The organism is Shinella curvata (genome assembly GCF_022899935.1).
GTDB lineage: Bacteria > Pseudomonadota > Alphaproteobacteria > Rhizobiales > Rhizobiaceae > Shinella > Shinella curvata.
In genome coordinates this window covers 56,213-113,883 of record NZ_JALJCJ010000010.1, presented here as the reverse complement: position 1 = coordinate 113,883, position 57,671 = coordinate 56,213, and the positions used below count along the sequence as shown (strand labels likewise).

At 58.4% G+C, this 57,671-nt stretch carries 48 protein-coding genes and 2 pseudogenes (1 of these 50 cut by a window edge); 35 read left to right on the top strand and 15 right to left on the bottom strand.

Annotated features, from left to right (window positions below):
• Both MUU55_RS27635 and MUU55_RS27630 read left to right on the top strand, forming a co-directional pair.
• On the top strand, nt 1–1,276 hold the 3' portion of the coding sequence (locus tag MUU55_RS27635) for an ATP-dependent nuclease (RefSeq protein WP_244763982.1). It extends 581 nt beyond the left edge of the window; only the last 1,276 of its 1,857 coding nucleotides appear in the window; its start codon lies beyond the left edge, outside the window; its stop codon occupies nt 1,274–1,276.
• Nucleotides 1,273–2,997 carry a UvrD-helicase domain-containing protein gene (locus MUU55_RS27630; RefSeq protein ID WP_244763981.1) on the top strand — a complete coding sequence of 575 codons (1,725 nt, stop codon included), beginning with the start codon at nt 1,273–1,275 and terminating at the stop codon, nt 2,995–2,997. The genes MUU55_RS27635 and MUU55_RS27630 overlap by 4 nt, the downstream gene beginning before the upstream one ends.
• A 6-nt stretch (nt 2,998–3,003) precedes the next feature.
• Here MUU55_RS27630 and MUU55_RS27625 read toward each other — a convergent pair whose 3' ends face one another.
• Both MUU55_RS27625 and tmk read right to left on the bottom strand, forming a co-directional pair.
• Complete coding sequence (locus MUU55_RS27625; RefSeq protein ID WP_244763980.1) at nt 3,004–5,751, bottom strand: NB-ARC domain-containing protein; 2,748 nt, start codon at nt 5,749–5,751, stop codon at nt 3,004–3,006.
• A 20-nt stretch (nt 5,752–5,771) separates the two neighbouring features.
• On the bottom strand, nt 5,772–6,383 hold the full coding sequence (gene tmk, locus MUU55_RS27620; RefSeq protein ID WP_280519154.1) for a dTMP kinase: 612 nt from the start codon (nt 6,381–6,383) through the stop codon (nt 5,772–5,774).
• Nucleotides 6,384–6,427: 44 nt separating this feature from the next.
• On the opposite strand from tmk, the gene MUU55_RS27615 reads away from it, so the two are divergent.
• The 3 genes from MUU55_RS27615 (at nt 6,428) to MUU55_RS27605 (ending at nt 10,857) form a co-directional block, all read left to right on the top strand.
• Entirely contained in the window at nt 6,428–7,813 is a 1,386-nt protein-coding gene (locus tag MUU55_RS27615; protein WP_244763978.1) for a B12-binding domain-containing radical SAM protein, read from the top strand.
• 169 nt (nt 7,814–7,982) lie between these two features.
• Entirely contained in the window at nt 7,983–9,314 is a 1,332-nt protein-coding gene (gene dgt, locus MUU55_RS27610) for a dGTP triphosphohydrolase (RefSeq protein ID WP_244763977.1), read from the top strand.
• Between the two features lie 433 nt (nt 9,315–9,747).
• A complete protein-coding gene (locus MUU55_RS27605; RefSeq protein WP_244763976.1) occupies nt 9,748–10,857 on the top strand; it encodes a DNA methyltransferase in 1,110 nt (369 codons plus the stop codon).
• Here the strand turns inward: MUU55_RS27605 and MUU55_RS27600 are convergent.
• Together MUU55_RS27600 and MUU55_RS27595 are read right to left on the bottom strand one after the other, a co-directional pair.
• Nucleotides 10,854–15,098 carry a DEAD/DEAH box helicase gene (locus tag MUU55_RS27600; RefSeq protein WP_244763975.1) on the bottom strand — a complete coding sequence of 1,415 codons (4,245 nt, stop codon included), beginning with the start codon at nt 15,096–15,098 and terminating at the stop codon, nt 10,854–10,856. The two genes, MUU55_RS27605 and MUU55_RS27600, sit on opposite strands and share 4 nt — an antisense overlap.
• 203 nt (nt 15,099–15,301) lie before the next feature.
• A complete protein-coding gene (locus tag MUU55_RS27595) occupies nt 15,302–16,444 on the bottom strand; it encodes an RHE_PE00001 family protein (RefSeq protein ID WP_244763974.1) in 1,143 nt (380 codons plus the stop codon).
• Between the two features lie 190 nt (nt 16,445–16,634).
• On the opposite strand from MUU55_RS27595, the gene MUU55_RS27590 reads away from it, so the two are divergent.
• Nucleotides 16,635–17,780: a site-specific integrase gene (locus tag MUU55_RS27590; protein WP_244763973.1), complete on the top strand. Its 1,146-nt coding sequence runs from the start codon at nt 16,635–16,637 to the stop codon at nt 17,778–17,780.
• Between the two features lie 174 nt (nt 17,781–17,954).
• Here the strand turns inward: MUU55_RS27590 and MUU55_RS27585 are convergent, their stop codons facing one another.
• Together MUU55_RS27585 and MUU55_RS27580 are read right to left on the bottom strand one after the other, a co-directional pair.
• Nucleotides 17,955–18,410 (bottom strand): response regulator, encoded by a 456-nt coding sequence (locus MUU55_RS27585; protein WP_244763972.1) that lies wholly within the window; start codon nt 18,408–18,410, stop codon nt 17,955–17,957.
• Between the two features lie 12 nt (nt 18,411–18,422).
• The gene (locus MUU55_RS27580) at nt 18,423–19,526 is read right to left on the bottom strand and encodes a PAS domain-containing protein (RefSeq protein WP_244763971.1); all 1,104 of its coding nucleotides are present in this window, start codon (nt 19,524–19,526) and stop codon (nt 18,423–18,425) included.
• A gap of 213 nt (nt 19,527–19,739) precedes the next feature.
• Here MUU55_RS27580 and MUU55_RS27575 point away from each other — a divergent pair, with 213 nt between their 5' ends.
• The 3 genes from MUU55_RS27575 (at nt 19,740) to MUU55_RS27565 (ending at nt 24,880) form a co-directional block, all read left to right on the top strand.
• A complete protein-coding gene (locus MUU55_RS27575) occupies nt 19,740–21,548 on the top strand; it encodes a PAS domain-containing sensor histidine kinase (protein ID WP_244763970.1) in 1,809 nt (602 codons plus the stop codon).
• Nucleotides 21,549–21,840: 292 nt separating this feature from the next.
• Nucleotides 21,841–22,245, top strand: coding sequence for a response regulator (locus MUU55_RS27570; RefSeq protein WP_244763969.1), 405 nt, complete (start codon nt 21,841–21,843; stop codon nt 22,243–22,245).
• Between the two features lie 172 nt (nt 22,246–22,417).
• Nucleotides 22,418–24,880 (top strand): PAS domain-containing protein, encoded by a 2,463-nt coding sequence (locus tag MUU55_RS27565; protein WP_244763968.1) that lies wholly within the window; start codon nt 22,418–22,420, stop codon nt 24,878–24,880.
• Between the two features lie 25 nt (nt 24,881–24,905).
• Here the strand turns inward: MUU55_RS27565 and MUU55_RS27560 are convergent, their stop codons facing one another.
• On the bottom strand, nt 24,906–25,163 hold the full coding sequence (locus MUU55_RS27560; RefSeq protein WP_244763967.1) for a substrate-binding domain-containing protein: 258 nt from the start codon (nt 25,161–25,163) through the stop codon (nt 24,906–24,908).
• Here MUU55_RS27560 and MUU55_RS27555 point away from each other — a divergent pair.
• A pseudogene (locus MUU55_RS27555) lies at nt 25,154–25,528 on the top strand (site-specific integrase); the annotation flags it as partial. The gene MUU55_RS27560 and the pseudogene MUU55_RS27555 sit on opposite strands and share 10 nt — an antisense overlap.
• A gap of 159 nt (nt 25,529–25,687) precedes the next feature.
• On the opposite strand, the gene MUU55_RS27550 reads toward MUU55_RS27555, so the two are convergent.
• The gene (locus MUU55_RS27550; protein ID WP_244763966.1) at nt 25,688–25,948 is read right to left on the bottom strand and encodes a hypothetical protein; all 261 of its coding nucleotides are present in this window, start codon (nt 25,946–25,948) and stop codon (nt 25,688–25,690) included.
• Between the two features lie 170 nt (nt 25,949–26,118).
• Here MUU55_RS27550 and MUU55_RS27545 point away from each other — a divergent pair, with 170 nt between their 5' ends.
• The 4 genes from MUU55_RS27545 (at nt 26,119) to MUU55_RS27535 (ending at nt 27,963) form a co-directional block, all read left to right on the top strand.
• Nucleotides 26,119–26,364, top strand: a complete 246-nt coding sequence (locus MUU55_RS27545; protein ID WP_244763965.1) for a hypothetical protein — start codon at nt 26,119–26,121, stop codon at nt 26,362–26,364.
• Between the two features lie 35 nt (nt 26,365–26,399).
• Complete coding sequence (locus MUU55_RS29450; RefSeq protein WP_367892219.1) at nt 26,400–26,612, top strand: GyrI-like domain-containing protein; 213 nt, start codon at nt 26,400–26,402, stop codon at nt 26,610–26,612.
• 505 nt (nt 26,613–27,117) lie between these two features.
• Nucleotides 27,118–27,669: a hypothetical protein gene (locus tag MUU55_RS27540; protein WP_244763964.1), complete on the top strand. Its 552-nt coding sequence runs from the start codon at nt 27,118–27,120 to the stop codon at nt 27,667–27,669.
• 12 nt (nt 27,670–27,681) lie between these two features.
• Complete coding sequence (locus MUU55_RS27535) at nt 27,682–27,963, top strand: hypothetical protein (protein WP_244763963.1); 282 nt, start codon at nt 27,682–27,684, stop codon at nt 27,961–27,963.
• 21 nt (nt 27,964–27,984) lie between these two features.
• On the opposite strand, the gene MUU55_RS27530 is transcribed toward MUU55_RS27535, so the two are convergent.
• Nucleotides 27,985–28,203: a hypothetical protein gene (locus MUU55_RS27530; protein WP_244763962.1), complete on the bottom strand. Its 219-nt coding sequence runs from the start codon at nt 28,201–28,203 to the stop codon at nt 27,985–27,987.
• Between the two features lie 228 nt (nt 28,204–28,431).
• On the opposite strand from MUU55_RS27530, the gene MUU55_RS27525 reads away from it, so the two are divergent.
• Nucleotides 28,432–28,638, top strand: a complete 207-nt coding sequence (locus MUU55_RS27525; RefSeq protein ID WP_244763961.1) for a hypothetical protein — start codon at nt 28,432–28,434, stop codon at nt 28,636–28,638.
• A gap of 415 nt (nt 28,639–29,053) precedes the next feature.
• Here the strand turns inward: MUU55_RS27525 and repC are convergent, their stop codons facing one another.
• The 3 genes from repC to repA all read right to left on the bottom strand — a co-directional run bounded on the left by repC (nt 29,054) and on the right by repA (nt 32,657).
• Nucleotides 29,054–30,265: a plasmid replication protein RepC gene (gene repC / locus MUU55_RS27520; protein ID WP_244763960.1), complete on the bottom strand. Its 1,212-nt coding sequence runs from the start codon at nt 30,263–30,265 to the stop codon at nt 29,054–29,056.
• A gap of 155 nt (nt 30,266–30,420) precedes the next feature.
• Nucleotides 30,421–31,446, bottom strand: coding sequence for a plasmid partitioning protein RepB (gene repB, locus MUU55_RS27515; RefSeq protein ID WP_244763959.1), 1,026 nt, complete (start codon nt 31,444–31,446; stop codon nt 30,421–30,423).
• Nucleotides 31,443–32,657, bottom strand: coding sequence for a plasmid partitioning protein RepA (gene repA / locus MUU55_RS27510; protein WP_244763958.1), 1,215 nt, complete (start codon nt 32,655–32,657; stop codon nt 31,443–31,445). The genes repB and repA overlap by 4 nt, the downstream gene beginning before the upstream one ends.
• 386 nt (nt 32,658–33,043) lie before the next feature.
• Between repA and traI the strand changes: the two genes are divergently transcribed.
• The 12 genes from traI (at nt 33,044) to MUU55_RS27450 (ending at nt 43,827) form a co-directional block, all read left to right on the top strand.
• Nucleotides 33,044–33,667, top strand: coding sequence for an acyl-homoserine-lactone synthase (traI, locus tag MUU55_RS27505; RefSeq protein WP_244763957.1), 624 nt, complete (start codon nt 33,044–33,046; stop codon nt 33,665–33,667).
• Between the two features lie 10 nt (nt 33,668–33,677).
• Nucleotides 33,678–34,655 (top strand): P-type conjugative transfer ATPase TrbB, encoded by a 978-nt coding sequence (gene trbB / locus MUU55_RS27500; RefSeq protein ID WP_244763956.1) that lies wholly within the window; start codon nt 33,678–33,680, stop codon nt 34,653–34,655.
• Nucleotides 34,645–35,028 carry a TrbC/VirB2 family protein gene (locus MUU55_RS27495; protein WP_244763955.1) on the top strand — a complete coding sequence of 128 codons (384 nt, stop codon included), beginning with the start codon at nt 34,645–34,647 and terminating at the stop codon, nt 35,026–35,028. The genes trbB and MUU55_RS27495 overlap by 11 nt, the downstream gene beginning before the upstream one ends.
• On the top strand, nt 35,021–35,320 hold the full coding sequence (locus MUU55_RS27490) for a conjugal transfer protein TrbD (RefSeq protein WP_244763954.1): 300 nt from the start codon (nt 35,021–35,023) through the stop codon (nt 35,318–35,320). Before MUU55_RS27495 ends, MUU55_RS27490 begins: the two co-directional genes overlap by 8 nt.
• A gap of 10 nt (nt 35,321–35,330) precedes the next feature.
• Nucleotides 35,331–37,787: a conjugal transfer protein TrbE gene (locus MUU55_RS27485; protein WP_244763953.1), complete on the top strand. Its 2,457-nt coding sequence runs from the start codon at nt 35,331–35,333 to the stop codon at nt 37,785–37,787.
• Nucleotides 37,759–38,562: a P-type conjugative transfer protein TrbJ gene (gene trbJ, locus MUU55_RS27480; protein ID WP_244763952.1), complete on the top strand. Its 804-nt coding sequence runs from the start codon at nt 37,759–37,761 to the stop codon at nt 38,560–38,562. The genes MUU55_RS27485 and trbJ overlap by 29 nt, the downstream gene beginning before the upstream one ends.
• 5 nt (nt 38,563–38,567) lie before the next feature.
• Entirely contained in the window at nt 38,568–39,749 is a 1,182-nt protein-coding gene (trbL, locus tag MUU55_RS27475) for a P-type conjugative transfer protein TrbL (protein ID WP_244763996.1), read from the top strand.
• 17 nt (nt 39,750–39,766) lie between these two features.
• Nucleotides 39,767–40,429 carry a conjugal transfer protein TrbF gene (locus tag MUU55_RS27470; RefSeq protein WP_244763951.1) on the top strand — a complete coding sequence of 221 codons (663 nt, stop codon included), beginning with the start codon at nt 39,767–39,769 and terminating at the stop codon, nt 40,427–40,429.
• Nucleotides 40,430–40,445: 16 nt separating this feature from the next.
• Complete coding sequence (gene trbG, locus MUU55_RS27465; RefSeq protein WP_244763950.1) at nt 40,446–41,258, top strand: P-type conjugative transfer protein TrbG; 813 nt, start codon at nt 40,446–40,448, stop codon at nt 41,256–41,258.
• Between the two features lie 3 nt (nt 41,259–41,261).
• Nucleotides 41,262–41,699 carry a conjugal transfer protein TrbH gene (gene trbH, locus MUU55_RS27460; protein ID WP_244763949.1) on the top strand — a complete coding sequence of 146 codons (438 nt, stop codon included), beginning with the start codon at nt 41,262–41,264 and terminating at the stop codon, nt 41,697–41,699.
• A 12-nt stretch (nt 41,700–41,711) separates the two neighbouring features.
• On the top strand, nt 41,712–43,004 hold the full coding sequence (gene trbI, locus MUU55_RS27455) for an IncP-type conjugal transfer protein TrbI (protein WP_244763948.1): 1,293 nt from the start codon (nt 41,712–41,714) through the stop codon (nt 43,002–43,004).
• Nucleotides 43,005–43,410: 406 nt separating this feature from the next.
• Complete coding sequence (locus MUU55_RS27450; RefSeq protein ID WP_244763947.1) at nt 43,411–43,827, top strand: MreC domain-containing protein; 417 nt, start codon at nt 43,411–43,413, stop codon at nt 43,825–43,827.
• Between the two features lie 1,423 nt (nt 43,828–45,250).
• Here MUU55_RS27450 and MUU55_RS27445 read toward each other — a convergent pair.
• Complete coding sequence (locus tag MUU55_RS27445; RefSeq protein WP_244763946.1) at nt 45,251–46,726, bottom strand: phospholipase D-like domain-containing protein; 1,476 nt, start codon at nt 46,724–46,726, stop codon at nt 45,251–45,253.
• 210 nt (nt 46,727–46,936) lie between these two features.
• On the opposite strand from MUU55_RS27445, the pseudogene MUU55_RS27440 reads away from it, so the two are divergent.
• Nucleotides 46,937–47,544: pseudogene (locus tag MUU55_RS27440) on the top strand (J domain-containing protein).
• 222 nt (nt 47,545–47,766) lie between these two features.
• Here MUU55_RS27440 and MUU55_RS27435 read toward each other — a convergent pair.
• Together MUU55_RS27435 and hisC are read right to left on the bottom strand one after the other, a co-directional pair.
• The gene (locus tag MUU55_RS27435; RefSeq protein WP_244763945.1) at nt 47,767–48,471 is read right to left on the bottom strand and encodes a TetR/AcrR family transcriptional regulator; all 705 of its coding nucleotides are present in this window, start codon (nt 48,469–48,471) and stop codon (nt 47,767–47,769) included.
• Nucleotides 48,472–48,522: 51 nt separating this feature from the next.
• Nucleotides 48,523–49,653 (bottom strand): histidinol-phosphate transaminase, encoded by a 1,131-nt coding sequence (gene hisC, locus MUU55_RS27430; RefSeq protein WP_244763944.1) that lies wholly within the window; start codon nt 49,651–49,653, stop codon nt 48,523–48,525.
• Between the two features lie 324 nt (nt 49,654–49,977).
• On the opposite strand from hisC, the gene MUU55_RS27425 reads away from it, so the two are divergent.
• The 7 genes from MUU55_RS27425 to MUU55_RS27395 all read left to right on the top strand — a co-directional run bounded on the left by MUU55_RS27425 (nt 49,978) and on the right by MUU55_RS27395 (nt 57,660).
• Nucleotides 49,978–51,579 carry an ABC transporter substrate-binding protein gene (locus MUU55_RS27425; RefSeq protein WP_244763995.1) on the top strand — a complete coding sequence of 534 codons (1,602 nt, stop codon included), beginning with the start codon at nt 49,978–49,980 and terminating at the stop codon, nt 51,577–51,579.
• 46 nt (nt 51,580–51,625) lie between these two features.
• Nucleotides 51,626–52,666 (top strand): ABC transporter permease, encoded by a 1,041-nt coding sequence (locus MUU55_RS27420; protein ID WP_244763994.1) that lies wholly within the window; start codon nt 51,626–51,628, stop codon nt 52,664–52,666.
• An 85-nt stretch (nt 52,667–52,751) separates the two neighbouring features.
• On the top strand, nt 52,752–53,678 hold the full coding sequence (gene nikC / locus MUU55_RS27415) for a nickel transporter permease (protein WP_244763943.1): 927 nt from the start codon (nt 52,752–52,754) through the stop codon (nt 53,676–53,678).
• Nucleotides 53,679–53,694: 16 nt separating this feature from the next.
• A complete protein-coding gene (locus MUU55_RS27410; protein ID WP_244763942.1) occupies nt 53,695–54,564 on the top strand; it encodes an ABC transporter ATP-binding protein in 870 nt (289 codons plus the stop codon).
• Nucleotides 54,561–55,319 carry an ABC transporter ATP-binding protein gene (locus tag MUU55_RS27405; protein ID WP_244763941.1) on the top strand — a complete coding sequence of 253 codons (759 nt, stop codon included), beginning with the start codon at nt 54,561–54,563 and terminating at the stop codon, nt 55,317–55,319. Before MUU55_RS27410 ends, MUU55_RS27405 begins: the two co-directional genes overlap by 4 nt.
• Before the next feature lie 63 nt (nt 55,320–55,382).
• Nucleotides 55,383–56,384 carry a porin gene (locus tag MUU55_RS27400; protein ID WP_244763940.1) on the top strand — a complete coding sequence of 334 codons (1,002 nt, stop codon included), beginning with the start codon at nt 55,383–55,385 and terminating at the stop codon, nt 56,382–56,384.
• 100 nt (nt 56,385–56,484) lie between these two features.
• The gene (locus MUU55_RS27395; protein WP_244763939.1) at nt 56,485–57,660 is read left to right on the top strand and encodes a serine hydrolase domain-containing protein; all 1,176 of its coding nucleotides are present in this window, start codon (nt 56,485–56,487) and stop codon (nt 57,658–57,660) included.
• Nucleotides 57,661–57,671 lie beyond the last annotated feature (11 nt).

Here is a 57,671-nt window from a genome sequence, read left to right as displayed (position 1 = left end):
TGCCGTCGAAGTCGGATTGAGTGCACTGACGGCCGGCGTCCGCCGCCAGGCTGCGTCTATCGGTTTCGCGAATGATGAGAAGCTCATCGATATCGCGCGTGACCTTCGTTTCAAGCTCTCCGATCACGGCATTGAACCGGAAGACCTCCGCTATTCCGGCCACGGCTACGCGAACTTGCTCTATATGGCGACGATCGCAGTTGAGCTCGAAAAGGTCAACGACGCTGATCTGACGCTCTTCCTAGTCGAGGAACCCGAAGCCCATCTTCACCCCCAGCTCCAGGCGGCTGTGCTCAGCTTTCTTGACGAGCAGGCCGAGAAATCGCGGAAACCGCGCGCCGATAACCAAGGCCCCGCAGGCGAACTGCAGGTGGTCGTCGCGACCCATTCGCCGAACCTCTCGGCGTGGGTCGAAAGCAAGAAGCTCGTCTTCTTCCGGTCTTTCCTTCCCGCGCCCGCTGTGGCCGAGGCGGCTGTTGCGGAATCAGCGCCGCATGCGCTCGCCGGCGTACCCGCCGAGATCATGCCGGAAATCGAGCCCAATCCCGTGATGCCGGAGGGCAGGCCGAGGCTGGAAACGCGCTGCATTCCGCTCACGGCGTTGGAGCTCGATCCGGTCGAGCGTCGCAAGGTCGATCGCTATCTCGACGTGACCAAATCGGCGCTCCTGTTCGGTGGTCGCGTGCTCCTTGTCGAGGGGATCGCTGAAGCGCTTCTCCTTCCGGTCATCGCGAAGAAGGTCGTCCTAAAGGCCGAACCGGAAAAGCTCCGCCTGTTTCGGTCGGCGGTCTTCGTTCCGATCGATGGCGTCGACTTTGAGCCTTACGCCAAGTTGCTCCTCTCACCCTACAATGAGGTGCGGATCGCGGATCGGCTTGTCGTCTTGACAGATGGCGACGGCGGCGAGGTTGCGGAAGGGGCGATGACGCCGGGCGCCGGACGCAAGCGCGATCTGCAGGCGGTCGCCGGAAAACTCGGCGCGAGTGATCTCCTTGAGGTCGTCATCAACGACTATTCGCTCGAGACGGAATTGGTGCGAGCAGGGAACGGGGCTCTCCTCAAGGGGGCCTATGTCAAGCTTCACCCGCGCTCCGCTGACAAGTGGGACGCTGCTGTCGGGCAGGCCGGCGCAGCACAGGCGGTAGAAATCCAAAAACTGTTCGAAACGACGCGCAAAGGTGATTTTGCCCAGCTAGTCGCTGAGGAGATCAATATCGGCGCGGCCTTCACAGTACCGGGCTATTTGAAGACGGCGATCGAGGCGCTCGTAAAATGATCGCGGCGCCATTCAAGCCGACTGATGAGCAGAAACGCGTGATCGAGCATCCCGGTTCTGCCTTCATTGCGGCGTGTCCAGGTGCGGGCAAGACCCGCGTCATCGTGGAGCGAGCGCGCAAGCTTCTAAACGGAGGGGCCCCGACTCGCGCTATCGCCTTCCTGTCCTTCACCGTTGCGGCGGTTTCGGAGCTAGATGATCGGCTGCGCCGGGAAGGTCTAGTCGAGACGCCAGCTTTTCCTCATTTCATCGGGACCTTCGATGCGTTTCTCTGGCAGTTCCTCATCGCACCCTTTGGGATCGACGGCTGCGTAGCAAAGCCGAAGCTCATCCCGGATAAGGATGATCGCATCATTCAGCCGTTCGCCGGGGCTCAGTCCTTGCCACTGGAGTGCTTCGATCGCATGACGGGGGCAGCAATCCCGGCGCTGATCCAGCGCCATGGTTTTCGCGGGAAGATCAAGGCGTATGAAACCGTTGCGCGGAAAGCGCGAGCAAGCTTCTTGGAGCGCGGCGAACTCGATTTCACCGATGCGCGATCCATGGCGCTCGCCAGATTGCGCGCTCCGGCGCGGGGTGCTGTCCTTGGAGGGGCGCTTGCGGCTCGTTTCCTCGAGGTCATCGTTGACGAGGCGCAGGACTGTAATCCGGTCGACCTGGAGATCATTGACTGGTTGCGGGCGGCCGGGGTGCCCGTGAAGGTGATCTGCGACCCGAATCAGGCGGTTTACGGCTTTCGCGGCGGCGTGACGCGCGAGCTTGCGCAGTTCGCTAAGACGTTCGGTGAAGCCGAGCGTCTTCCCATGAACGGAAATTTCCGATCCAGCGGCCACATCGCGAAGTGCGTGGTGGCGTTGCGGGCACCCAATATGCGTGCTTCGATCGACGAAGCGCTGGGGGAGCACCGCGACGAACCGAAGGCAGTTCAGATCTTGGCCTATTCGGGAAGAGGCGTCCCCTCAACCATCGGAGCGAAGTTCCAAGAGCTCGTCCGGGAGATGGGGTTCCAGGCGCAGGATTGCCCTGTCGTTTCTGCGACACGACGGACGGGCGCGAACGCGCTGGGACATCCCCAGGATACGGGAATTCGCGATCTGAGCTACAGGCTTGCCGTCGCGGTGAGCGATTTTCACTTCTCGTTCGAGATTGGCGGGCGGAAAGAGGCGCTTGTCGCCATTCACCGCATCATGCTTGAACTGGAAGGCAGTACGAGCGGAAAGACCTATCACCAGCATCTCGCGGATAAAGACGTCAGCCCCGAGTCGTGGCGCCCTGCAGCCCTCGCGTTGGCGCAGGCCCTGAAGTTCAGTCCGGAGCGGTTCGCAACGGCCGAGGCGTGGCATGATGAGGCCCGTCGGCTGCTGGCGCCGTTGCTGCCGGCCGGCGGCCCGTCCATCAATCAGCGGCTTCGCCGCAATGGCGACCTGGAAAAGGCATTGTCGGTCGCGCCCCCATCCGGCCACGCCGCGCGGACAATTCATAGTGTGAAGGGCATGGAATTTCCAGCGATCTGCGTGGTGATGTCGCCGAGCACCGCGAAGGGCATTGTCGATTTTCTGACGGGGGACGCCGCGGTCGACAATGAGGAAGCACGCAAAATCTATGTGGGGGCGTCGCGGGCGCAGCGCCTGTTGGCGATCGCGCTGCCGCGGACGCAGGCCCCGCGGCTCCGGGATTTGATGGTGGGAATGGGTGGCCCGGTCGACTTTATCGCGCTCTAGCCTAACTTAGAGCACGGGCCCCGCCGTGGAAGGCTGCCATTCGCACTCGTTGCGCAAGATTTCCAACTGCTCTAGTAGTGACTGATTGTCGGCGAGGCTCAACGCTTCGTTGAAATCGTCAGCTGGCGTCTCGCCGATGGCGACACGCACCCTGATGCGTTGCAACAGGAAGCTGGCGCGATATTGCTGATTCCGCCCGGTTGCCCCGGCCAGCGCCTCATCCACCAAATCCTTCGCCTCATCGAGCTTCCCGAGACCCAGCTTCGCACGCGACAGACTGTGGGCGACCCAAATTCGACCGTCGTCATCCACAATTCCGGCCAGGAGCGTTTCCGCTTCTTCGAGGCGGCCGACCGCCAGCAAGGTCTCGCCCCAGCGGCGGCTCTGGAACGGATCAGGAGAGCGAAGAGCCTCGAACGCCTGCAACGCCCGCGAGGAATACTCGTCGACGGACACTTTTGTCGCCGCGTGGTACATGATTTCCGCATAGGCTCCGCAGGCACGGTCGTCATCGAGCATCACTGCGCTGAGTTCGGGTAGCTTTGACAGGAAATCAGGAAGTGAAGCGGGGTCTTTCCATGCCTTTTGCCGAGCGAAGGCCGCCAGAACCTCGTATGCCTGCGCGACATTCGCAAACGCGCCCCGCAACGCGCGATCCAGAAAGAAGTCCTCCTCGCTCAGCAGCAGTTGTTCGGCCCATGGGGCGTGCACTGAATTGAGCGTTTCCGCCAGTCCCAACAGCACGGATGACGTCACGCCATTGCCATCCTTCGCCAGTCGGACGATGTCCAAGGAAAGAGCTTCAGCCTCCTCCGCACGGGCACGCTCCTTAGCGTACAAGCGCAGCAATTGAAGTTTCGCCTCGTTCAATGGGAAGACTTTGAGCGAGTGTTCGAAAAGCTCCATCGCGTGTTCGCGCTCGAGGAGAATCCGCCGAGCCTTTCCGTGATGGTGAATAATTTCCGCGGTCTGGCGGTCTGTCAGGTGCTCTATACGTAAAAGCGTATCGAATACCCCCAGCCGGCCCCGCAATTTCTGGCGAGCGCTCTCCATGCCGTGATAGTGGCGCTCGTGTCTATGTAATGCCTCGACAATCTCAACAGCTAGGGCGATTTCGGCGTCGATGTCACGGCCGCGTCCATCTCCTAGCGATCGCGCGAGCTCATATGGATCCGGCAGGGCGTCCGGCTTCACTTGGCTTGCCGCCCAAGCCGAAATAAGAGCGTAGATGAAAGCCGTCCGTCGATCGCCATTCTCCACCTTCCTTTCCAGGAAACGCCTTAGCTGCACGGCCATCGATTCGAGGTTGTGATCATCGCTACGTATGAGGCTAAGGATATGTCGTTCGAACCGGTCGTCGAGCTCCCGAGCGCGCCTTTCGCTCAACCAGTCTCCGGCTTTGATTGCCGCCTCAACAATGTCGTGCAGGCGAACAGACGTCCAGTCCTCCGAAACCGTCAACCCATAGCCGATCAGTTTTCTTAAGCCCACGGGGCCGACCAGCGACTTGAGGAAGTCGCGGTCGCAGGACGATTGGCCCACCCACGCGAAAACCGAAAGCTCTTCGCGGAGAACGTCTCGGTGCCGACCCAGAACGCGCTCGGCGAGAAGCGTGTTGCCGTCGTCCACCTGTCCGATGTGGTCGCAATCCAGGATGATGTCTTCCCACGAAGTCCCACGCCGAGCCGAAGAATTAAGTAGCCTGAGACTGAGGGGGTGGCCGCCGACGGCGTTCCAGATCGCCTCGAACGCCTTGCTTGGCACTCCCTCCGGCAGCGCGTGTCCGAGTAGGGTAAGCGCCGCATCCGCATCAAGCATCGGCAGCTCATACGCGCCATCGCCCCTTTGCCGTCGTGTGATCAATACTCTGCTGCCGGCACTGCAGGCAGCCTCGATCGCCTCCACGGTGAGGCTCGCCGGAGCGTCGTCAAGAACGAGAAGACAACGGTGCTTTCGAAGTAGTCCAAGAAGGTTGTGTTCCGCTCCCCCTCGACGCAGAGGCACTGCAGCGAGCAGTTCGACACCGTTCAGGGCACGGGCGTCTAGCCATAACGTGTACTGAAATGCCGGTCGGTGGGCGGCTACGTAGGCTGTCGCGATCTCCGACTTGCCGATGCCTCCCATGCCGGAGATAACGACGCAGCGGGATTTCGAATGGAGTGCCTCGATATCGGCGAGTACCAGTGGGCGCGAAATGTGACTGCCTTCTAGCACCGGAAGCGCGAGCGTGGCCGCGTGCTCGTCGCGAATGTCGGAGATCGCCGGCAGGATCACGGACAGCTCGTCGACCGCATGGTCCTGCGCGAGTAGCTGGTCAACGATCGTCTCAGCGATCGCCCTGCCATCGAGAACTTGCAGGGAACGGCCCGCCATGGCGTTTCCCTGACTTACCTCTTCGACCAATTGCTCGATCGCGCCGGTCGGCGCCCGCCTTGAAGCCAGAAGGTAGATCTTCTCGCAGTGGGGTGCGAGGCTGATGACGTGGGCGAGGTCTCCGCGAGGTTTCCGGAGGCCCCTACTGAAATAGTCCTGGCGCACCGATGTCTCCACCGCGATCTTTCCGTCGGGCGAGACGCCGTCGAGGACCCCGCCCACGGGGTTGCCGGAAATCGATGCGCCGCGATGGCGGATTTCCGTGTCCAGGAGGTGGGACACCAGTAGGACGCCGAACCGCTCGAAGATCGCGCCCGGTCCCATGGCCGTTATCGCGTCGGTCAGTTTTTGAATGAGCAGGTGGCGAAGTTGGGTGTCCATACGCGGCCTTCGTTACGGTTCTACAGCAGCGGGGAGATTCTCGACCAGATGTCGGCAGCCACCTCCTCCTCGGCACGGTCAGCATTCACTAGATGGCAGCGGTCGGGATCGTTCGCTGCGGCCGAACGGAAGCCATCGGCAATCTGGAAGAAATCCCGCATGTCTTCAGCGGGGTCGTCGAGACCGTCCTTCCGGATTGTCCTGCGTGCCGCAGCCCTGTCTGGTGGCAAATCTAGTATGATAGTCACATGCGGGCGCGCGTCACCGACAACTGCCTGCAAAACGGCGTCGAGGAGAGGTCTAAGATCCTCGGCCGCGCCGAAGACTTGCAGCGCGTAGGTCGAATCGAAGTAGCGATCCGACACGACCCAGTCCCCGCCGGCCAAGGCTGGGCGGATCACACTCTGGACGTGGTCGTATCGGGCTGCATTGATCAGCAGCAGTTCCTCCACACGCTCAAGCTGCCGGTCGCCATGGGTCAGGATGGCGCGGACTTCTTTTCCGAGCCGGCCGCCGTCGGGTTCCTTCGTTTGCACGACGCTCCGGCCTTCCGCACGCAAGCGCTCGACAAGGCGTTTGACCTGCACGGATTTTCCACTTCCGTCGATTCCCTCAATACTTACAAACGGCAAGTTGAACTCCTACATTATAGGCCCGCGGCGCAGGAAGGTAGTTTATGGCTCGATCAAATGTTGTAGTCTTTGTTTCTGCAGGCATGACTGCCCCGAAAAAGCGCGACCACTCACTCGCTCGTAGACAGCTCTATCTCAACTACGGCGCCTTGTCGCTGGCAACCATGTTGCAACTCAAGGGCTATGACACGCTTCTAGTTCATGGGGAGCATGACACGCCAGAGGTGGCGATCCAGCGACTCGTGGCAACGGGGGCGATGCCCTCGTCCTTTCCACTGATGGTCTCCATCCCGAGCTTCTACGCCCTCGACTGGGCCAAGGCCTTCTGCGCCCTCGCAAAGAAGGCGGATCCCGACTGTCCCATCGTTGTTGGAGGCCGGTGGGTGGTCGGGCCCGATGTTACGTGGTTGCGGACCAAGCTGCCGGAAGCCGACATTCTCGTCGAGGGGCTTGGCGAGCCCATCGTCGAAAGCCTTCTGAGCGTGACCCCCGACCTTCGCAGGCTCTCGGCGCCGACACCCGGGTTCACTTTAAACCACCTGCTCGTGGACGGCTACGAGCGGTATCAGCCGAGCGTAGAGGCCTCCCGCGGTTGTGGCATGAAATGCGTATTTTGCGAGGAGCGCGATATCCCACTTGAGAAGCTGCGCGATCCGGACGACCTCGCCGCATCGATGGCTCTCGTCCAGGAGCAGTACCGCGGTGCTGCAATTCACCCTTACCTTCAGGCGTCGATGTTTGCGCCCAGCCGTCAATGGAGCGAGCGCCTCGCTATGGCCGTCCAGCGACTGGGGCTCCGCATCGAATGGCGGACGGAGACCCGGGTGGACGCCATGACACCGGAAACGGTCGCGGCGCTGGCGCAGGCGGGGCTGAAAGTCATCGACCTTGGGCTAGAGACAGCATCCCCGTCCCAGATCTTGGCCATGGGGAAGTCGCGTGATCCGGACAGGTATCTCAGGCGCGCATCCGACCTCATCGAGGCCTGCCGCGAACACGGCGTGCGGGTCAAAGCGAATGTGCTGCTCTATGCAGGTGAAACACAGCGGACCCTCGATGAAACGACGGCATGGCTTGACCACCACGCTTCGGCGATCGCAGGCGTGTCCGTAGGGCCGGTCATCGCCTACGGGCCGCCCAAGACGGCCGATCCGTTACTGAGTGACTGGATCGCACGCGGAGCCAGGCCGGTGGACCCGACAAGCGCCGAAGCAACCGGCATCACCGTGATGCACCTGAGCAAGCATTTCGACGCTGACGAGGCCGAGGTCGCGAGCCTTTCGCTCTCTCGCCGATTTATGGATACTAGTTCCTATTTCGAGCTCAAGAGTTTCAGCTACTATCCAAGGGACTACGGCCGCACCGATTTCGACAGGGACGTAGCGGCTGCCGACCCAGCCCGGCTACCCTTTGCCTTGGAGCCCGCGTGAGTAACTGGCGATATGCGCGACTGACTGCGGGTGTTCGATACCCCCTCAGCTCGGCTGGTATACGGCAGGGGCCTTAGGCGGATTCTAGTTCTGTGTCCGCGGTTTACACAATTGTCCTCGCCAGCTACTAACATGGCAGTTGTGGCGTACAGATAGTTGGAGAAATCACGTGGATTGGCAAAGCCTCCTCGACCGCAGGCGTTTGTGCGACACGAACTACGTTGAGAAGCCTGATCGACCGACGTTCATTCAAGACGCGGACCGAATTACATTTTCTGCTCCCTTCCGTCGCCTTGCCAACAAGACGCAAGTCCATCCCCTGTACGAAAACGACCACCTACACCATCGACTGATCCACAGCGTAGAGACGGCGAGCGTCGGCCGCTCCCTGGGCATTGCCGTCGGCGACTGGCTCGAGAAGGAGCACGGCCTCGGCGCCGGCGAGAAACACGTCGTCGCCGGGATGACCCAGGCCGCTTGCCTTGCACACGACATAGGGAACCCGCCCTTTGGGCACTCAGGAGAGGCGGCGATCGGAAGCTGGTTCGCGGAGCGCTTCGGCGGTTCGTCCGAACTGTTCCGCGCGATCGAGGCGCCGCTTCGGTTAGAATTCGAGGATTTCGAGGGGAACGCGCAGGGCTTCAGGATCATCAGCAGGCTCGAGATGTACCGGAACGAGGGCGGCATGCGGCTCTCGATGGGCGTGTTAGGGGCCTTCGCGAAGTATCCGGTGACTGCCAAGGTCCGCGCGAGCGCAACGCAATCGTATCGCGGGCTCAAGAAATTCGGCGTTTTCGAGAGCGATGCCGAGCTGTTCGCCCAGGTCGCCGAAGCGGTGGGGTTGCCTGTGGAAACCATCGGCGCCGATCGCTGGTGGCGCCGCCACCCGCTTGTCTTCCTCGTCGAGGCCGCCGACGACATCTGCTACAACATCCTCGATCTCGAGGACGCCTATGCGTCCGGCGACTTCACCGAGCACGTCGTCCTGAAGCATCTTCAGTCGCTCGCCGGCATCCCCAACGTCGATCTAGCAGACCGGACGACCGACGAGATCATCGCCTATGCCCGAGCTCGCGCGATCGGCTCGGCCATTGATGCCTGTGTCGCGGCCTTCAAGGAAAACTATGTAGCGATCATGTCGGGCTCTTTCTCGGGATCGCTTATCGAGGTGTCGGCTCGAAGTGGGGAATTCGCCGCGATTGAGAAGCTCTCCAAGCAGCGCCTGTTCACCTCTCCCCGCAAGACGGAGCTGGAGGTCTTCGGCAGGAACGTCGTGCACCGGGTGCTTGATGGACTAATCGGCGTCTTCGAGCAGTTGCGCGCTGGGAATTGGGAACTGGCCGGGCTCGACGGTTACCACGAGCAACTTCGCCGGGCGGCCAATCTCGATTTACGCGACGTTAAAGACGAATACACAGCCCTCCATGCGCTTGCGGATTACGTGTCTGGAATGACCGACCGCTACGCAGTGAAGGTCGCGAAGATCGTGGCCGGGGTCTAGCGGGCGGGCTGCCTAAGCTGGGAATCGCTATCGATGCGCATCAAAGGCCTGATCGACCGAAATTTCTCAAACGGATTCCCCTGATCTTGGAAGTTGTATACGGCGATGCCGGGCATTGTCGCGGCAGCACAACGACAAAGTTGCTACGAGTGTAACGACTAACGATGCGTGCGGACGCTCGCCGCCAGCGACGCTGGCGAAGTCAGGGTCGTGACGCTAGCAAAGGATCTTGCGCTTATTTGCGTGCAAGGTCTGCCCGGCCTGCGGCCGCTCGATGAAAATCCGCCAGAACCACACGACGAATGTCAAATTCTGGTCTTGCTCAGGCTATTCCCATTGTCAAAATACGGAAGACTTCTAGCGTTTCGGCGCGAAAGGGTCTTCAAAGTCAGGACTCCTTCGTCTAATCTGCAACCCGATCGGTTGGGGTAAGATGAAGTCAGCGCTCGCATATAATAAGGACTACGCGTTCAACGCCATCTGCCCCTATTACACGATGTTCCCGCTCGAGTACCCGATTGGAATTTTAAGAAAATATCGTCGCAACAACCCAGTCATACTTGACCCGTTTTGCGGACGCGGAACGACTATCTATGCCGCGCGCAAGTTCGACCTCAGATCATACGGGCTGGATACATCTTCAATCGCAGCATCGATTGCTCAGGCAAAAGTGGCGAGTGCGAAATCTGACGCTGTTCTGGAACTCGCAGGAAAGCTCCTGGCGACAAAGCCTAGTGACGTTCCAGATACTGAATTCTTCCAGCGAGGATTTGCCCCGTCAACTCTGCTGGAGGTCTGTGCCCTTCGCGAGGGACTTCTCAGAGCGCCCCGAACCAGCGCTGCTGCGATCCTCCGCGCGGCGGCGCTCGGTTGCCTACACGGTCCGATGAACGTGAGCGGGAACGCGAGCTACTTCTCAAATCAGATGCCTCGGACCTTTGCATCTAAGCCAGACTACTCTGTTCGCTTCTGGCGAGATCGGAACATGAAACCTCCCGTCGTTTCCGTCCTCAAGGTGCTTGAGAAGAAGCTGACGCGCATACACGATCTGGATACGCCATCCCCTGGGCGCCTAACTGACATCAAGTGCGGAGATGCACGCTTGGCTGCTTCATATCGCCGGGTGCGAAATGCGACCGTGACGGTCACGTCGCCACCTTACTACGGCATGACGACTTATGTTGAAGACCAGTGGCTCCGGAACTGGTTCCTGGGAGGGCCGGCGGAGATCGACTATGGCAATAGCCAGCAGATGAGCCACGCAGGTCCGGACGCATTCATCGCCGATCTCGCCAAGGTGTGGAGGAACGTCCTGAAGGCCTCTGAGGACCAGGCCCACCTCTATGTCAGGTTTGGGGCTATTCCGTCCGTGAAGAGCGAGCCTCGCCACATTCTTAAGGCCTCTCTCGAGGAAGCGGGCGGCTGGAAGCTGATCTCCGTCAGGAATGCCAAAACGGCGGACGCCGGCAAACGGCAGGCAGACCAAATGGGCCGCGATTCAGAGCCCGCCAAAGAGTTCGACTTCCACGCCATCCGGGCCTAGTGCCAGCGTATCTCCGCAGCTCGCAAGGCCCCCGCACCATCATGAATATTAACGGCCAAGCGATGGCCGCAGAATTCTTCCAGATATGACTTGAGCGCGACCGAGGTCTCTGCGGCCTTCTGATCGGTTGGCAGATGGTAGGCGAGCGACTTCGGCATCAGCACAATACACTTTGCCTTGGCCCGCGACACCGCAACGTTGGTCCGTTCAAGTTGGAGTAGGAACTGCTCCTCTCCCTCTATGATGTCCGTGTCGCCTACACCGTACGACACGATGATGAGATTGCGCTCGCCGCCCTGAAAGCGCTCCACAGTGTCGACCGCGCTGAACACCAATTCCGGATCAGCTGACGGGAAGAGCTCTGTGAGTTTGCGGACGACAAGGGCCTTCTGCGCCTTGTGTGGCGTGACGATACCGATCCCGGATTCGAAGAAGGTCTCGTCGGTGAACGCTTCGCCGCTAGTCCCACCGCCCGTATCGAGATCTTTGGCCATTGCGTGCCGCGCAATAAAGGCCAATCCTGCCACCAGGCCAGCTTCCAGGTCGTTCGCTTGAGATGATGTCGGATCATCATGGATGAGCGCCGTAACTCGGCGTTCCGGACGGAGAAGTTCGGCGTACGCCTCGGATTGCGGTAAGGCTGCAGGCAGCTTTTTCACCACCTCACCGAGGGGAGTGATGACTGAAAGGTCCTTCTTTGGCGTGCCAGCTACTAGTTGCGCAGGATAGCCGAGCGAGCGGGCATAATCGACCAGATCTTGGTTGGAACGATAGTTCACTAATAGGGGCTGCTGGGCGATGCCAAACCTCTTGATGAGATAGGTCTGGATGCTGTCGACAAGGTATTCGGCCCCCTTCGGCGGGTCGAGGTTCTGGATCGGCGGCATTTGCTTGTGGTCTCCGGCGACAATCACCTGAGCGTTGGACTTCAGCGCCGCGAGCGGCTTGATCGCCAGAGTCATCGGGATTTGGGAACTCTCGTCAAGCACGATCACATCGAACACCTCGTCCAGCGCTGAGCCGCTCTGACCGACCGCTTTTGTGAGCCGCAGCACCATATGAGCGGTCGTAGAGATGATCGTTGTGCGATGAGGATCGCTGATGCTTGTTTGAATGTCGTCGAGTCCGCCCCCGAAATCCAACGTCCCTGCCTTGGCTACGATGTTAGGGTTGGAGCTCGAAACGTCCTTCGGCGTGCGGCTCTTGGAGTACAGCCAAAAGAAGTCTCCTTCCGCGGCCCCGTCCGCCTCTAGATTCCTCAGCAGTCGGCCGGAAAGCTCTTCGACAGTACGGTAATTCGGGCCGGTGATCAGTATTTTGCGCGGAGATCCCTCGCGGACCATCGCGTGCAGCATGGCCACGAGAGTGTCTGTCTTGCCTGTCCCAGGCGGGCCCCAGATGATCGAAAGCTGTCGTTGGCCGCAGATGCGGACGGCATCCACCTGGCTTTTGTTGAGCGGATAAGCGTTAGCGGTTGTTGCGAAGCCGGCGAGCTTCTCAACTTGTTCACCCGTGCGCACGAGAGTTTTCGCGACCGCATCCCCTTCCCACAAGATGCGCGCTACCGGCGAGACGGCGCCCGTACCCTTTGGAATCTTCTTTGCCGCGCTATGCCCCATCGCGAGCTTCGCTTCCGCCGACGGCCTGGCTACGCTCGGATCGCCAATTTCGATGAGCACTTCTCTGGTTTGGTCGTAGTCATCAAATGGCATGGTCGGCAGGAGGTAGATCGGCTCACTCCCGATCGGGACCAAACCGCTGGCCATGACGGCTTGAAACGCCGGCGCGACCTTTCCCCAGGATGGCTCCAATCTAACGGTGATCCGCGCCGCTGCCCGGTCAAAGTTTTCGACCTTCACCGAGATGACCCGATGCATCGGCGTGTAATCGTCCAGCCCGACCCCAAGCGTCTTTGCATTCTTAAGTGGGAAGCCTGGATGGCTGACGATGCCGACCGTGCAGAAATCACCTTCTTCGATCTTCGCCTCGGTCGAATCTGCGCTAACAGCGAACTCGTAGCGATTGCCGCCAAGGTTCCTTGTCACCGCCTCGAGGATCACCGCCTGGTAGGCGGCCTCAAGCCACTCTGGGCGCGCGATAAGGGTGTGCAGCCCTTCGGTCTTGCCGACCGCCGCTGACACGCTTGCCCACCTCTCCCAGAGCTTCGAGTCATACGCGACGCCAGCTAGGCCAGACGGGATCGACATCGAGAGCTCTGGAGCGTTCCCTGAGATGCAATTCTTCAGGTCCATTCGCAAACGTGCCGCGATGCTCGACATCGCCCAAGTGTGGGCCTTGAGGGCAGCACCGTAGCGTTCGACCGCCTCGAACACGCTGACTGGCTTTCCAAACATTCGGACGGTTCCCGTCGGGGACTTCCAAATTTCGAAGATGCGCTCCCGAGGAATGCCATTTCCGAGCGGCTCTACATAGTAGCTGTCGATCTTTCGTGGCGTGAGGCGGTCGTGGTGATACGCCTCCGCAGTCCCAAGAAGCGTAACTGCGAAGCGTTGAGGCAGCCGGACAGAAGCGGTCACGATGTCCTTGATGAAGACAATGTTGGGACAGATTTGTTCTGCCTTCTCCATCAACTCTTCCGCAGGGAAGATCCAAGCCAGCGCTCGCTGCGACCGACCGGACAACTGAAGAATGTCCAACAGGTGACGGCCAAAAGCATTGCAGAGCTCCGTATATTGCCGAAGCTCCCAGAAACAGATTTGGGTCCTCAGCGTCCCCATGCCGTGGTCGTCGAAAACCTTCTTTGCGTCGTCGATCCACATCGCGAGGCGTTCAATAAACGAGTTGAGCGCAGCCCATTCGGCCACGACATTGTCTTTCGAGACTACGAATGCGGCCTCGCCAAGGGGGCGGATGGATTGGGCCTCCCCATCCGCCTTCTGAAATTTATGCCCAAAGGGAGCAAACAGGGTCCCTCGAAGGGCGACGCCTGTCAGGAAGCCAGACCCAGGATCAAAATTCACAACGATGTCGAACTCCGCGCCAAGATACTTGGCCAGGCCACCGACCTTGGATGCCTGATCGACCGTTACATTGCCGGTCGCAATGGACTCGGCGCGCGAGCCGATTTGATCACGATCTTTTTTGAGGAGAGTGTGGCCGCGGAGAACGGCCGCATTGGATTGGATACCGACGAGCTTCCCAACCTGCGGGTGACCGCCGTCCTTTAGAACACGAGTCGCTCCCTTACTCAGAGTTGGCATCTTGCAAAGGTGATCCGAAGACTCGGCGCCCTGAAAGCAATAATTGGTCGGGTTCTTATCGAAAAACACGTGATCGTCCGGCGACAGCCATGATCGGTTTCCGAGCCAATCGCAGGCTCCACACTTCGGGTTCACATGATAGTCGAGGGCAGCCCATCCCTGGCCATCGCCGGTCGCAACAACACGAGGGAGGTCCTCAACGAAGAACTTTCGGACGCTCGGCATATAGACGAGGTAGTTCACAAGTCCGTCTTCAAGATCGTTCCGGAGCGCCTGGAGCCGAGCCGTCACCTCGCCTCCGTCCTTCTTCTTCATAACCTCGGTGAAGGCCGGCATCTCCGTGTGCCGCCATAGGAATATGCGGTCAGAGATGAAGTAGCGGTCTTTGAAAGCTGAGCCCTTCGAATGTAACCAGTTCGCCAGGAAGATGGCATACAAGCAGACCTCGGCTGAATAGCTCGCGTTAGCTTCTGTGATGTTCTTGAGATCGATAACGCTGAGAGGCCTCCGAGGGTCATCGACCGCAACGAGCAGCCGCGATCCGTCCGGCAAAATCTCGTAGTCCGTGTCTTGCCGAGTATCTACGAACAATATGTCGGGTCGAAGCCCAGACAGTTGTGGGATTAGCTTCAGAGATGCGGCCGAAACGCCTAACGCTGACAGCGCGACGTCTCGAAACTCTTCAGGTTCAAGCTCGGGCTGAAGGATAAGCGAAGGGTACGTCGCCTTCGCCAATGCTTCATTGAGATCGATCCCCGTACGCCCTGCGCTTTTGTGGACGACATGTGCCGGGACGGCATTGAGGAGCAAATCAAACTGCTCGTATTCAAATTCCCGGCCCGAGTTTGTGATCAGTTGCACGCCAGGCCGCGACTTAAGAGGCACCGGAATCCCAGCTGCGTCCAAGGACGACGGGTTGTTCGAAAATAGCGAGAGGTAAAGCTCACGGTCGCAGAGCGTCCGCATGAACATAGAGAACTTGCTTTTCGAGACCATCCGTTTTGGAAGCACCGTATTCATTATTCACCCCAACTTCATACCATGCCTATTCTCGCGGGTGGCATCGACTCGCGCAGTAGCTGTATCTTAGTGTTTCGACGGTCGCTTGAATACTGAAGTGCAAGATTTTCCGGTGAGTAGGTGGGACCAGAGCGCGCCAGACCTCCGCCCCAGGTCGCAACCAGCTGTCTTGAGCCCGATCGGTATCGGCCATTTTAAACCAGTTAAAGAACTCCCCACGCCCGAAACCTCCCCCTCCCCGTCATCTCCCTCAGGCCGAGCTCCGCCACGATCCGCCGCGCCGCCTGCGGCGTCACCTCAAGCGTCTTCGCCACCATCCCGGCCGACACAAGCGGTTTTGCCATGACCAGCTCTACCAGTTCCGGCAGTTTTGAAGACGTTCGTCTTCCCGACAATTTGCGCTCCATCATCTGCCGAGCGAGTGTCAGCCGATCATGCTCTTTCATGCCGATCTCGGCGGCCGCCAAAAAGCCGTGGGCGATGGCGAGCAGCCGGGTCTCCCGATCGCGATGCCGGCGCCGATCGACGGGAATGGTTTTCAGCCCAATGTTGATGGCGGCGAGGTGCGCGCCCGACGTGACGCCGGCCTGCCGCAGGATCGAGGCGGCCAACAGCCGGCCGAGCCAGGGGGCATGCTGCAGGACCAAAATTTCGTTCCAGGCATCGACGACGACGATTGCCTGCAGCACCGCCGGCAGATCGTTTGCCTGCCGCAACACCGAGCGCCATTCGTCGAGCCGCTCGTCCTCGTCCCAGTCGAGATCATAGACGAGCGGGTCTTTTTCACGGGCACTCGCCCGACCTGGCGTCCTTGCCTCTTTGATAGCGGCGTCCGATCGCGCCAGCACAGCATCGATGGCAGCGAACTCGGCATCAATCGGGCTGGCGACGTCAGAAGAATCCTCCCCCTCCCCTTCTCCGACCGCACCGACATCCGGCTTCGCGCCGCTGGTCGCCACGGCGCTGTCGGCGTCATGTGCGGTTGCAGACGATGTCTGCCCGCGCAGGCTGCGCAGACCGTCGGGGCTCAGCGCCCAGCCCGGTGTCTGCGCGGCAATGCGTCGGCGGGTGCGCAAGACGTCGCGGGCGATGGTGAGTTCGTGAGTGGGGGTGCGGATATCGCGGGTGGCGTCATGGAGGACGAGGTCCTCGAGGTGGACGAGCTCGCCGTCGATCCACAGCGAGGCGCAGGCATCCGTGAATTGGCTGCGCTCGATAAAGCCTTGGCCGACCGGCGAGCGGGTAATGCGCTCGTCCAAACGCGTCAGAGCGATACCCGCGTCGAAGGCCGGCTGCATCAAGGTCGTCATGCTGATTCTAGAGAGATCATAAGCCATTGAAATCATGGTAAATGATTCCTTAAAGGAACTCTATCTGAATATTGCAGTTCTTCACATAGTACGGTTTCTGGTTGCGGTTATAACCATCGATAAGTATCAATTATCGATTGTAGATTGATTTGGCGCCGCAAATCACCGAAAGTGGCCTCTGCCACAGGCCTGAAACACGCCAGAACCGCCCGTTTTTGGAGCCAAAATGCCGCCCGTGCAAAAATCCGCCATCGAACGGCGCGCCAAGGAACTCGACACGATCGCCGCCGTGCTGCCGATCGAGCGCCGCGACGAGCTCGCCGAGCTGTTGAGCGATCAGGACGTCGAGACGCTGCGCCATCTCGTCAACCAGGGCATGGGCGACAATACCCTTCGGGCGCTGACGTCTGATCTCGCCTATCTCCAGGCCTGGGCGCTGGCGGCAACGGGAAAATCGCTGCCCTGGCCGGCGCCCGAAGCACTGCTCCTGAAATTCGTCGCCCATCATCTGTGGGATCCGCAACGGCGCGAAAGCGATCCCGATCACGGCATGCCGGCCGAAATCGACGAAGGCCTTCGGAGCCAAGGGTTTCTCAGGGCCATCGGTCCACACGCGCCGGCGACCGTGCGCCGCCGGCTGGCCAACTGGTCGACCTTGACACATTGGCGCGGCCTCGACGGCGCCTTCGCCTCCCCTGCCCTGAAATCCGCCATCCGTCTTGCCGTTCGCGCCGTGCCGCGGCCGCGGCGGCGCAAGAGTGCCAAGGCGGTCACCGGCGATGTGCTGGCCAGCTTGCTGGCGACTTGCGCCTCAGGAAGCCTGCGCGATCTGCGCGACCGGGCACTGCTGATGGTCGCCTTCGCGTCCGGCGGACGCCGGCGCAGCGAAATCGCCGGCCTTCGCCGGGAGCAGCTGACCGTCGAACCGCCGATTGTGGTGCCCGATGGCCCTCCCCTGCCCTCTCTCGCCATCCATCTCGGCCGCACCAAGACGACGACGGGCGAAGAGGACGAGATCGTCTATCTCACCGGCCGCCCCGTGGAGGCGCTCGATGCCTGGATGGCGGCTGCGAAGATCGAGAGTGGCAGCGTGTTTCGGGCGATCGGTCGATGGGGAGCGGTTTCGCGCCGGACGCTCGATCCGCAGTCGATCAATGCGATCATCAAGCAGCGCGTCGCGATGGCAGGGCTGGAGCCTGGAGAGTATTCGGCGCATGGCCTGCGATCCGGCTACCTCACCGAGGCCGCGAACCGCGGCGTTCCCCTGCCTGAGGCAATGGAGCAGTCCCGCCATCGCTCGGTCCAGCAGGCGTCGAGCTATTATAACAGCGCAACGAGGCGGACCGGGCGAGCTGCCAGGATGCTTGGGTAGCGGATCGCTCCGTAAAGACCTCTATGCTCATTGACACTCACGTTGATCGTGGCTTGGTTCGTCGCGCCTTGCGGCCGCTTGCCGGCGCTTGCTGCGACGTATCTCGGTCCAGATAGCTCCGGCACGATCATGAGCATCCCACACGATCAAGGTAACGAATGCCCAGCAAGCTGCCTAGCCGGCCGCTACGCTGTTTCGCTCCGCGCCACTCTCGTGTTCCGCAGGTGCTGTTGTATTAAGGACTATCAGGCTCGGTGGTGGGACCGGTGACCCCGCCCCGGCCAACAACTCATGGACATAGGAGAGCGCATTTTGCAGGCCATTGACGGTGTAGGGCTTTTCGATGGCGCCAACCGCCCCAACGAAGTCGTGCGGAATGCGCTTCAGATTGCCGGAAACGAAGATAAACGGAATTCCCTTAGAGGCGAGGTGGCGACCTATATCGATTCCGGTCGGGCCATCGCGCAACTGGATATCGACGAAAGCGAATTCAGGCATGGCGTCATCGACAAGCTTGACGGCTTCTGCAAAGTCGCTTGCCACGCCAATGACCTGGTGACCGCTTGCCTCAACTTCGCTCTCGAGTTCCAGAGCGAGCAGCATTTCATCTTCCACAATCAGTGTTCGCAAAGCCGTTCCTTTCTAATCTTCAACCGGCAGCGTAACGCTAACCTCGGTCCGATGACCCTGGATACTCCGCTCGATCGTGGCTCGAAGCTGGCGCAAGGAGGCATCGAGCATGGCCTGACTGAACGCGCTCTGCTCGTTATCCCCCTCGACGGGTGTGACCGTATCGACAACGCGTATCAGGAAGTGCCCGTTCAGCCTGCGGATCTCGAGATGAATTTCGCCACCCCCATCACTCAATCCGCGCCGCACGGCGTCTCCCAGCAGTTCGTTGATGATGAGGGCAAGTGGAGAGGCTTTCGAGGCCGAGACCGTCACTGGTCGCAGATCGGTCGTCAGAACGATGTCTGGCCGTTTTAATGATCCGACAATATCGGTCACCAAGTCGTGACCGAAATCCGCAACGTCGAAATGGCCAAGTCTTTCATCGTTGAGGAGCTTACGCTGGACGGTGCTGAGTGCCTCGACACGATCCAGCACAGATTTCAAGGTACGCTCAACTGTATGATCGGCGGTCATCCGCATCTGCAATTTGATAATCGACGCGATCGTCAACAGATTGTTCTTAACCCTGTGATCGACCTCGTGAACGAGTTCCGTCTTCACACTGAGGGCGTCGCTGAGCTCGGCGGTGCGGCGCGCCACCTCCTGTTCAGCCTCATGGCGGGCCTTGGCGAGTTCGGCTTGCTTGCTCTTTATGTTGGTGAAATCGAGCTGCGACGCGAAGAAGTAGATCACCGTCCCATCGCGGTCGCGTACAGGGCTGACGAACAACGCGTTCCAGAACGTGCTGCCATCCTTTCTGTAGTTGAGGATATCGACAGCAACATCGTGTTGATGCTGGACAGCGTCCCGTATCATTGCAATCGCGGCTTTGTCGGTGGCAGGACCCTGAAGGATCCTGCAATTGCGACCGATCAGTTCCTGCTGACTGTAGCCTGTCAGCTCCGTGAACGCACGGTTCGAGAAGATGATGGGGTTATCATCTTGCCGCGGATCGGTAATTAGCATCGGCATCCGCGTTGCCTTGAAGGCAGCTGCGAACGGATCCTCGGAAGGATGCGATGCAACAAGGCGGTCGCCAGCATCGCGCGCGTCGCTGACTTTGTCTTCGCTCATCTTCGACTGTTCCACTCAGGTTAGCCTGCACAATGGCAAAATAGCGTAGGGGTTCCATTCAGGAAGTCTTGCGGCTGAGAAAAAACCTTATCGTGACGCGGGCGCATTCAGCCTCATGTAGCCCCTTGTCGAGCAGCCGAACTGCTATACTCTTTCATCGGCATGAAGCGGTCGGCAAGATGTTTGTAAGTTATGCGGGAACAAGGGTCTGAAATGGAGAAGCCGCCTTCCAGCGGGCAATCCGTGAGCATACTCCTCGATACGGTGAACTGGTCATCCAGTCCGCTTGGTCCAAGGACACAGTGGCCGGCCTGTCTCCACGCCGCCATTAATATCATGATCCCCTCGCAAGCCCAGATTGTCATGTTCTGGGGACCAGCGTTTGTCGCCCTCTACAACGATGTCTATGCCCCGACCATAGGTGACAAACACCCCCGCGCATTCGGCCGCCCCGCGCGGGAATACTGGACGGAACTCTGGGACGATCTGGAGCCTCTCCTTAAACGCGTTCTCGATCGCGGTGAGACCGTGGCAGCCAAGGACAGGCCCTTCCATATCGAGCGGCACGGATATCCTGAAACAGTCTATTTCGACATCTCGTATTCCCCGGTTCGTGATCAGGACCGCGTGGTGCGGGGTGTGTTCTGCATCGTCAACGAAACGACATCCCGCGTGAAGGCGGATGCCGCTATGCGAGAAAGCGAGGAGCGCCTCCGCGCCGTTTTCGCGCAGTCGGCCGCCGGCATCGCCGTCGGCGACTTGTCTGGAAGACTGATCAGCGTCAACGAGCGCTATTGCGACATCGTTGGCCGGCGGAAGGAGACGCTGATCGGGACACGCATGCAGGACATTACTTTCCCCGAAGACCTGCCGGACAACGAATATCTGTTCGACCGCCTGTCGGCAACAGGCGAGAGTTTCGAGATCGAGAAGCGCTACGTCCGCAGCGATGGTAGCCTGGTTTGGGTTTTGAATTCGGTGTCCGCGATCAGGGATGAACACGGCAAGATTGCGCAAGCCGTGGCGATATCCATCGATATTGGAGCGCGCAAGCATGCCCAGGAAATCGAGAAACACCTGGCGTCGATGATTGCGTCCTCCAATGACGCGATCCTTGGAATCGATCTGGACATGACGATTACCAGTTGGAACGCTGCGGCGGAAAGGCTCTATGGATATTCGGAAAGTCAGGCTGTTGGCCGATCGGTCCTCATGCTGGTTCCCGAGGACCGAAAGGATGAGGAGCCGACGATCCTCCGGCAGATCAGGGCAGGTCGTATCGTTGAACCTTACGAGACTGTGCGTCTTCGCAGGGATGGTCAGCCTGTCGAGGTCCTTCTCAGCGTGTCGCCTATTCACGACGCCAGCGATCGTGTCGTCGGCGCTTCCAAGCTGACCCACGACATCACGGTTCGCAAGGATGCCGAGCGTTTGCAGACCGTGCTGGTCAATGAGATGAACCACCGCGTCAAGAACACTCTTGCCACGGTCATCGCCGTTGCCAGGCAAACGATTGGCCGCGACAACGCCAACAAGGCTGATATCGAAGCCTTTACCAGCCGCATCGGGTCGCTCAGTCGAGCGCAGGATCTCCTCGTTCATGGTGACTGGCAAAACGCCGATCTAAAGGCGGTCATCAAACAGGCCATATCGCCATATCCGGCAGAAGCCTTTCGCATAGATGGCCCAAGCGTTCCCCTGCCACCCAAGGCCGTCGTCTCCCTGTCCCTTGCGCTCCACGAGCTCGCGACAAACGCGGCGAAGTACGGCGCATTGTCTGTAACGGAAGGACGGATCGCCATCTCATGGCGTTACGATCCGACAGTCGGCTCCCTCCTCGAAATCACCTGGAAGGAGACGGACGGACCTGCCGTGACCCCTCCCACACGAAAGGGCTTTGGAACCTTGCTCGTCGAACGGCTTCTGGCGGCAGAGCTGAGAGGAAGCGCGCATCTCTCCTATGAGGAGACCGGTGTGACGTGCATCATCAAGGCGGATATGTCGCAAATTCAAATGGACTAGGACGGCGTCGCGCTGGGCCTAGTTTGGCAAAGTCCGGCGTCGCGCGGTCGATGCATCCTTCATGCCTGCGCCGTGCAAGCGTGCGATCCGGCTTGAATCTGCGACACGATGTGGCGCCATCGATGCGTTCTCGCGACCAGACACGGACCGAACGAGGGTTTTGGAAGCGCCTCGGACCAGCCCGGCGACTTTGTTTGCATTTTATTAAGTTTGTTTGCAAAGACTGGCCTTGGGGATGGGCAAAATTCCAGGGGGTGCATGTTCGGTGTGAGCCAACGAACTGGAGATATTGATGTCTATGTCCCAGCAAACTATTCTCATCGTCGAAGACGAGACGCTCCTTCGCATCATCCTGAGCGAAGCGTTGCAGGATGAAGGCTATCGCGTGCTTGCGGCAGCAAGTGTGCTCGAGGCGATCGGCCAGATTGCAAAGCATGCAGAAATCGACGGATTGATAACCGACGTGGATCTCCCGGGTGGGTTAAGCGGGCTTGATTTGCTGGAGTTGTTCAGCAATTGCCGCCCTGCGGCGGCAACAATCGTGGTGTCGGGTCGAAGCGACCTGCGAGAAGCAGATCTGGCCGTCCCCAGCCGCGTCTTCGCCAAACCCTATGATTTGGACCATGTGATTGGCGAACTCGAGCGCCAGATCACCGACAAAAACGCCGAACGGACGATGCGACGTACGGCCTCGTAGCAGCCCATGCACCAGCGTGCCGTTCGTTAAGAAGCGCGCGCGGAATCAGGGGAGGCCACTGTTTCCCCTGATATTTCCCTTTCTATTTTTTGAAAACTTTCACAGGCTTATCCCACTTTCCAATTCATCCGCCCTCCCCATATAGGCCTGCGACACCTCGAGAAATGGCAAGATGACCCTTACGCCCAACGTTACCAGCGAGATGAGCCAGCGCATTCAAGCGATCGACTGGGAAGCAACGGCTTTTGGCGCGCGGGCTGATTGGTCGGCGGAATTGAAGATGGCACTCAGCCTGTGTCTGAACACGACGCTTCCGACAGCCCTTTATTGGGGTGATGATCTGCGCCTTCTGTACAACGATGCCTGGGCGCCGATTGCAGGTGAGAAACATCCCTGGGCCCTGGGTCGCCCCGCTCGCGACGTTTGGGCCGACATCTGGCATGTGATCGAACCGCAACTTGTCGCCGTATTCCGGACGGGTCAGGGCTTTTCCGTCGCCGACCAGATGCTGCCCATGCAGCGTGGCGGCCGGATACAACAGACCCATTGGGACTATAGTTTCGCACCGATCTTCGGGCGCGATGGCGAAGTCCTTGGCATATTCAATCAGGGCAATGAGACGACCGCGCGCCTATCGGCCGAGCGGGCATTGCGTGCGAGCGAGGAACGGCTCGAATATGCCCTTGGCGCGTCTGACACGATCGGAACCTGGGATTGGGATGTTCCCAACGATCGGGTAGTGGCCGACGCACGCTTCGCCAAGCTTTACGGCGTCGCGCGTGACAAAGCCGCCGCCGGCGCGCCTATCGCCGATTTCTTCACCGCCATTCACCCCGAGGATTTTGGCGCCGTGGCAAAAGCGATCGCTGCGGTTTTGAAGGATGGCGGGATCTTTTCGCAGGAATACAGGCTCGTCCAGGCCGATGGCGGCTACCGGTGGGTCATCGCAGAGGGGCGGCCGACGCTGGCGCCGGACGGGATGCCGCTGAGATTTCCAGGCGTCAGCTTTGATATCACCGAGCGTAAGAACGCGGAGGCGGCCTTGCGCGACAGCGAGGAGCGGCTGCGCGCCATCACCAACTCCATTGACCAGATGCTCTGGTCGACGACGCCGGATGGCTACCATGATTATTATAACCAGCGCTGGTACGATTTCACTGGCGTCCCCTCGGGCTCGACCGATGGCGAAGGCTGGGCGGGGATGTTTCACCCCGAGGACCGGGACCGCGCATGGTCCGTGTGGCGGCACAGCCTCGACACGGGACAACCCTACCACATCGAATATCGCCTTCGGCATCGGAGCGGAGAGTACCGATGGGTGCTTGGCCGCGCGCAGGCTGTCCGCAATGAGGACGGCGCGATCACGCGCTGGTTTGGGTCCTGCACGGACATACAGGAGATCGTCGACGCCCGCGAAGTGCTTGCCCGGTCGCGCGAAGAGCTCGAGCAGGAGGTGCGCCAGCGCACAGACCGGCTGATGGAGGCCGAGGCGCAGCTTCGGCAAGCGCAGAAGATGGAGGCTGTCGGCCAGCTTACCGGAGGTGTAGCGCACGACTTCAACAACATGCTCGCCGTCATCCTCGGAGCAATGAACCTGCTCGAACGCCGGCTCGCGCGCGGGGAAACCGATCTTGGCCGCTATATCGAGGCCGCCAAGGATGGGGCAAATCGCGCCGCAGCGCTTACGCAGCGTCTGCTTGCGTTCTCCAGACGCCAGCCGCTTCAACCAAAGGTCATCGAGCCGAACCGGATGGTCGCCGGGATGAGTGAATTGATGACGCGCGCGCTGGGCGAGCAGGTCAAGGTCGAAACCGTTCTGGCCGCGGGCCTTTGGCGCATCAACGCCGATGTCAGTCAGTTGGAGAATGCCATCCTCAATCTCGCCGTCAACGGACGGGACGCGATGCCGAATGGCGGGCGCCTTACCGTGGAGACCGCCAACACGTTCATTGCCGAGGACTACGCCCAGGAGCATTCGATGGCCGTTGGTCAATATGTTATGATCGCGGTCACCGATACCGGCACGGGAATGAGCAAGGATACTTTGACGAAAGCCTTCGATCCGTTTTTCACAACGAAGGATGTCGGCAAGGGCTCGGGTCTTGGCCTCAGCCAAGTCTTCGGCTTCGTGCGCCAATCCGGTGGACATGTTAAAATCTATTCTGAGCTGGGACACGGAACGACCGTGAAATTGTACCTGCCTCGGCACTATGGCGAGGCTGAGACGAATGAGAAATCGCCGGCGAGCGGCGAGTTGGCACGCGGCATGCGGGGTGAACTCGTTCTTGTCGTCGAAGATGACGAGCGCGTCCGTCACTTCTCTGTAGAGGCTCTGCGCGAGCTCGGCTATGAGGTTGCGGCGGCATCGAGCGGGGCGGCGGCGATTGCCCTGCTGGAAGCCGGCATGAAACCCGCGCTGCTGTTCACCGATGTCGTCATGCCGGAAATGACGGGTCGGGAACTCGCGGTACTCGCCTTGGAAAAGGTCGCCGGACTGAGGGTCCTCTACACGACCGGCTACACACGCAACGCAGTCGTGCATAACGGCGTCCTGGATCCGGGCACGCACCTGCTGCAAAAGCCATTCAGCCTGGAGCAGCTGGCGCAGAAGGTGCGTCACGTGATTGACGGCTAGGTGATTTGTCAAGCAGGGCGTCGTGTCAGGCTGGCTCTCGATCTATCGAGCCGCGCGATACGGACGTGCACGCCACCTTATGAACGCCGGCGCGCCGTGCTTCGGGCTTGAGCGCAAGGTGCTCGATGGCCCAGGCACCCGTGGGCCGATGCGGAAGCTCGAGGGTCGTCAACTGTGGCCTTAGATGACGCGACAGCTCGTCATCATCGTAGCCAACGACAGAGATGTCCCGCGGGATGCGCAGGCCGCCTTCGCCAATCGCCATGAAACAGCCCATCGCCATCTTGTCATTCTGACAGAAGATCGCTGTTGGGAGGGTTGGAAAGCGACAGAGCCTGGATTGCGGCTGCGAAGATCGAGAGTGGCAGCGTGTTTCGGGCGATCGGTCGATGGGGAACGGTCTCACGCCGTACGCTCGACCCGCAGTCGATCAATGCGATCATCAAGCAGCGTGTCGCCATGGCAGGACTGGAGCCGGGAGACTACCCGGCGCATGGCCTGCGATCCGGCTACCTCATCGAGGCGGCGAACCGCGGCGTTCCCCTGCCTGAAGCGATGGAGCAGTCCCGTCATCGCTCGGTTCAGCAGGCTTCGAGCTATTACAACAGCGCCACACGTCGGACCGGGCGAGCTGCCAGGATGTTATAGGATGTTCCAAGACCCTCAGCCCCTTATAGACCCTCATATCTAGAGGCGCGCAACGTACCATCGCCGGCCTGACCGCTTCCGTTTCAACCTTACGAAGGCTGCGGGCCTTTGAGGCCTCCAGTGGCTGCTGTCCCAAGCTTTTGCATTCAAAGAGAATGCTTACAGCTGACGTTGCTGTTGCTCGGCCTGCAATCTTGCTAGGCGAAGGCGTTCGTATCTTTCATCACACCGGCGACGCTCCTCGGTCATCGATTTCCGCGCGATTTCCGAACTTCGTTTAAACGTCACTTCTCGCTCTAAAGCGGTGCGCATGACACAGACAATCGGCAGCCGATCCTGTGCAGTTTCTACCGGCTCCTGCTTATTGGTTTCGTTTAGCACGGACACCTGGTGTGTTGATGCGATCTGGTTGCTGAACATGTTTCCCCCTACTTGATGCAACGGAACGCACCGACAGGCAAAAAGATGCAGGGCAAGATGAGATTGTGCGCTTCCGCTCCAAACGGCGCCAAGATGCCATGAGATATATTCGGCGCCCATGTCGGATGAGAGGGCACGCCTTCGTCCTTAGCTGACGAAAGGAGACAATCATGCTGACGATGCCAGAAATTGTTGAGTGGGGACCGAAGAGCTACGTTGCGGTCCGGCTGCCCGTGGTTATCCCATTTGGCCAGGAGGTGGACCCCGCTTTCGAAGAGCTATTCGAGGCGTTCGCGCAAGCCGGCGTTGAACCTGACGGTGTGGAATTCATCAAATTCAACGTTGTCGACATGCCACGCCTTGAGATCGAGGTGGGTATGACGACAGATGCCCTTGTCCCTCTATCGGCCGGCTAGTGAACGGCGTGCTTCCCGCCGGCCGCTATGCGAGCATGACATATACCGGTCCCTATGACGGCCTTTACGACGCAACGGCTATGCTTGTCGGATGGGCGAAAGAAAAGGGTCTGCGGTGGGACGCCCGGAGCACGGAAAATGGCGACGTGTTCGCTTCTCGGCTCGAGGTCCACGACAACAACCCGTCTATCGAACCAGATTCCGCGAAATTGGTCACGACCCTGCTGTTTAAACTCGCGGTGTCGTGAACATGGCGTGGGAAAAAGGACGCGGTTCCTCGTAAACCGCGTCCTTCCATCCACCTCGAATGGCAGGGCATAAGGCCCTTACCATCAACAGGTAGATACCGGTCAAGAATGCACCCCTCCCCGCTCAAATAGGCGGATTCAATCGTAGACGGAGAGCCCGCAACGTATTCGAATATGCCGGGACGACAAGCAGTAAATTGGAGAATGTAAGTGGAGTTTGCCAAGCTCGCCTGAGCTCTGGTTGGCTGGCGGCTGAAACAAGGTGCGAGATGACAGCGCCGGCAGTGAAGCGTTTTCTGAACGAGAACGAGCCGATACGACGGAACAACTATCCATGTCGGAAGTTATGATGACGCCCTCAACGCCCCCTACGTGAGTGCATAAAAGCGAGTGTCCCCTCCCCCTCGGACACTCGCTTTTTCTTTGTCACGACTTCCACGATCTAGATTTTGGCCGCGGCCTGCAACGAAATCTCCGGCTTCGCATTTCCCTAGCGGAGGTGGCGATGACCATAGGATATCCCGATAACTCGCGGACTGCCGAACCAACAGATGCTGAGGTGCTGGACGCTGCTTACCAGATCGTCTCTAGCATCCGAGAGTTTTTCATCGCCGACCCGCCGGGCGAGGACATCATCGATCATGCGGCGCTACCTTTTGCGAAGGCCGCGATCGTAAGCGCGTTCCGACTGGTGATCGCCACCGAGCCGAGGGCGGAAACCCGAGGGAACCTTATGGTTCAGGGATCTCTGCTCGCCCAATACCAGCGCGATGTGGGTGCGCGGATCTCGGTCACCCCAGTCAACGTAGCGGATCAGGAAGCCATATATGACGGGTGGTGCCAATCGCGTCTCGATCGCTTGTTTGAGCGCGTAGCGGTCGATCGTCGTTTTCTGCGTGAGCTTTACGGAAAGGCCTCTCGGGTCGCGGCGCAGAAGTCCGAACCCGCACAGTTTCATCCACCCTTTCAGGAAGACGGGACTTACACGCCATATGGCCACGGCAATATGACGCCACATCCCATTCGCCTCTTTGTCGATGCCGTACCATTCTCGTAAGCATATAGACGCGTGCAGGAAACGCTGACGCAAGGCAAGCTTGCCATTGTCCCGGCCCATGTCGCCGAGGAGAAACGGTTGGATCCGGAAACGCGCCTATTTGGTTCAAGCACCGAGCGGACCGCCTGGTCGATTGCGGCCAGGCATCTGGCCAGCGGCCAGAAGGATCCGGTCAAGATGATCGTTGAAGCGATCGAGCACGAGCGTGGCCGCTGCGTGGCCTTGCTACAAGCTGCTTGCGGAACGGACGCCAGTATCCCAGGCTACCTCATCGATCCAGATATGGACTGGTAGCCTACGATCCCGCGAGCGTGGTTATGCCTCCGATCGACGTCCGCGAAAGCTTCGAAGCGGCGGCAATTGCGTGTGAACGTCAGCCAGCGCCTCGAGCCAGGTTTCAAGCTCGTCGGGGATCGGTTCGTTTCCGGCTTCCATGGCCTCAATCCAGGAAAGCTCGCATTGCAGGGCCGAGGCGAGATTGATTGGCGTCCAGCGGATCAGGATAAGACATTCAACGAAGCGGGCGGGGGACATTCTGGCACAGGGTGTCACGTTGGCAGCGACTGTTGGCATGGAAATCAGCTGCGATAGCGGCTTAAGGTCATTGGATACGACAATCGTCTGCCGATCGCTATGGTACCAATCGTCTCAGACCGTTAGGGAACGGAAAGAGACGATTGAGACAAGCGCATATGCAAAACTCAATGCGCTCGCCAGACCCTATCGCGAGCTTATCCAACAAATTGTAAACAAGGCCACCGAATGGAAACTGTCACGATCGAAAATCGCAGTGATCTGGCACAATGGGCAATCGAGCGGGCCAAGGCGATCGTTGCAGAGGAAGGTGGCAACCTTTGTCTTGCGGCGCGCGACCAGGGTGACGAGCAGATCGCTACCGCGGCCAATGCCCTTGGCCAGGCCATCGTCGACGCCCTGCTGGAGGTTTTCGACGGCCTGACACAGGAGTAAAGCGAACCTATCGCTCCGCGCCATCCCGGTCATTGCCGCGCTGGCGCCCCTGCTCGGCTTGCCTGAGGATTTGCTGACGCTGTTCGTCCCGTGCGTTTTTGTCAGCGCCGGCCTGCGAGTGTAGCACGACAGGCCGGCGATGGCGGGTCAACATTGGTGGGCATCCCCCTCCTGCCGATCTGCACGGTCGATGGCATCTTCTGCATTTGAATGTCTCGGCAATCTCGAGTCGAAAAGTATGCCTTGCGGGGGACGCATAACCAAATGAATCCGTCTCTCAATTGTCCCACGCGAACCGCCACGAAACACACATTTGAAAATGTGGTGTTTTTTCAAAGCGTTATGTGAGTGGTCAGCTGACTACACGAAAAACCCCTGTTCCAGCCCGCAAGCCAGTAGATAGCTGTGAATTTATCTATCCGACCTTAAGGTGGCGCTGCCCGTTAGCCTTTAACAATGCCATCACCATCGGACCAAGCGAGAATTCCCCACGGGCGCTTCGGCGCGTCAGATCACGCAAGTAGCCTCCTGCAGAGTTGATGAAATTCGCCCTTTCCAGGATGCATGCGATCGCTACGGCCGCATTCTCTGGGCCAAGGGCCTCACACGCTTCTTGATAGGCGGAAGGGCTCACGCCGAGCGTAGATCGAACAACCACAGCAGCCGACATAAGATCTCGCCACGTTCGTACGCCGCCCAGCGCGTAATCGATTATTGTCGGGCACGCCTCAAGCACTAATCCTAACGGAATCGGCCTGTGCTGCTCATACGTAGGCTGCCCACTGGAGCTCGGGTTTGCCCCCTGCTCTTTTCTTGAGCGAGGTTCAAATTCATTTAAGGATTCGGATTTTGAATTCTGTATGTGCCGCTCACTGTGAGCGGCATTGGTGCCCAGATTTTCTGGATTTTGCAGAATTTCCAACCGATTAACGACTTCGTCGCGAAGCATCTGCATCTCTTCGAGAATTGCAGTGAGGGAGGAGAGGGTCGATACCCGCGGAATCCTGCTTACGGTACCCACGTAAATATCCTCAATAGTCTGCCAATCGCCATCGACACCTTCTTCCATCGCTGCCGTGATAAGTTTGCGGACGTCGCGTCGGCAAATGGTCAGGTTTTCTTTTACCTGTCGCAATGCAGCTCTGTCCGCCATGACCCGCTGCGCCAATAGCGCCAGCTCTTCCGAACGGGCCAAGAGCGGTGACAAGTCGAAGCCGAAAGCGTTCTCGATCTGACCGTCCTGGCCCTTGCGGGCGTAACGCTTACCGTTGGCGCTATCCTTCCGGACGATCAGTCCAGCCTCCACGAGGATAGCGATGTGCCTGCGCAACGTCGCGCCCGCCATCGCATGCGCCCGAAGCGCTAATTGTGCGTTCGATGGAAAAACGATCAATTGTGCGTCCTGACGCAACTCGGTGTGAGGAAAAAAGCTCAAAAGCGCGTCGAGAACAGCAAGGCTATTCGACTGAATTCCAAGAAGTTCCATCGCGGCGGAAGCGTCTCTGAACACTTTCCACTTATCGGCGGTCTTTCCTTGCTTGATCTCGGCCATCGCCGCTTGGCGCCGCGCGAGCGCAAGCGACATCGGCCGACGTCCGAACGGCGTCGCCACATTACCCGATTGCATTGTCTCTCACCCTTCAGCAGGCAAAGGAAATTTGCTCACCAAAACGGCGCCAAAGACTCTTGACGAGGATTCGAGGAAATGCGATTCTGTTCTTGCTAGAGAGACAGAAGGGCTTCCGCGACGGCGACGTTGAGGGAGCTCTTTTCTTTTGCGGATTACTCTCCCTGTTTCCGTTGATGCTTTGCGCGATGCTCTTGGTAAAGCGCCGGCAAATGCTCGAGTACGAAAGCCACGAAATCGGGCGTCGCTTTCCTGTCAATCGTAATTTCTACCTTGCTCTTGCTCTGCCTCACCTGAGCAAGCCTGTCGCCATCAGGGGTCGACATAACATCTGGCAGTCCGCGCGCGATGCGACGCGGCTTCAGGTGATCGACCACCGCCTTGAACCGGTCCGCCGAGGGAAGTGCCTGCATCTCGTTCGAGGCGGCGAACTTGATTGGGTCGGAAGAAGATGGAGCCTTTTCCAGCAGTTCTGCCAGTTGCTGCCAACTCGGTCGTCCAACGCCCGCAGCAGGGCCGATAGCATCAATCAGTTCCGGGGGAAGGGCATCAACGAGTTGAAGCATCTTCGACAAGTTGCTTTTGTCCACTGACATGGCCGCGATGACGATATCACGTGAGAACTGCTTGTTGAGCTTGTGGGCGAAACGCGCTTTCTCGATGAAAGTGAGGTCTTCGCGCTCGTTGTTCTCCTGACCTTGTGCGACAACCAGTTGCTCGTCGGTTAAATCGCGAACGACCGCCCTGACCGGCAATCCCAGTTCTGAGACGGCGCGCAGCCTGCGGTGTCCGAAAGCAACCTGATATCTGGCCGGCTGAACCGGATGCGGCCTCACCAGAATCGGAACCTGCTGTCCTTGCTCGCGAATTGAAGCACGAAGTCCATCGATGTCACCTTGCATGCGATCCTGGACGAAGGACGGCTCGATCGATGATGCATCCAGCTCGACTACGACCCGACCTTCAGCGAGGCGTCGTTCGATTTCCTCGGCACGCCCAAGACGGTCATTCTGTTCGCGCAATGCGTTGCCGATGTTCGCGGTCAGCTTCGTGGCCGGATCGCGCTCTTTTCTCGCCACGCCCAGAAGCGGCATGGCACGAGTCTTGGCCGCCTTCTGTTCAGCCGTTGTTGTCGCGTCGGGTACGTCCACGGAGATGTCAAGGAGGTGCTTTCGACTCATGTGGTTCTGCCCCATGCTCTTTTAATCAGAGTTTCGATCTCGTCATTGACTGCGTTCATGGCCTCCAGGGCCCTATCATAGGTCGAGCGCGTGAACTGACCGCGTTCAACCTCGAAGAGGGTTTGATTTGTCAGACCGGCGTCCGAAACCGCCGTCGTCTTGAGCATTGGGAAATTGAGGACGTTTTCGCCGAAGATCGAACGCAGGTAACCGACCATCTGGTTCTGCGGGCCATCGCTCGGTTCAAACCGCGTGATGAGGTAGCGCATCCAGTTAAACTTGAATTGGGCGCCTGCATTCTCGATTTCTCGCAGCAAATTCGATGTCATCGCCAGGAACTGGTTCATTGACATGACATCCAACATCTGCGGATGGACGGTCACGAGGATCGACGTTGCGGCCGTCAGCGCGGAAAGCGTGAGATAGCCAAGCTGAGGAGGGCAATCGATAACGACAACATCGTAATTCTCAGCGATGTCTTCAATGACCTGACTGATCCGACCGTAAAAAAGCGTGTCGCCTTCCTTGCGCTTCATCAGTGCGCGAGGAGTGTCGTGCTCGAACTCCATCAGTTCAAGGTTGCCAGGAATCAGATGGAGATCCGGAATGTACGTGCCTCGGACAACCTGCTCGATCGGAACCTGTTCTTCATCGTACCTGATGGCACCGTAGAGTGTTTCATTCGGACCAACGTCGGTTTCCGGCTGACTACCGAATAAGGCAGAGAGGCTGGCCTGGGGATCTAGGTCGATCGCCAGAACACGGTAGCCACGCATCGCCAGGTACTGCGCGAGATGCGCAGCTGTCGTCGTTTTGCCCGAGCCGCCTTTGAAATTCATCACCGAAATAACTTGAAGCTGCTCACCCGCGCGACGATGGGGTAGGTAGCGTCGGTTCCCGCGGCCGATCTGGTCCAGATGCTCACGGATTGAATGTATATCTTCTATCGTGAACGTGCGTCGACCGCCCGGGCTCATGCTGACATGTAATTCTGGCATTTCCGACGCAGTCTGCCTGAGATAAGACTCACCGATCCCAAGCAGTTTTGACGCTTCTGACGGCGCAAAAGAGCGAATGCCTTTTTCCGATGTCGGCGGAAAAACCTTGAGATGATGTGCCTGAAGCTGGCTCGAAAGGGCGTCGGCATGACGCTCCATCAATGCAGTCAATCCTTCGACGACTGGTGCTGTTTTTGCGGCGGCCTTCGCCATCTCAAAACCCATTTTCTGCAAGTGGCGGTATTTTTCGCGAAACCTGTAAAGTTCCGCCGCTAGCCATTAGAGCCGATTCTGAATTTTGAGCAAGGGATTTTAGGTTAACAAAAGGTTAACGGGAAAACGCTCGAAACGCGGAGCAATCCGAATTACCCCTTTATCTCCTATAACTTAGCCAAGCTACTGCGGCTTGAGGATCATTGTTGCTTTACTGTGGATCCAACAAATTCGAGGCTGGAGATCACGTCGAAAATGAAGAGCGGCCGGGAGGACCGACGTCCGCCCTCCGCGACTCAGTTGCCAAAGCATGTAGGATTCTACAACTGACGCTCGCATCCGAACTGTGCTGATTTCCCAGTCGTCACTTAACGACGGAGAATTTGATGCGGTTAGCTGCGATCTCGATCCCCAAAACCCCCCGCGAAAGGCAACTGCTCTGGAAGCAGCACAAGCTTCGAGCGGAGGTATTCTCTGACAGGTTGGGTTGGGAGGTCATTGTCAGGGATGGGATTGAGATCGATCGCTTCGATGCTTTAGGCCCCACGTATGTTCTCGCGGTTCTCGATAACGACCGCGTCGCGGGATGCGCACGGCTCCTACCGTCAAACGGCCCAACCATGGTTCAGGATATCTTTCCCTCACTTATTCCCGGAGGGCAGCTACACTCCCACGCCGGTCTGATTGAAAGCTCTCGGTTCTGCGTCGACACCCAATGCGAGGGCAGGGGCCAAACCGCAATCCATGAAATTACCCTCTCGATGCTGGCCGGCATCATCGAATGGTCGATCGCCAACGGCTACAGCGAGATCGTCACAGTTACAGATTTGCGGTTTGAGCGGATCCTATCCCGTGTCGGCTGGCCGCTGCATCGCCTGGCACCGCCGCAAAAAATCGGCGTGACAACAGCCGTCGCTGGCACCTTGCTGGCAGATCAAGCCGCATTCGAGCGGCTCCGGCCCGAGCGCTATCGCTCGCTCATCACTTCCCCCTTCGGTCAGGCAGCCTGAGGAGAAGCAAGTGACTCAGCTTCGCTCCCATCCCCGACTTGTGCGCAAACTTCAGGAGGCGCTTGGTGACCAGCTTTGCGTCGCACTTGATGACAGCAACGTCGTCGAGATCATGCTTAATCCCGACGGCAAGCTCTTCATCGAACGGCTTTGCCACGGCGTGGCGCCGGCAGGTGAGATGTCGTCCGCTGCGGCGGAGATGGTCATCGGGACTGTTGCGCACGCTCTTCATGCGGAGGTCGATACGGACCACCCCATCATCTCCGGTGAGCTGCCGATCGGGGGGCACAGGTTTGAAGGCCTGCTGCCTCCAATCGTTTCAAGGCCGGCCTTCACCATACGCCGGCGTGCTTCACGTCTCATTCTACTCGATGACTATGTTCGCGGCGGCGTCATGACGGAGCTGCAGGCTGGAACGATCAGAAGCGCGATCGCGTCGCGGCTCAACATCATCATTTCAGGTGGAACAGGTTCTGGAAAAACGACGCTGGCAAATGCCGTGATCGACGAGATCGTCAAAAGCGCGCCGGAAGATCGGCTCGTCATCCTCGAGGATACAGCAGAAATCCAGTGCGCGGCCGACAACGCGGTGCTTCTCCACACCAGTGATGCCGTCGACATGGGCCGGTTGCTCAAGAGCACAATGCGGCTGCGGCCCGACCGGATCGTCGTCGGCGAGGTCCGTGACGGTGCGGCTCTCACGTTGCTCAAGGCCTGGAACACGGGACACCCTGGCGGCGTGGCGACCATCCATTCGAACACCGCGACGTCCGCGCTGCGACGTCTCGAGCAGCTGACCGCTGAAGCCAGCCATCAACCCATGCACGAGGTCATCGGGGAGGCCGTTGATCTGATCGTTTCGATCGAGCGCACGCCGCGCGACAGGCGGGTTCGTGACGTCATCCACGTCGATCGCTTCGCCAACGGCGAATACGAAATCCAATCCGACCAGCTAACAGAAAAAAAGGACGCGCGCCATGTTGCGTAAAAATCGACCGTTCGTGGTTGCTATCGTCGCCGTGCCAATCATCCTCACGTCTTTCATGCAGGCCGTAGCAAGCTCGGGCGGCAGCCTTCCGTGGGAGGGCCCGCTCGAGAAAATCCAGGAATCGATCACCGGACCTGTGGCCGGCTATATCGCGCTGGCAGCGGTAGCGATCGCCGGCGGCATGCTGATCTTTGGCGGGGAACTGAACGATTTTGCGCGGCGCCTGATGTACGTCGTCCTTGTCGCCGGCATCCTGCTTGGTGCCACCACAATTGTGGGCCTCTTCGGCGCGACCGGCGCCTCGATTGGCTTATCACAGGATTTGATCTCCACTCTCCAACCTGCCGGGACAGGGGAGGGGAGACATGGTTAGCTACCAATCCGGGCTGCAGCGCAACCGGGTTCACCGCGCGCTTTCCAGGCCGAACCTGCTGATGGGGGCCGACCGCGAGCTTGTCCTCATAACGGGTTTAGCCGCGGTCATCCTGATCTTCGTCGTTCTAACGGTCTATTCCGCACTCTTCGGCGTTGCGGTCTGGATCGTGATCGTTGGTGTGCTGCGGATGATGGCGAAGACCGATCCTCTAATGCGGCAGGTCTATGCCCGGCACATTTCCTACAAGCCCTACTACAAGCCGACCACCTCGCCGTGGCGGAAGTTCTGAGGAGACGGCTATGGCAGCGCTGAAACGCTTTCGAGCCACGGGACCGTCGTTCGCGGATCTCGTCCCCTATGCCGGCCTGGTAGACAATGGTGTTCTTCTTCTGAAGGACGGCAGTCTGATGGCCGGCTGGTATTTTGCCGGTCCCGACTCAGAGAGTGCCACAGACGTGGAGCGCAACGAACTCTCGCGACAGATAAATGCCATTCTCTCGCGCCTGGGCAGCGGATGGATGATCCAGGTCGAGGCTATCAGGGTGCCGACTGTGGACTACACGGGAGAGGACCGTTGCCATTTTCCGGATCCGGTCACGCGAGCGATCGACGCTGAGCGCCGCGCGCATTTCGGCCGGGAGCAGGGGCATTTCGAAAGCAAGCATGCACTCGTCCTCACATATCGACCCCTCGAGTCCAAGAAGACAGCGCTCAGCAAATACATCTACTCAGACGAGGAAAGCCGCAAAAGATCCTACGCGGACACGGTGCTCTTCGTGTTCAAGAACGCCATCCGCGAGATCGAGCAATATCTCGCAAACACCGTTTCCATCATCCGGATGGCGACGCGAGAGGTTAGCGAGCGGGGAGGGGAGCGAACGGCCAGATACGACGAGCTCTTGCAGTTTGTCCGCTTCTGTATCACCGGGGAAAATCATCCGATCCGACTGCCGGATATGCCCATGTATCTCGACTGGATCGCCACGGCCGAGCTCGAACACGGGCTGACGCCGAAGATGGAGAGCCGGTTCCTCGGCGTCGTAGCGATCGATGGCCTGCCGGCCGAGAGCTGGCCGGGCATCCTCAATAGCCTCGACCTGATGCCCTTGACCTACCGGTGGTCATCTCGCTTCATTTTCATGGACGCGGAGGAGGCCAGGCAAAAACTCGAGCGAACCCGCAAGAAGTGGCAGCAGAAGGTGCGGCCCTTCTTTGACCAGCTGTTTCAGACCCAGAGCCGTTCCGTCGATCAGGACGCCATGACCATGGTGGCCGAGACGGAGGATGCGATCGCCCAGGCATCATCGCAGCTGGTGGCCTACGGCTACTATACCCCGGTCGTCATCCTTTTCGACGAGGACCGCGAAGCACTGCAGGAGAAGGCGGAGGCGATCCGGCGGCTTGTTCAGGCGGAAGGTTTCGGAGCACGTATCGAGACCCTCAACGCGACCGACGCGTTCCTCGGCAGTTTACCGGGAAACTGGTATGCAAACATCCGGGAGCCGCTGATCAACACCAGCAACCTTGCCGATTTGATCCCCCTCAACTCGGTGTGGTCCGGCAACCCCGTCGCGCCTTGCCCATTCTATCCATTAAACTCCCCACCGCTGATGCAGGTTGCCAGCGGCTCCACACCCTTCCGTCTGAACCTCCATGTCGACGATGTCGGCCACACCCTCATTTTCGGACCAACCGGCTCCGGCAAGTCGACGCTTCTTGCGCTGATCGCCGCGCAGTTCAGGCGCTACGAATTCGCCCAAATCTTCGCATTCGACAAAGGCAGCTCCCTCCTACCCCTAACTCTGGCCTCCGGCGGCGATCATTACGAGATCGGTGGAGACCATGAGGAGGAGGGGAGGGCGCTGTCGTTCTGCCCGCTTTACGATTTGTCGGCAGATGGCGACCGCGCCTGGGCGACCGAATGGATCGAGATGCTTGTTGCCCTGCAGGGGGTGACCATCACACCCGACCACCGCAACGCCATCTCACGGCAGGTGAGTTTGATGGCGACGGCACAGGGTCGATCGCTCTCGGATTTCGTAAGTGGCGTCCAGATGCGGGAGATCAAGGACGCGCTACATCATTATACGGTCGACGGCCCCATGGGTCAGTTGCTCGATGCTGAGGAGGATGGCCTGACGCTCCGAGCGTTCCAGTGCTTCGAAATCGAGCACCTGATGAACCTCGGCGAACGCAATCTGGTGCCGGTCCTGACCTACCTGTTTCGTCGCATCGAAAAGCGTCTGGACGGCTCTCCAAGCATGATCCTCCTCGATGAGGCCTGGTTGATGCTCGGCCACCCGGTATTTCGAAGCAAGATCCGCGAGTGGCTCAAGGTCCTGCGCAAAGCAAACTGCGCCGTCGTGCTGGCGACACAATCGATCTCCGATGCGGAGCGGTCCGGCATCATCGACGTGTTGAAGGAATCCTGCCCGACGAAAATCTGCCTCCCGAACGGCGCAGCCCGAGAACCCGGCACACGCGAATTCTACGAGCGGATCGGCTTCAACGAGCGCCAGATCGAGATCGTGTCGAGCGCCATCCCGAAGCGAGAATACTACGTCGCCACACCTGATGGACGGCGTTTGTTCGACATGTCGCTAGGGCCGGTCGCGCTCAGCTTCGTCGGCGCGTCCGGAAAAGAGGACCTGAAGCGCATACGCGCACTGAAGGCAGAGCATGGCCATTCCTGGCCGACCAAGTGGCTTGAATCGAGAGGAGTTTACGATGCCGTATCGCTATCCAGCTTCGCGTAATTGGCTTGCCGTCCTGATGGCAAGCGCCCTGACTTTCGGAGCCAACCCGACTGCTAGGGCTGGATCGGCCACTGGAGCCGCAACCGAATGGACGCAGCTTGCGAACAATGCGCAGCTCATCGATCTTATGAAGAGCTCCGGGATCCAGGTCGATAATCAAATTACCCAGATCGGCCAGGTGGCGGAGCAAATCCAGAACCAGCTGAAAATCTACGAGAACATGCTGCAGAACACAGTGCAGCTTCCCGATCACATCTGGGGTCAGGTCGAGGGCGACTTGAACCGCCTCAGGGATATAGTCGAACAGGGTCAGAGCATTTCCTTTTCGATGGGCAATGCCGACGACGTCCTGAAACAGCGCTTCCAGAGTTATGCCGACCTCAAGACCAACCTGCCAAATGCCGAGAGCTTCTCGTCGAGCTATCAAAGCTGGTCAGATACGAACCGGGATACGATCGCCAGCACCCTAAAGGCCGCCAACCTGACGGCAGATCAGTTCAGTAGTGAAGAAGGCACGATGAACTCGCTGCGCGGAATGTCGGAGTCGGCCGACGGCCAGATGAAGGCATTGCAGGTTGGTCATCAGATTGCCGCGCAGCAGATCAGCCAAATGCAAAAGCTTCGCGGTCTCGTGTCCCAGCAGATGACGATGATGGGAACCTGGCTTCAGTCTGAACAGACGGACAAAGACTTAGCGCAGAAGCGTCGTGAAGAATTCTTCAGGTCGACACCACCTTCGACATCCGGCGGCGAGAAGATGAAGGTGGAGTGGTGATGGACATGTCACCCGATTTGAAGTGGATCAAGCTCGCTGCTGGTCTTACTACGCTCCTATTAGTGTCGATACAGCCGGCGCTGGCCCAGGAAGGTTCGGTTCTCACCGCGCTGCAAAAGGAGATTACCTCGGCGGCAAAAGGTTGGGAAACCACAGTAATGCAAGCCGCAAGGTCACTCTTTTGGATTCTGGCGGGCATCGAAATTGGCATCGCTGCTGTGTGGCTGGCCTTACAGGCCGCATCGCTCGATAGCTGGTTTGCCGAACTCGTCCGTCGGATCATGTTCGTAGGATTCTTCGCCTTCGTTCTTGCGGAAGGATCGACTTTCGCTAAGTCGGTTGTTGATAGCTTGTTTCAGATCGGCGCCAACGGTGGGACCGCGTCGCCTGCCGATGTCTTCAACGCCGGCCTCGTGGTCGCGACAAAAATGTCAGAAAAAGTCCAGTTCGGACTGTTCGAGGATAATGCGCTCGCAATATCTGCGGCATTCGCAATGGTAGTAACCGTTGTAGCGTTTTCTCTTGTCGCTGCGATTTTTGTGTCGGTGATGGTCGAGATGTACCTCGGTCTCCTAGCAGGGATGATAATGCTCGGCCTGGGTGGGTCGTCCTTCACAAAGGACTTCGCGATACGATATCTGGTATATGCCTTCTCTGTTGGCATGAAGCTGATGGGGCTGGTGATGATCTCTCGGATCGGATCCGAAGTCCTCATTAGCTTGGCAAACCGGCCTGACGTTGGTGACGAATTTCAGACAGCGTTGGCGATCGCCGGCATCGCGGTCGTGGTCTTCATTATCGCGATGTATGTCCCAAACATCATCCAAGGGGTTGTCCAGGGCGCTTCTGTCACTGGCGGCATGGAAACCATCCGCCATGGGGCCCAGGCCGCTTCTTTCGCAGCGGGAGCCGCGACACTCGCGGCGGGAGCTGCAGCGGCAGGTGCTGCGGCAGCGCAATCCGCTCGTGCGGCGGGATCGTCGACGGCGGGCGCTGCGCTCCGGGGTATCGGAGCGGCTATCGGATCCGGTGCGAAGGCGGCCGGGTCGGCTGCAAAAGAAAAAGCGATCGGCTCGCCAGGCGCGTATGCCGGCTCCCTGCTCGGTCTCGCCAACGCGAAGCTAGACGGCAGTCGAGGTGGGCAGGGCGGTAAACCCACTACGCCGGAACGCAAAGACAAACTGTAAATCGAGAGGGAAATTGCATGGCCGCAAACCGCGTCCCTGAAAGCCCGTACCTTGCCGCCCGGCAAGAGTGGACGGAAAGATATGGATCCTATGTGCAGGCCGCCCGAGCGTGGCGGATTGTCGGTATCATTGGCCTGACCATGGCGGTGATCGGCTTCAGCTATGCCATGTATCTCAGCACACAGGTCAAGCTCGTTCCTTACATAGTGGAGGTAGACAAACTCGGAAGCTCGGTGACATCAGGCTTCCCGCAGCAGATCGAGTACGCGGACGCCCGGGTTGTCCGGGCAACGCTTGGGAATTTCGTCACCAGCCTGAAATCGATCACCCCCGATGCCGTGGTTCAGAAGCAATACATCGACCGCACCTACGCCCTGCTTCGTACGTCGGACCCTTCGACACAGAAGATCAATGCGTGGTTTCGCGGGAACTCGCCCTTCGAGCGGGCGAAGACATCGACTGTCGCCATCGAGGTCAACAACATCGTCGCGCTCTCCAACCAGACCTATCAGATCGACTGGACGGAATACGAGCGCGATCGCAAGGGCAAGGAAACCGGCACGCGCCGGTTCCGGGGCATTGCGACAGTGGCACTGACGGCGCCGCAGGACGAGGCGATTATCCGTCTCAATCCGATCGGTCTCTATGTCCAGGATTTCGACTGGACCGCGCAGCTTTAAGGGCAGGGGAATACATATGCACAGAACTGGATTGATCGCGGCCGTCGGCTGCATGGCCGGACTCGTCCTTGTCGACGGTGCGATTGCGCAGACCATGACCTCGAACGAGGTCAAGGGAACGAGCATCTCTCGGAAATGGCGGGGAACGCCTGGGCTCGTTACCACAGGACCGGATGGCAAGGTCATTTTTCTATTCGGCGAAACGCAGCCTTCTGTGGTGTGCTCGCCGCTGCAGGTCTGCGACATCGAACTACAGGGTGGCGAAATTGTCCGTGACGTCCTTGTCGGAGACACCGTTCGTTGGAAGGTAGAGCCCGCGACATCGGGCGCGACCGGTGGGCAGGCGATCCACCTCATCATCAAGCCGTCAGAGTCTGGCCTCGTCACCTCAATGGTCGTAACGACGTCGCGGCGAACCTACCATATCCAGCTGAAGTCCCACCCGAGTCAGTACATGGCCCGCGTGGGTTTCGAATATCCGGAGGACACGTCTACCAAGCTCGCAGACATCAACGCGAGGCTCGAGACGGGTGGAATTCCAGGCACCGCGCCGGACAAGTTGAACTTTTCCTATTCAGTAAGCGGCAGCGCGTCCTGGAAGCCCAAGCGGGTCTACTCCGACGGCATCAAAACCTACATCCAGTTTTCGAAGTCCATATCGGGGCAGGACGCGCCGGTCCTGTTCGTGGTCAGCGGCGGGCAGAACCGCATCGTCAACTATCGAATGAAGAACGACATGATGATCGTGGATTATGCGGTCGATAAGGCGATCCTTGTGTCTGGCGTCGGCTGGCGCCAACAGAAAATCACCATTCGCCGGGGAGGGTGAACTATGCGAACGCTTACTGCACTCGTTCTCACTGCCGCGCTCGCCTCCGGCTGCCAAAGCACAGAAGAGGCGCTGATCACCAGTTCGACCCAAGTCGTAGTCACAGGTCCTGCTGCAAGCGCGATTGCCGGCGATATGGCAAGCCGCCTTGCCGAGCGGATCGGACCGGCCGGCACGACATCCATCAAAATGGAAAATGACAAGACGGACTATGCGACGGCACTGGAGGCAGCGCTAAAGGCCTTGGGCTACACCGTCATCACAAATGGAAAGGTGGCAAAGGATCAGAAGCCGGTCGAGATATCCTACTCCTTGGATAGTTTCGACGGGCAGGTCCTTGGCCATCTCGGGACGCCATCTGTCGCGCTTGGGCGGACCTACGCTGTGACCGGCGCCGGCGCGACGCCGTCCAGCCCTCTTTCCGTCATGCAGCGAAACTAAGGAGGCATCCCTATGGTCCAGTCGCTCCAACTTGGTACCTCTGCACGCTCGGATAGCCAGCAGGGTATGCGCCGGCTCAATCGCCTCCCGATAATCATCGCCATCGCAATCATCGTCCTCTTCTTTGGCGTGGTTGTCATCGGACTTTCCTGGCGTGGCCTCACGTTCAATCGAAATGGCGACCTCAACAGTGCTTCCAGCACTCCCGCAACGAATTTCGGCGACCAGTTGAAGCGAGGCGTGACCGACGGGATCATCGGCGAACGGGAAAAGCAGGAGATCTTTCAACCCACTCCGGTTGTTGTCCGGACGGAGGAGAGGCAAGAGCCGGCTGTTGAGCGACGGGAGGTGCAAGAGGACCGTCGGTCGAGGCTCGAACCAGAGGAGGAATGGAAGGCAAGGCTGAAGCGAGAGCAGGAGGAACAGTACATCCGTGAAGCCCAGCGTCAGCGTATGGCGCGACTACAGGCAAGAGCAACAGCCTTCGACTCGCCTCTTAAGGTCGACGTATCGGAGGTTGCTGAGAACACGAAGATCGCTGACGATCGGAACCAGCCGGGCAACCTCGCAACGAACAGCGCGTCCGATCTCTACGCCACCGCCATGAAGTCCGGGCTACTCGGGCAAAACGTCGATCCCAACGGGCAAGCGACCAAGGAAGATTTCTTCAATCAGGACATCAAGGATCTGGGCTACCTGCCGAACCGGGTGATGCCGCAAATGTCGCTATACGAGCTGAAGCGCGGCTCGGTCATTGCTGCCACGCTCATCACCGGCCTGAACTCTGATCTTCCAGGGCGGATCACCGCGCAGGTCAGTCAAAACGTCTTCGACAGTGCCACCGGTTATCGGCTTTTGATACCACAAGGCGCCAAGCTGTTCGGTCGCTATGACTCCAAGGTGTCTTTCGGTCAGGAGCGCGTTCTCGTCGTATGGACCGACCTCATATTCCCGAACGGTTCGACATTGCAAATCGGTGGCATGGCAGGCACGGACGCGGAAGGATACGGCGGGTTCAAGGACAAGGTTGATCGCCACCTCTGGCGAACGTTCGGATCCGCTGCACTTATTGCCATAATCGGTACAGGTATTGATAAGGCGGCCCCCGAGAGCTCGACACTGGCAACGCAGGATACTGCTTCCGACGCTGCTCGCAGAAACTTCGCCGAATCGTTCGGCCGCGTCGCCGAGCAAACCATTTCGAAGAACCTCAATGTCCAGCCAACGCTTCAGATAAGACCGGGTTACAAGTTCAACGTCCTTGTTGATCAGGACATCGTCTTTCCCGCGGAACAGAGGCAGTAGGCCCATAGTCGTCCTGAGCGCCAGATACGTGGCCATTCCTTCGTCGCGCAGAGGGTGCGCGCGCCCTACCTTGGGACGGCGTAGAGTTTGCATTTCTGCTCGAGACATGTCTTTCTGCGCTTGACCAAGTGAATGCTCTTGGAGCCTCGAACATTTGAAAAAGCCACAAAAGAACTTTGCCGTTGAGTACAAAGGCGCGCGCCGAAAACCATCGCCGCAATCTAACTCAATTTGGGGCAACCTCGACTTGCGCCAGTTCGCTGCGCAACCGGGCGAGGGGGAAGCGTCCGGGCTAAGCGAACCACGCGTTAATTCAGACGCGATAGCACACCATGCATCGAGTTCACCCATGTCGACAGCAAATCCGCAGCAAACGACCAAATCAATCTTGGCACTGGAGAAACAGATGGCCGACGATACGAGCATGAGCGAACAGGTTTCCACCGAGGCCGAAATTGCGCTGCCAAAGGCGCCTGAGCCCAAGAAGCGTGGCCCGCGATCCAAGAAGGTGGCAGCGGACACTGGATCGACGGATGCTTTGCTCGACGCGCCTACTGTTAAGAAAACTCGCGCAAAGAGGGGTAGCAAGATAGCTGCGGCCGAGGTGAAGCCAGCTGGCCGTCGTGGCGGGCGCAAAGCAAAGGCTGCGGTTGAGGGGATTGTCCAGTCTTCTACGCAATCTGTCTCGCCGGTGACAACTGCGGGTGATGAGATGGAGGATCTGCTCCAGCTCGAGCAGGAAAACCAGAGGCTGAGGAAGCTACTGGCTGGAAAGCTCCGCGAAGAAAACGCTGATCTACGAAAGCGACTTGGTCTCGATTGAGCCGATATTGGAGCATTGGTAGGCTGTTCCGCCGACCGCCCTCGCTAATGCGACTTTTCTCATCTGCTGGCACGGGCTTGGTTCGTTTTAATTGCCCAACAGGTGACCTAAAGTCTACATAGATGTAGGAGTTGAAACGCGATGGTAAGGTCGCCATGGAAACTTCTCACCGTATTTCTGTCTCGCGGAAGCAATTCGGATCAGCGCGACGCTGGGCAAAACGAATCCGCCGAAATCCTTGATGAGGCCGAGCTGCTTGCTCCTAACGCCAATTCCCCGGCTTCCGAGGCATCTAGAGGGGTGGCTTCTCCCGCTGAAGCAGAGCCCTCGGCAGCGCTGCGCGCTGATGCTACTTCAGACAGCGGCCGCCAAGACCTACCGCCATTGAATACCGCAAACGTGCGTGCCGCACTCTCAGCCGGCGAAGGCCGCACGTTGGCGCCAAAACGCACCAGAGGAGCCAAGCGGAGAGATCTGCAGGGTGCCCCATCGTCGAGCGCTCAAAGGAAGAACAAGGTCCAAGCGCCCGTTCATAAGGGCGACTTGGCTCGAGCAGTCAGCTTAGCGAAGCAGACAACGCCAAGTGAATCTGATGCATTTCGGGTGCTAGATCACGAGATTCAGGAGCTACGTTCGCAGTTGGGAGTAAAACTCCGTCTGCAAAACGATCAACTCAAACAGATGCTCGACCGTTTTGTATCGAGGTAAATATCCCATCGATCCGCGTACACTCTGCTAGCTTAAAGCGTGGGTTAGCAGGCAGCTTCGCAATGGCAAGCGTTCCAGAAGTGGACCACCGAGCCGCACGGATGGACTCCGCGCGCTGCCCATGCTTTCTTCCTCGCCGGAGGGACTTTGTATGGCGTATGAATGGGATCCCCGGCGCGCGCGGCGTGCCCGCATCATCAGGTTTGCGACGGCGTTGGCGATCAGCGCGTCGGCAATAACCGTTCCTGTCGCGGTGCTGCTGGCGGCCGCTCCGATATAGATCGATGTCGACGGCGGCAATCAACTGAACCATCGGTTTGAGCTTTCCCGCTCCACAGCCGCCAAGGCTCTCGGCTTCCATACGTTCTCCATTCGATATGCAGGACTTGCGGTCCTGACCAAGTTCGTGGCTGACCTTTGAACTAACTCGAAGGCGTCCGCCCTAGATTAGGCCCGAGGCATGGACGACCAAATCCGGCCCTCCATCGTCAAACGCGATGAGCCGAAAGCTCTTGTAATGCTTGGAAAAACTCGACCGTTCCCGTCGCCATGGATACCCTGTATGTTGAGCGGCATTGCTCGAATTGCAAGCATATTCGTCACGTATGAATAGCGCTGCCAATGATCGAATGCTGATCAACGATTGCTACGACATCATCGTGCGTGGCCACCAATGCTCGCGCCGTGCTGCGCGAACAGTTCGGGTGCATAGCTTCTAGAAGGGCATCTTGAGCCGCCCGCGGAACAGACCGCGCCTCTCGATCGCTTCAAAGATTTGTTCGGGACCCTCGGGGTCAAGGATTTCATTGTCAGCCAGCCACTGAGCTATGTCGGCCAATGCTGGCGTCTCATAGGGTATCAAGGTGCGTTGGGACGCTGGTTCTCCCGGACCCGCCGAATGCCGGAGCGCTTCCACCGCCGCGATGACCGATCCCTCGCGCTCCACAATGTTGCGAAAAGAATCGACGGCGACGCCAAGATGCTCGCTCAACAGGTCATTCCGCAAATTCTCCAGCTTCGCTCTTAGCGTCTCGGAGCCCAGCGCCTCGAACGCGACATCGCACTCATTGTCAAATCTCATCGAACGATTGTTGAAATTCGACGAGCCAACCCGCATCCGCTCATTGTCCACGATCATCAGTTTGGAATGGACGTAGATCGGTTCGCCTCTCGCAGTGACCGGATGATAGATGCGCAGTCTGTTGTGGAGATCATGGCGGCGTAGCGATTCTCTCAGCCTTGCGCGCGCGGAATCCATGGCGAGAGACCCGAGCCAATCGTCGGCTTTCACCGGATTGATAAGTATGAATTCGGGACCGTCCGGTTCCGCTAGCCTTCTCGCAATGGCCTGCGCAACGGCGCGCGAGGCAAAATATTGGCTCTCAGCGTAGACGACCTTTTGCGCGGACATCACCATGTCCACATACAGCCGCTCGATTTCGGTTACTTGCTCGCGATCATCATAGGCCGGGCTCGTGCGAGATATAGCAAGATCGACCTCGCCAAAAGCGATGGCTCCCTCAACGCGAGGAAAATCGGCGTGCTGCTCGACGGCTTCGAGCTTTTCGCCACCAGCCAGTTGCCAACGCTCCCTGCATAGATCGCCTAGCGCCCGCGCCGCTGGGCCGATGCAATAGCTCGAAGCATCGTGCCAAGGTCCATAAGCTGTGCCGTCCGGGCGTTTCCGTTTCGGCGCGTCGTCGATATGCGCCCGGGTATCCCATCTATCGGTCGTGACATCGATCCCGCCACAGAAAGCCAGACTATCATCGATGACCAGTATTTTTTGATGGTGGGAGCTGCCAACCGGATGGTTGCCGTCCAGCTTGACTGTGATCTGACGGTTCAGTTTCCACCGCAGCAAATAAGGTACGTTCGCGACCTTAAGCCAGCTCGAAAGCAGGGCTGGATTCCATAGCAACAAGCGGATTTCCAGATCGGGGTTGCGCTTGGCCAGCCACAAGAGAAAGTCGCCGACACCCCTGGGCGCTTCATCCTGAACATCGGGATGGCCGAGCGTCACCCGCGCGTTGAAATCCCAGCCAACGAGATAGATCGTGCGCTTCGCGGCTTTCATCGCCAACCGGGCAGCCGAGAAATAGATGTCCGCGTCGATTAAGATCGCAAACTCATTAGCGCGCTCCACCCGCCAACAATTTTCAGACGGCCTCAAAAGCGGCTGTTCAGTCATCCGTTCCTCCCCGGAACGAAAACTATTACCTCAGTGAACTGATGCGGGCTACTCCAGGAAACCGACCATTCACATTTTCAAGGATGGCTAGGTGGATCCCAGAGTTGGATGGTGCAATTTGAATAGCCCAACAAGGGGGCCGATGGTTTTGTCACGCTATCATTGGCACGACACCTTGCTCAGCAGCGCCGGCCACCCTTATAAACCGCAATGACTTCTGATTCAAAAATCTTCGTCGGCCTGCGCTCAACGCGTAGCAAACCGTCGCTTCTTCGCGAAAACAACGGCCCGCGATGTCAGTGGGACGGATGCGATCGCGATGGGAGCCATCGCGCTCCAGTCGGAGCCGATGCCGAGGGATTGTATCTGTTGTTCTGTGAAGGACACGTGAGAGAATACATCAAAGGTTACAACTTCGCTCCGAAGCTTTCTGATCCCTTGGTTGCACGTTATCAGAGAGAAGCTGCGACCGGCAGGCGCCGTACATGGGGTACGCTCCTGCAGGAGGTAACTGAAATCCCCCTACCTTCAATGACGCGCTCCGGCACGGCAAAGACGTTGAACGCACGCAAAAATGCCGCAAGAAGCCAAGCCGGAAGAGCCGCTTCCCAACTGCGAAAACTCAAGGTTCTGGAAGCAAGGGCATTCGAAACGTTGGGTTTGCCGTGGGAAGCGACGTCGGCTGAGATCCGAACGCGCTACAAGCAACGGCTCAAAATGCATCACCCTGACGTCAATTCGGGCGATCGGGCGTCCGAGGAAAGCCTGCAGGCCACAATAGGAGCGTACAAATCCTCAAACTCAACGGCTTCTGCTAGGTTCAGTCCCACTGCGTGATGGCGTGTCATTTTCGCGATCAGAGGTAAGCGCTATCGGCCAACTTCGTCACGGCAGCGCCAAGGCAGCGTTCGCAACCGAACGGCGGAATGTGCTTGGAAGCAAGATCCTTGGTAGGGAGTTTTCGACCTCACGCGATGAAAATTTCGATTGGGGTTAGCATTCTGCACCTATTGTCGGGCAAGTCCTCTAAGGAAACATAGCTAAGGCCTCGATGACCTTTGGGCCTGCATCTCAAGTCCTGAGATCAACGTTTCGATCAGAAAGTCGTACCCCTTGTCGAGCGGAGCCGAGTTCCCGCTTTTCCAGCGCATGACGAACGACTGATTATACATGCGAGGCAGATATTGCTTCGTAAGCGGAAACACATCGGCGTCCAATGCCTCGAGATCGGCATCAAACGTTTTTACCCATTCTGAATCCTCACTCGCCTCATCCGCGGCAAGTTCGATAGTGACGAAACCTTCCAAAGCTCCAACCACCGCGTTGAAGGCATCGATAAGACCTTCCTCTTTGAAGCCAGCTTGAACGAGGGCGGCAAGAACGATCTCCACCCAGGGGGCGTTCGGCGCACCGTTGGATCGGATACTAGGTCCGAGCAGAGGGGCGGCATTTGGATGCTGGTGAATACGTGAGCGGAACCGCTTAAACAGGGTGCGGATTGTATCACGCCAGTCCCCCGCACGATCATCATGAGCCATGAGACCAGCGATAAGGGCGCCGGATATTTCGGCAAAAAGGTCTGTCTTCCGGCCGCCAGCATGCCAGTAGAGGGCGGCCGGGAAGACGTTCAGTCGGCGAGCAAGGGCCCGTACAGAAAAACCAGGCAGACCTTCTTCATCGATGAGAGCGATCGCTGCGTCGACAACGCGTTCACGCGTCAGGCCGACTGCGGCGGCTCGTCCCACGCGGCGTCCTTTTATCGGTGCGTCACCTGTCAAAGCTGCGGCCGGCAGCTGTTAGCGGAGATTGACCGCGCCTTCGAGTTCCTGGGCGAAGCGCTCATTCTGTTCTGCCGTTCCAATCGTTACCCGTATGAAGTTGGTGTACCCCGTCTCCATCCAAGGTTTGACGACAATACCCTTCTGAAGCAAGACCCCGGCTACTGGCGCAGCGTCCATTGGCAGGTCGATGAACAGGAAGTTTGCTTGCGACGGGATCACTCGCAACCCGAGCCGGCGAAGGCGGTCCGCCAAAACTTCCCTGTCGTGCCGTAACCTTGTAGTCGCTTCAATCATCCAGGCGGTATCACGCAACGCCGCGACGGCCGCCGTCTGTGCAACCGCATTGACGTTGAAGGGTGTTAATGTAGCACGAATTGTCCGAGCCAAGCCGTAATTTGATGTTATCGCGTAGCCGACGCGCAAACCGGCCAAACCATACGCCTTCGAGAAGGTTCGAAGGACCACCCAGTGCAAGTCAGAACGATGCTTCAGATTGGTCAGTCCATCTGGGGCGCCTATCGAGATAAACTCCGCATAGGCTTCATCCAGCACGAAGATCGTACCTGGTCGAACAGCGTCTGTAATAAGCAACAGAGCTTGTTCACACAGGGCCTGACCAACGGGATTCGAGGGTGATGAGATGAACAGGATCTTGGGACCATTCGCGAGCGCCGCGACAAGCCCCTGCACGTCGAAATCGAGATTTTCGGTCATGGGAACTTTGATCACCTGCGCTCCCGCGGCCATCGGCTCGATCTCATGCAGGCCAAAGCAAGGCGACACTGTCAGGACGTGATCGGTCGGTTCCAGATAAGCGCGGCAGAGTGCGGCAATCAATTCCTCGGAGCCGTTGCCACACACGATCCGGTCCGCTGCTACACCTAGCCGGTCGGAAATGGCATTGCGAAGCGATGCGCACATCGGATCGCTATAGCGTGAGGGAATGAGGCCCCAAAGAGCAGCCCCAACCGACGGCGACGATCCATACGGGTTCTCGTTGCTTCCCAGGCAAATGACATCTTCCTTACCGCTTATCTGGCGCGCGACAGAAGCCGAAATACCCGCATTGTAGGGCGGAAGTCGGCCTAGAGCCGGCCTTGCACTTGGGCCGTTTACCTCGTCCGCTCTCAAATTTTTCTCGACCATAGTTCATCCTAACCGTCTTCGGCGCACCGCTCTGGTCGCCGAGAGCTCATGAGTTTCGAGTGTGGTGGGACACCCGGCAAAAAAGCCGGTTGACATGATGATAGGTATATACATATCATTTTATTGTCCACCGAACAATTAACGGTGGCGGGAGGAATATCAGCGATGCCCACGCCGCACTCGGCCCAGACCTGGGCGCCGAGCCAGCCATCTATTGGCTGAGGTCTTTCGACGGGAACTGCAGACAAAAGTCGGCGCAAAGCCGACCACGGGAGGATAAAAATGAACTTCAGCAAAACTAATTTCACGCGGCGAACGTGGCTCATGGCAACGGTACTGGCTAGCATCGTTGCCACAACGCCGCTGGCGATGGCAGAAACGCCAGCGGATACCCTAGTGCAGGGTTACGCCCTGGACGAAATCATAACGATGGACCCTGCTGAAGCGTTTGAGCTGTCAACCGCCGAAATAAGCGCGAACATCTACGATCTCTTGGTCCGGTTCGACGTGTCTGACACATCGAAGGTCCAGGGCGATCTCGCGCAAAGCTGGACGATCTCCGACGATGGTCTCGTCTACACCTTCAAGCTCAAACCGGGGCTAACGTTTGCATCAGGCAATCCAGTCACTGCAGAGGATGTGGCCTGGTCTTTCGAGCGCGTCATCAAGCTCGACAAAGCCCCTGCGTTCATTCTCGGCCAATTCGGTATTACCGGTGACAACGTCACGGAGAAAGCCAGAGCAGAAGGACCCGATACCTTCGTGTTCACGGTCGACCGGCCGTATGCACCGAGTTTCGTACTCAACTGCCTGGCATCGTCCTCGTCCGCCGTGGTCGACAAGAAACTGGTTCTTGACCATGCGATACCGGCGGTCCCCAGCACGGATTACAAATGGGACAGTGACTTCGGCAATGATTGGCTGAAAACTCACTCGGCCGGTTCCGGAGTGTTCAAGCTCCGCGAGTGGCGGGCGAACGAAGCCGTGGTCATAGATCGCAACGAAGGTTATCACGGCAGCAAGGCCAAGCTTGCCCGTGTCGTGTACAGACACATGAAAGAGAGCGCCGCGCAGCGACTTTCGCTGGAAGCTGGCGATATCGACGTTGCACGAAACCTCGAACCCAACGATCTCGAAGCTATGGCCAAGAGCGAATTGGTCGACTTGGTTGAAGCGCCGAAAGGCACGGTTTTCTACATCGGGCTCAATCAGAAAAACCAACGCCTTGCCGCGCCGGAAGTGCGGCAAGCGTTCAAGTATCTGGTCGACTACGACGCAATCGGCAAAACCTTGATCAAGGGTATAGGCCGCGTCCACCAAACTTTTCTCCCGGCTGGCGTTCTGGGGGAATTGAGCGACACGCCATTCAAACTGGACGTCGCCAAAGCCAAGGCGCTACTCGAGAAAGCCGGCCTAAAGGATGGGTTTTCTGTAACGATGGATGTGCGCAACACGCAACCTGTAACAGGCATCGCGGAGTCGATCCAGCAGACGGCCGCCGCGGCCGGCATAACCATCGAAATCGTTCCTGGCGACGACAAGCAGACGTTGACGAAATATCGGGCGCGAAACCACGACATTTATATCGGCCAGTGGGGGCAGGACTATTTTGATCCCAACTCCAATGCCCAGGCCTTTGCCTCGAACACCGACAATTCTGACCGAAGCAAGAACAGCACGCTTGCCTGGAGAAATGCCTGGCATGTGTTGGAGCTGACAGCGAAGACAGACGCAGCGTTGATGGAGACAGACAGTGCCAAGCGCAGGGCGATGTACGAAGACATCCAGCGCACAGTCCTGGAGACCAGCCCTTTCGTTCTGCTTTTTCAGCAAATCGAAGTCGCGGGGGTCCGAAAGAATGTCCGTGGCCTGAAGCTTGGCCCGAGCTTCGACACGAACTTTGTCGGCAACGTTACGAAGGATTAGGCAGATGATGCTGCAAGCTTCGGACATCTCCACTAGCCGACAGACGATGAGCCGCGCCGGGACGCGAACGCTGGCAATCCTTGCCCAATTTGCCCGCTTTTTGTTGGTCGCGATGACAACGTATTTCGGCCTGTTGGCTGTAACGTTTTTCATAGGGCGGATCATTCCCGTCGATCCGGTGCTTGCCGTGCTTGGAGACCGCGCGCCTGCCGCAGTCGTTGAGCGCACGCGACGGGAGATGGGGCTCGACCTCCCACTGATCGAGCAATTCTACATCTACATCAAAGGTGTCCTGCAAGGTGACTTCGGCCGATCGGTGCTCACCACAAATCCGGTAATGGAGGATCTCCGCCGCTTTTTCCCAGCCACACTCGAGTTGGCAACGCTCGGCACGTTGATCGGTTCGTGCGTGGGCATCCCACTCGGCGTATTAGCGGCCGTCAAACGCGGCAGTTGGACAGACCAGGTCGTGCGGATCTTCGGGCTTGTAGGGTATTCGGTTCCAATATTCTGGATGGGTCTACTGCTGTTGGTTCTTTTTTACGTGAAGCTTCAATGGGTTGGTTATCCCGGCAGAATCGATGTTGCCTACGAGTATTCGTTCACGCCAATCACCGGGCTTCTGTTGTTGGATTCTGCGCTCCAAGGCGAATGGACCGTCTTCTCCAGTGTCGTCCACCACATCGTCCTACCGGCACTGCTGCTTGGCTACTTCTCCCTTGCCTATATCAGCCGCATGACACGCTCGTTCATGCTGAACGAGCTAAGCCAAGAGTATATCGTGTCGGCCCGCGCGAAGGGGTTGTCAGAGGCGCGCGTTGTGTGGTGCCACGCGCTCAGGAATGCCGCCGTCCCACTCGTGACCGTTATTGCGCTTTCCTATGCGAGCCTCTTGGAGGGCTCTGTACTAACCGAGACGGTGTTTTCCTGGCCAGGTATCGGCCTTTATATCACCAACTCGCTCCAAAATGCGGACATGAATGCCGTTCTCGGCGGCACGGTGCTGATAGGCTCGGTCTTTATCGCGCTCAATCTTATCGCTGATCTTCTCTACCGGATGCTCGACCCGAGGACGAGGGTGCAATGAGCCCGCGTTTCTCGCCACTGCAGCGTCGTTCGGATCGCAAGATCCGGAATGTGAAAATCCACGGCCACTTCTTACGGAGCACACGATGACTATCGTTGACCGATCGCCAATCACGCGGCGCGAATGGCTAACTTCAGAACGGCCGTCATCACGGTGGCAGGCACGACTGGGCCACACCTACGCCACATGGCAGCGCTTCCAAAGCAACAGACTGGCGATGGTGGGCCTCTCAATCATCATTTCATTGCTGATTGCCGCGGCTTGTGCCGACTTACTCGCTACGCACTCCCCATTGGTCGGCGATTTGAGCGGGGCACGGCTCCAACCGCCTTCGCTACAGCACTGGTTTGGGACGGATGATCTCGGGCGCGATATCTACTCTCGCATCGTCTATGGTTCGCGTATCACCCTCTTCGTCGTTGTACTCGTTGCGATCATAGCCGCACCGATAGGCCTTCTCGTCGGCACGACGGCTGGTTATCTCGGGGGTTGGGTCGATGCTATCTTGATGCGTATCACCGATGTCTTCCTCGCGTTTCCTCAGCTCATTCTTGCCCTTGCTTTCGTGGCGGCTCTCGGGCCGGGAATTGAAAATGCTGTACTCGCAATCGCCATTACATCCTGGCCCGCTTACGCCCGTATTGCGCGTGCCGAGACGCTGACTGTTCGAAACGTCGACTATATCCGAGCTGTGGAGCTTATGGGCGCACCACCCTCTCGCGTGGTTCTGCGCCATATCGTTCCGATCTGCACGTCTTCCCTGATCGTGCGCGTCACGCTCGACATGGCCGGGATCATCCTTACTGCAGCCGGGCTTGGGTTCGTAGGACTTGGGGCACAGCCACCGCTGCCTGAATGGGGTGCGATGATTGCATCCGGGCGCAGGTTTATCCTCGACCAGTGGTGGGTCGCGGCAGCCCCAGGCCTTGCAATCGTCATTGTGAGCCTCGGGTTCAACCTGCTCGGCGACGGGCTACGCGATGCTCTCGATCCGCGGCGCAGCGGTCAATAGATCCGGAGACATATCAATGGAAACGTTAGAACTGCCAGCGGGAAAAGCCGCGCCCTGCAGTCTTTTGCAGGTCGAAAATCTGAGGGTATCCTATCCCACACGGACGGGCTTTACCGATGTCGTCCGCGGAGTCACGTTTACGATCGGCCGAGAACGTGTGGCGATCGTCGGCGAGTCCGGCTCGGGCAAATCGCAAACCGGTCGCGCAATAATGGGACTAACCCCGCCGCATGCGCGCGTCTCAGCGCAGGCCCTCAAATTTGCCGATATTGATCTCCTGGCAGCGCCTGAACAGAAGCGACGCAAACTCCGCGGTGGCCACATTGCCATGATCTTGCAGGACCCAAAATACTCACTCAACCCCGTTATGAGCATAGGTCGGCAAATCGTCGAGGCCTTGCGGACACATGAAAACGTGGGGGTAAAAGAAGCGCGCGAGCGAGCGCTGGATATGCTCGCGGCCGTAAAGATTCGTGATCCACACCGTGTATTCGACCTGTATCCACACGAGGTGTCCGGCGGAATGGGCCAACGCGCGATGATCGCAATGATGCTCATTGCCGGTCCCGAACTGCTGATCGCCGACGAACCGACGTCAGCGCTGGACGTCACGGTGCGGTTAGAGGTCCTGAAGATCCTGGATGAGCTAGTGTCAAACCGCGGCATGGGTTTGGTTTTCATTTCTCATGATCTTGGACTTGTCTCCGCGTTCTGCGACCGCATCATCGTTATGTACGCCGGCCGTGTCGTCGAGGAACTCGCAGCTTCGGGTCTTGCGCACGCTCAGCATCCCTACACCCAAGGCCTTCTTAATTGCCTGCCAAAAATCGGCGGCAGGCGAACACCCTTGTCAGTGCTGGACCGGAGAGCGGAGTGGGCGGAATGAACATCGCTGCAAATGGGAAGATTCTCACCGTCGATCGACTGAACGTCTTCTTCGATCAGTTTCACGCGGTAAAAGATGTAAGCATGACCATCGCGCCTGGCGGATCCTATGGCCTCGTTGGGGAATCCGGCTCGGGCAAATCGACGCTACTCCGCGCGATAATGGGAGCCGTCCCGATTGCGAAAGGCGTCGTGACAATTGCTGGAAAGCCTTTGCCAAGTCGTCGGCCGAAGGCATTCTATCGCGACGTCCAAATGGTGTTCCAGGATCCCTACGGGTCATTGCATCCACGACAAACAGTGGACCGGCTCCTTCAGGAACCGCTTGCGATACACGGTCTTGCAGATGGTGAAAGACGCATCAGGCAAGCTCTAGACGATGTGGGGCTAGGTGCAAGTTTCCGCTTTCGCCATGCGCACCAACTCTCCGGTGGGCAGCGCCAACGCGTGGCGATTGCCCGCGCGCTCATCCTTGAGCCCAAAATTCTGCTGCTCGATGAACCAACCTCTGCACTGGACGCGTCCGTCCAAGCAGAAGTTTTGAACCTTTTGAACGAGGTAAGGCGCGAGCGCAACTTGACCTACCTCATGGTCAGCCACGACCTCGCTGTGATCCATCACATGTGCGACCGTCTCATGATCATGCAGAACGGTTGCGCGGTGGAGGAGCTGGCTGTGGACGAGCTCGCCGTTGGCGAGGCTCACAAACGCTACACCCAAGAACTTCTGAAAGCCAGCGAGGGCTTCGCTCGGTAGCGCGGGCGCCTTCAAATCACGCCCCAAATTGTGGGCTTACTCAACAATGCTGAGGAAACGACGATGCGACGCATACTCGCATATTGCATGATTGCATCCAGCTGCGCCGGGTTTCAGGCAAATGCAGACGACGGGGAGTATCTGAAGGTGTGCGACACATGGGGCGAAGGGTATTTCCTTCTCCCTGGAAGCGAAACGTGCCTAAAGATCAGCGGCAGCGTGACCTTTGACCTATCCGGAGGCGAAGACGTTTATTCCGGTGAATTGCTGGGCCGAGTGGTTCCGACGTCAAGCGCCAGTATCGATTTCAGCACAGCATCCGAGACGGATCTCGGTGCGCTTAAATCCGTTCTGTCGATCGACCTTGACGGAGCATCAGACGAAGGTGGTGGAGTGACCCTTTCGGAGGCCGTCTTGGAACTTAACGGCGTTCTTGTTGGCGCCACCAGCTCCCAGTTTGATATGTGGCTCAATTCGGCAGGTGAGGTCCTCAGCGATGACGTGGTCGCTTACGGGCCATCATTCACCAACTTAATCAGCTACACGGCGAGCTTCGATGAAGGCTGGTCGGCAATGTTTGGTGTCGAACAGGGCGAAATCCGAGACGATTCTGACTTTATCGTCCACGGAGTCGTTCCGCATGCCGTGGCTGGCATTCGTCTCGATGCTGATCGGATCCAGATAGGATCAGTGATCGGCTACGACTCCGTCGGCAAGCAAGTCGCCGCAAAAGCTCGGCTCGATCTCGAGATGAGCGATTCATTTTCCACGTTTGCCATGGTCGGATACCGCTCCGGCCGCGCCGAGCCTGGTTACTTTGGAGCCTGGGAAGGTCGGCTCGCTGCATGGACGGGTTTTTCCTTACACGTGTCTGACGAGGTGGTTCTGAATAGCCAAGCTGCTTACACGGACACGGGGAAGTACGCGATCGCGGCCAGCATCGACTACGAACTCATTCCTTCGCTTCTCATCAGCACTGAATTCGCGTTCACGTCCCTCCGTACGGAGGAGGGGGTGCGCGACAGTGCAATCGGCGGCCTCGTGAGTATAGAACGCGAATTTTAGCGAGCGTGCAGTATCAATCGAGCGACCAGAGTCCGACACAACGGTTCACGATGGTCGATGAACAAAAAACCCTGAAAACAAATCTACAAGGAGACTAGCAATGTATTCCACGAGACGAGAGCTGATCCAAATTGGAGTTGCAGGGGTGCTCATGCCGACGGTGGCCTTTGCGACCGGGACGGAAGAGAAGGGCGATGCGTTTGAGCGCTGGCGCCGTGAGTTCGAGGCGAGTGTCCCTGCACGAATGGAGGCTGCCAAAGTGGTCGGGGCATCTTTTGCCATCACTTCGAAAAGAAACCCGGTCCGCTACGCGTCATCGTTTGGTTTTGCCGATCTGAAGGCAAATAGAAAAATGACCCCTCAGACACCGATCCATCTCGCTTCCGTTAGCAAGCTCTTTACAGCCTCTGCCCTCGTGCAACTGTTCGAGCGCCACGGTTATGACCTGCATGCGGACTTGAACGAATTCATCGACTTCCCGGTGAAAAACCCGAACCACCCGCGTTTGGCGATCACTGCTCATCAACTGATTACGCACACCTCCAGCATATCTGACGAAGGATATGGGGATTACTCCGTCGAGGGCGACCCCACGCAGAGCCTCTCAAGTTTCCTCAAGAGCTATTTAGTGAAGGGCGGCAGCGCCTATTCGCCGAAGACGTCTTTCCTGAAGGCAAAGCCAGGCACCAAATGGGACTACAGCAATGTCGGGGCTGCCTTGGCGGGTTACCTGGTTGAAGCGATCAGCAAGAAGGACTTTGCGAGCTATGTCGCAGAGAACATCCTAACCCCGCTTCGCATCACCAACGCGCATTGGTATCTCCGCGAGTTTTCTCCCAACGTTCTTGCCAAGCCCTACAGATTTGAGAACGGCGAATATGTCGAGCTCTCTCAGGAAGGATATCCGGACGTGCCAGCAGGAATGCTTCGGTGTTCGGTAACTGATTTAGCAAAAGCGATACAGGCCATGCTCGGACAACATCGCGACGGCACGCCCATTCTTTCAAAAGCCACCGCTCGGGAAATGCTCCGCCGGCAGGTCGACCGGAAGATTTATCCCTATCAGGGCCTTGGTTGGACTGAGGAGGAAACAAGCAAGCGCAAGGTGGTTGGACACACCGGCAGTGACAACGGAGCCTCTAACATTGTGGCTTTGACAGGTGACAACAGCCAAGCTGTGATCGTCCTTATGAACATTGACGGCACGGACGAGACGAGCGCTTTTCGCGCTTCAATCACTGAAGACCTGCTAGCTGGGGCAAAGCTCGCCGGGTGAGGCGCCGACCT

Excerpts from the sequence above, each read along its gene's own strand:
- MUU55_RS27405 (WP_244763941.1), top strand. The coding sequence starts at position 54,561 with ATGAACATCGCTGCAAATGGGAAGATTCTCACCGTCGATCGACTGAAC.
- MUU55_RS27420 (WP_244763994.1), top strand. The coding sequence starts at position 51,626 with ATGAGCCGCGCCGGGACGCGAACGCTGGCAATCCTTGCCCAATTTGCC.
- MUU55_RS27580 (WP_244763971.1), bottom strand. The coding sequence starts at position 19,526 with ATGAGCGAAGACAAAGTCAGCGACGCGCGCGATGCTGGCGACCGCCTT.
- MUU55_RS27560 (WP_244763967.1), bottom strand. The coding sequence starts at position 25,163 with ATGGCGATGGGCTGTTTCATGGCGATTGGCGAAGGCGGCCTGCGCATC.
- MUU55_RS27540 (WP_244763964.1), top strand. The coding sequence starts at position 27,118 with ATGACCATAGGATATCCCGATAACTCGCGGACTGCCGAACCAACAGAT.
- MUU55_RS27590 (WP_244763973.1), top strand. The coding sequence starts at position 16,635 with ATGCCGCCCGTGCAAAAATCCGCCATCGAACGGCGCGCCAAGGAACTC.
- MUU55_RS27400 (WP_244763940.1), top strand. The coding sequence starts at position 55,383 with ATGCGACGCATACTCGCATATTGCATGATTGCATCCAGCTGCGCCGGG.
- trbI (WP_244763948.1), top strand. The coding sequence starts at position 41,712 with ATGGTCCAGTCGCTCCAACTTGGTACCTCTGCACGCTCGGATAGCCAG.
- MUU55_RS27470 (WP_244763951.1), top strand. The coding sequence starts at position 39,767 with ATGGCCGCAAACCGCGTCCCTGAAAGCCCGTACCTTGCCGCCCGGCAA.
- trbL (WP_244763996.1), top strand. The coding sequence starts at position 38,568 with ATGTCACCCGATTTGAAGTGGATCAAGCTCGCTGCTGGTCTTACTACG.
- trbG (WP_244763950.1), top strand. The coding sequence starts at position 40,446 with ATGCACAGAACTGGATTGATCGCGGCCGTCGGCTGCATGGCCGGACTC.
- hisC (WP_244763944.1), bottom strand. The coding sequence starts at position 49,653 with ATGGTCGAGAAAAATTTGAGAGCGGACGAGGTAAACGGCCCAAGTGCA.
- MUU55_RS27595 (WP_244763974.1), bottom strand. The coding sequence starts at position 16,444 with ATGATTTCAATGGCTTATGATCTCTCTAGAATCAGCATGACGACCTTG.
- MUU55_RS27410 (WP_244763942.1), top strand. The coding sequence starts at position 53,695 with ATGGAAACGTTAGAACTGCCAGCGGGAAAAGCCGCGCCCTGCAGTCTT.
- repB (WP_244763959.1), bottom strand. The coding sequence starts at position 31,446 with ATGAGTCGAAAGCACCTCCTTGACATCTCCGTGGACGTACCCGACGCG.
- MUU55_RS27495 (WP_244763955.1), top strand. The coding sequence starts at position 34,645 with ATGTTGCGTAAAAATCGACCGTTCGTGGTTGCTATCGTCGCCGTGCCA.
- MUU55_RS27600 (WP_244763975.1), bottom strand. The coding sequence starts at position 15,098 with ATGAATACGGTGCTTCCAAAACGGATGGTCTCGAAAAGCAAGTTCTCT.
- MUU55_RS27445 (WP_244763946.1), bottom strand. The coding sequence starts at position 46,726 with ATGACTGAACAGCCGCTTTTGAGGCCGTCTGAAAATTGTTGGCGGGTG.
- nikC (WP_244763943.1), top strand. The coding sequence starts at position 52,752 with ATGACTATCGTTGACCGATCGCCAATCACGCGGCGCGAATGGCTAACT.
- repA (WP_244763958.1), bottom strand. The coding sequence starts at position 32,657 with ATGGCGAAGGCCGCCGCAAAAACAGCACCAGTCGTCGAAGGATTGACT.
- MUU55_RS27530 (WP_244763962.1), bottom strand. The coding sequence starts at position 28,203 with ATGTCCCCCGCCCGCTTCGTTGAATGTCTTATCCTGATCCGCTGGACG.
- trbH (WP_244763949.1), top strand. The coding sequence starts at position 41,262 with ATGCGAACGCTTACTGCACTCGTTCTCACTGCCGCGCTCGCCTCCGGC.
- MUU55_RS27450 (WP_244763947.1), top strand. The coding sequence starts at position 43,411 with ATGGCCGACGATACGAGCATGAGCGAACAGGTTTCCACCGAGGCCGAA.
- MUU55_RS27615 (WP_244763978.1), top strand. The coding sequence starts at position 6,428 with ATGGCTCGATCAAATGTTGTAGTCTTTGTTTCTGCAGGCATGACTGCC.
- MUU55_RS27490 (WP_244763954.1), top strand. The coding sequence starts at position 35,021 with ATGGTTAGCTACCAATCCGGGCTGCAGCGCAACCGGGTTCACCGCGCG.
- MUU55_RS27395 (WP_244763939.1), top strand. The coding sequence starts at position 56,485 with ATGTATTCCACGAGACGAGAGCTGATCCAAATTGGAGTTGCAGGGGTG.
- MUU55_RS27565 (WP_244763968.1), top strand. The coding sequence starts at position 22,418 with ATGACCCTTACGCCCAACGTTACCAGCGAGATGAGCCAGCGCATTCAA.
- MUU55_RS27630 (WP_244763981.1), top strand. The coding sequence starts at position 1,273 with ATGATCGCGGCGCCATTCAAGCCGACTGATGAGCAGAAACGCGTGATC.
- repC (WP_244763960.1), bottom strand. The coding sequence starts at position 30,265 with ATGCAATCGGGTAATGTGGCGACGCCGTTCGGACGTCGGCCGATGTCG.
- MUU55_RS27425 (WP_244763995.1), top strand. The coding sequence starts at position 49,978 with ATGGCAACGGTACTGGCTAGCATCGTTGCCACAACGCCGCTGGCGATG.
- MUU55_RS27625 (WP_244763980.1), bottom strand. The coding sequence starts at position 5,751 with ATGGACACCCAACTTCGCCACCTGCTCATTCAAAAACTGACCGACGCG.
- MUU55_RS27545 (WP_244763965.1), top strand. The coding sequence starts at position 26,119 with ATGCTGACGATGCCAGAAATTGTTGAGTGGGGACCGAAGAGCTACGTT.
- MUU55_RS27485 (WP_244763953.1), top strand. The coding sequence starts at position 35,331 with ATGGCAGCGCTGAAACGCTTTCGAGCCACGGGACCGTCGTTCGCGGAT.
- MUU55_RS29450 (WP_367892219.1), top strand. The coding sequence starts at position 26,400 with ATGACATATACCGGTCCCTATGACGGCCTTTACGACGCAACGGCTATG.
- MUU55_RS27525 (WP_244763961.1), top strand. The coding sequence starts at position 28,432 with ATGGAAACTGTCACGATCGAAAATCGCAGTGATCTGGCACAATGGGCA.
- MUU55_RS27605 (WP_244763976.1), top strand. The coding sequence starts at position 9,748 with ATGAAGTCAGCGCTCGCATATAATAAGGACTACGCGTTCAACGCCATC.
- MUU55_RS27550 (WP_244763966.1), bottom strand. The coding sequence starts at position 25,948 with ATGTTCAGCAACCAGATCGCATCAACACACCAGGTGTCCGTGCTAAAC.
- traI (WP_244763957.1), top strand. The coding sequence starts at position 33,044 with ATGCGGTTAGCTGCGATCTCGATCCCCAAAACCCCCCGCGAAAGGCAA.
- MUU55_RS27575 (WP_244763970.1), top strand. The coding sequence starts at position 19,740 with ATGGAGAAGCCGCCTTCCAGCGGGCAATCCGTGAGCATACTCCTCGAT.
- trbJ (WP_244763952.1), top strand. The coding sequence starts at position 37,759 with ATGCCGTATCGCTATCCAGCTTCGCGTAATTGGCTTGCCGTCCTGATG.
- MUU55_RS27570 (WP_244763969.1), top strand. The coding sequence starts at position 21,841 with ATGTCTATGTCCCAGCAAACTATTCTCATCGTCGAAGACGAGACGCTC.